Origin of the sequence: Bacillus sp. BD48, from assembly GCF_046566805.1 — a bacterium.
Lineage (GTDB): Bacteria > Bacillota > Bacilli > Bacillales > Bacillaceae > Bacillus > Bacillus safensis.
Genome location: NZ_JANGFM010000001.1, coordinates 115,344 through 173,014, shown reverse-complemented (window position 1 = coordinate 173,014; position 57,671 = coordinate 115,344). Strand labels below are relative to the sequence as shown.

Genomic DNA, 57,671 nt, shown 5'->3' with positions numbered 1-57,671 from the left:
CGGTTTAATGGCAATTGCTGTCGCAAAAGCCTCCGGGGCTGTTCAAGTGTTTGCTGTTGATAAAAATGAATACAGGCTGGATCTGGCCCGAAAAATGGGTGCAGATCATATCGTGGATATTGGAAAAGATGATCCAGTGGCGATGATTAAGCAGTTCACGCGGATGGAAGGGGCAGACGTGATGTGTGAGATGTCAGGTCATCCAGCTGCCATTAATCAAGCACTCGAAGCTTGTGCAAATGGAGGAAAAGTCAATATACTAAGCTTGCCAGAACGACCAGTGACAATTGATATTACGAATCAAATTGTATTTAGGGGATTAACCGTGCAAGGGATCACGGGAAGAAAAATGTTTGAGACGTGGCGTCAAGTATCTGAGCTATTAAGAACAAATACCATTGATGTAAAGCCAGTTGTCACTCATACACTGCCATTTGAAGAGTTCGAAAAGGGATTTGAACTTATGCAAAGCGGTACATGCGGAAAAGTCGTACTGATGATGCCATCATATCAAAGGGGGAAGAAATGATGAAAGAATTCACGTATTTACAAGATGAATTGGACACAATGAAGCAGCAAGGCACCCACCAAACTTTGAAAGAGATCGACTCAAAACAATCATCCACTGTTACATTAAATGAACAATCTGTCATACAACTCTCCTCAAATAACTACTTAGGCCTCACCTCACACCCAAGGCTGATGAAAGCAGCAAAAGAGGCAATTGATGAATTCGGTGCGGGTACAGGATCTGTACGTACCATCGCCGGCACAATGACGATGCATGAACGTCTTGAAAAAAAACTCGCTTCATTTAAAAAGACAGAAGCAGCTCTTGTATTCCAATCGGGCTTTACGACCAACCAAGGGGTCTTATCGAGTATTCTGACAAAAGATGATATTGTCATTTCAGATGAACTGAATCATGCTTCAATTATTGATGGAATCCGATTAACAAAAGCAGATAAAAAGGTATACGGTCATTCCAATATGGAAGAGCTGGAGAAGATTTTGAAAAAATCAATGAATTACCGTGTCCGCCTCATCGTTACAGACGGTGTGTTCTCGATGGATGGAGATATCGCGCCACTTCCTGAGATTGTCAGGCTCGCAGAAGCATATGATGCATTTGTGATGGTAGATGATGCGCATGCCTCGGGTGTGCTTGGTGAGAATGGCCGCGGGACGGTCAACCATTTTAAACTCGACGGCAGAGTGCACATTCAGGTCGGGACACTTAGTAAGGCTGTCGGAGTGCTCGGCGGCTATGTGGCTGGTTCAGCGGTTTTAGTTGATTATTTAAAACATAAAGCAAGACCGTTTTTATTCAGCACATCACATCCGCCAGCTGTGACTAGAGCGTGTGAAGAAGCGATTGAAGTGCTGTTAGATGAACCGGAGCGAATCGATACACTTTGGGAGAACGCCGCTTATTTTAAAGAAAAGGTCATCAGCCTTGGATTTCAAGTCGCCCCAACAGAGACACCGATTATCCCAATCATGATTGGAGACGAAGCACTTACTTTTCGTTTTTCAAAGGCTTTAATAGAACGAGGTGTGTTTGCTCAAGGCATCGCCTTCCCAACTGTAGCAAAAGGCAAGGCAAGAATTAGAGCCATCATCACAGCCGAGCACACAAAAGAAGAACTAGACCGGGCACTGACAATCATTGAAGAAGAAGCAAAAAAATTAAACATACTTGATTAAGAGAGCGCAGGCTCTCTTTTTCTTTTTGTGAAAAATGGTTATGACTAATAGGCAATTTTCATAGAAGAACCGCATATGATTTATTTTCAATTCATCACAAAATAGTCTATACTGTAGGGTGGAACTTGGTTTGAAAGGAGTACAAATTCATGAATGAAGAGCAGAGAAAAGCGAGCGGACAAGTAAGTTCATCGGACAAAAAATCCGAGAAGGACTACAGCAAATATTTTGAAGCTGTGTACATTCCGCCTTCCTTAAAAGATGCAAAAAAACGGGGTAAAGAAGAAGTCGAATACAATCAATTTCAAATTGACGAGCAGTTTCAAGGGTTAGGGAACGACCGCAAGTTTTATATTCGCACATATGGCTGTCAAATGAATGAGCATGACACAGAAGTGATGGCTGGTATTTTTATGGCGCTTGGCTATGAACCAACAAACTCAACGGAAGATGCGAATGTCATCTTATTAAACACTTGTGCTATTCGTGAAAATGCGGAAAACAAAGTGTTCGGAGAGCTTGGACATTTAAAAGCATTAAAGCGTGAAAAGCCAGATTTAATTTTAGGTGTCTGCGGATGTATGTCACAAGAAGAATCTGTCGTCAATCGTATTTTGAAGAAACACCCATTTGTTGACTTGATTTTCGGCACGCACAATATTCACCGCCTGCCAGAGCTGTTATCTGAATGCTACCTTTCAAAAGAAATGGTGATTGAGGTTTGGTCAAAAGAAGGCGACGTGATTGAGAACCTTCCGAGAGCACGTCAAGGTAAAATCAAGGGCTGGGTGAACATTATGTACGGCTGTGATAAATTCTGTACATACTGTATCGTGCCTTACACGCGCGGTAAGGAAAGAAGCCGCCGCCCAGATGAAATTATACAAGAAGTCAGACGTCTAGCGGCAGAAGGATATAAGGAAATTACCCTTCTTGGACAAAACGTGAATGCATATGGAAAAGATTTTGAAGATATGGAATATGGTCTTGGCCACTTGATGGATGAGCTGCGAAAAATTGATATTCCGCGTATCCGTTTTACAACAAGTCACCCGCGTGATTTTGACGATCACTTAATTGAAGTGCTGGCCAAGGGCGGAAACCTTCTCGATCATATTCATCTGCCAGTTCAATCCGGAAGTTCTTCTGTGCTGAAGCTTATGGCGAGAAAATATGATCGTGAGCGTTACCTTGATCTTGTGCGCAAAATCAAAGAAGCTATGCCTAATGCTTCATTAACAACGGACATTATTGTTGGATTCCCAAATGAAACAGATGAGCAGTTTGAAGAAACACTTTCCCTCTATCGCGAGGTTGAGTTTGATGCCGCTTATACGTTCATTTATTCTCCAAGAGAAGGAACGCCGGCAGCGAAAATGAAAGACAACGTGCCAATGCGTGTGAAAAAAGAACGTCTCCAGCGCCTAAATGCACTTGTGAATGAAATTTCTGCGAAAAAAATGAAGGAATATGAAGGGCAGATTGTCGAAGTATTAGTAGAGGGTGAAAGTAAAAACAACCCTGAGATCCTAGCCGGATATACAAGTAAAAGCAAGCTTGTGAATTTTAAAGCACCAAAAGAAGCGATTGGCAACATCGTCAAAGTGAAAATCACACAAGCCAAAACTTGGTCTCTTGACGGAGAAATGGTTGGAGAAGCTATCGAGGTGAATTAAAATGACACTTTATTCAAAGAAAGAGATTGTCGAGCGCGCAAGAGAGCTCGCTAAAATGATTTCTGAAACTGAAGAAGTTGATTTCTTCAAAAAAGCAGAAGCGCAAATCAATGAAAATACAAAAATTTCAACGATCATTAATCAAATTAAGGCGCTTCAAAAACAAGCTGTAAATTTAAAGCATTACGGCAAACATGAAGCCTTAAAACAAGTCGAAGAAAAAATCGATGCCCTGCAGGAAGAACTGGATGACATCCCAGTAATTCAAGAATTCAAAGAATCACAAACAGAAGTCAATTCCCTGCTTCAGCTTGTAGCGCACACGATTTCGAATCAAGTAACAGATGAAATCATTCTTTCAACCGGCGGTGACCTCTTATTAGGAGAAACCGGTTCAAAAGTGAAAAACTCATCACCAAGTTGCTCCATTAAATGAGAAAACCCCGCAGATGCGGGGTTTTTTGCTTTCCTATTACCATTTTTCGAAAAGCGCTCCCTATTCTTTTTCATGCTTCATCGCCTCCAAACCTCTCACTCTCCAACTTTTCCAATTTTCAAGGCAAGTTTATGGGCGACCATGCATACACTGAAACAGAAATGAATTTAATTGAACATGAAGTTCAAAATCGTGACACACTAGACGAATGCCCAGCATAAGATAAAACGATCAAGAACAAGGAGGCATGCCGGAATGTCTGAATACAGAGAAATTATTACAAAAGCGGTGGTTGCAAAAGGGAGGAAATTCACCCAAAGCACACACACCATTTCTCCATCGCAAAAACCAACCAGCATCCTAGGTGGTTGGATCATTAATCATAAGTATGATGCTGAAAAGGTCGGTAAAACCGTTGAGATCGAAGGAACATTTGATATTAACGTATGGTACTCTTACGCTGACAACACGAAAACAGAAGTCGTCACAGAGCGTGTGAAGTATGTAGACATCATTAAACTGAGATATAAAGATAAGAATTTCCTTGATGATGAGCACGAAGTGATTGCGAAAGTATTGCAGCAGCCCAATTGCTTAGAAGTGACCATTTCTCCAAATGGCAATAAAATTATCGTTCAGGCAGAGCGTGAATTCATTGCTGAGGTAGTCGGTGAAACAAAAATTGTTGTAGAGGTCAATTCAAGCTGGAAAGAAAAAGATGATCACGAGTGGGAAGAAGAAGTGGATGAGGAGTTAGAGGATATTCATCCAGAATTCCTAGCAGGTGATCCAGAAGAGTAATGAATGACTAGGGCGCATATCCCCCTAGTTTTTTTGTGCCTGTACTAGGAGAAAAAAGGTGATTTTTTATGCTATAATGTTAGATGGTATGAATTCGAAAGTAATATAGTGAGGGATTAGAAATATGGCAAGTTATACGCCCATGATACAGCAATATTTAAAGATCAAGGCAGATTATCAAGATGCCTTTTTATTTTTTCGCTTAGGCGATTTTTATGAGATGTTTTTTGATGATGCAAAAGAAGCCGCGCAAGAACTAGAAATTACGTTAACAAGCAGAGACGGCGGAACAATTCCAATGTGCGGCGTTCCTTATCATTCTGCTTCTGCATACATAGAACAGTTGATTTCAAAAGGCTACAAAGTCGCCATTTGTGAGCAGGTGGAAGACCCTAAAACGGCAAAAGGTGTAGTTAAAAGGGAAGTCGTTCAACTGATTACACCAGGTACCGTTATGGATGGTAAAGGATTAAGTGAAAACGAGAACAACTTTATTGCGTCTGTTACCAGCTTTCAAAATGGGTACGGTCTTGCGCTGTCTGATTTATCAACAGGTGAAAATATGGCGGCTTTCATCGATCGATTAGAAGAAGTCGTGTCAGAAATTTATTCTGTCGGTGCAAAAGAAATTGTGGTGTCAAAGCAGCTGGATGAGGAAACAGTCAAAACACTTAAAGAACGCTGCCAAGCGACCATTTCATACGAAGATAGTGATGAATTATTAGATGAAGCTGAACGGCTCGTTTCCCATCTAGATGAAAAGTTAAAAACGGCATTTTTAACGCTATATGCCTATTTAAGAAGAACACAAAAAAGAAGCTTGGATCACCTTCAAAAAGTTCAAGTGTTTGAGCTTGAACAAACGATGAAAATCGATCTTTACTCAAAACGAAACCTTGAATTAACAGAAACCATTCGTTCAAAAAGCAAAAAAGGCTCTTTATTATGGCTGTTAGATGAAACAAAAACAGCGATGGGCGGCAGACTGCTCAAGCAATGGATCGACCGGCCGCTCATTCGTCTTTCGCAAATCAACGAGCGTCAGGAAATGGTGCAGATTCTGATGGATCATTTCTTTGAGCGAGAGGATCTGCGCGAACGATTAAAGCAAGTATATGATCTTGAGCGTTTAGCGGGCCGCGTAGCATTTGGCAACGTGAATGCCCGTGATCTCATCCAGCTCAAGGAATCCTTAAAACAAGTACCGGATATTAAACAACTCGTTCATTCATTACCAGAGGAAATGGCTAAATCAAGAGCGAATGAGATTGATCCGTGTGGCGACTTGCTAGATTTATTAGAAGATGCACTTTATGAGAATCCGCCAATGACGATAAAAGAAGGCAATTTGATTAAAGATGGCTACAATGCAAAATTAGATGAATACCGTGATGCCAGCCGAAACGGAAAGGACTGGATTGCACGGCTTGAACAGCAGGAAAGAGAATATACCGGCATTCGTTCCTTAAAAGTCGGTTTTAATAAAGTGTTTGGTTATTATATCGAAGTGACACGCGCAAATACACATCTGCTGGAGGAAGGGCGTTATGAAAGAAAACAAACGCTTGCTAATGCAGAGCGGTATATCACACCTGAATTAAAAGAAAAAGAAGCACTAATTCTTGAAGCAGAATCAAATATTAACGAATTGGAATATGAACTATTTACAGCTCTCAGGGAGCAAGTGAAAGGCTATATTCCTAGATTACAGCTGCTTGCAAAACAAATGAGTGAGCTGGATGCGCTTCAATGCTTTGCGACTGTTAGTGAAAAGCGCCGTTATATCCGTCCGGAATTCTCAGAGGATGAAGTAGATGTCAAAGATGGCCGTCACCCTGTCGTTGAAAAAGTGCTGGATCACCAGGAATATGTACCGAATGACTGCCATATGGGAAAAGGCAGACAAACCTTACTCATTACTGGACCGAATATGTCAGGGAAAAGTACGTATATGAGACAAATGGCGCTCATCTCGATTCTTGCGCAGATTGGCTGCTTCGTGCCTGCGTCAAAGGCGACGCTTCCAATCTTCGATCAAATCTTTACACGTATTGGTGCAGCAGATGATTTGATTTCTGGTCAAAGTACTTTTATGGTAGAGATGCTTGAAGCAAAAAATGCGATGGTGCATGCAACGAAAAACAGCTTGATTTTATTTGATGAAATTGGACGTGGGACAAGCACCTATGATGGAATGGCTCTTGCACAGGCGATCATTGAATTTGTTCATGATCATATTGGGGCTAAAACCTTATTCTCTACACATTACCATGAGCTCACGGTCCTTGAATCTCAATTAAGCGAGCTGAAAAATGTTCATGTACGAGCTGAAGAGCATGAAGGCACGGTCGTTTTCTTACATCAAATCAAAGAAGGTGCAGCTGATAAAAGCTATGGTATTCATGTAGCACAGCTTGCTGAATTGCCTGATGCCATCATTAATAGAGCCCAGACGATCTTAACTGAGCTTGAGAGTGGATCACATGACGTGACCCCGCGCGTATCTGCAGCACCAAAAGCAGAAAAGACTGAAGAAAAACAGCAGCTATCTTTCTTTGAAGTAGAAGAAAAACCGCAGCCAAAAGCTGCCCTAAAACAGAAAGATCAAGCGGTCATCGACGAATTAAAGTCATTCAACTTAATGGATATGACGCCGCTTGACGCCATGACAAAGCTGTATGAATTGCAAAAGAAATTATAATGTAAGGTGAGGTGAGCAGAAATGGCAAAGATTATTCAGTTATCCGATGACCTATCCAATAAAATTGCTGCAGGTGAAGTGGTCGAGCGTCCGGCTTCTGTTGTAAAGGAGCTTGTGGAAAATGCGATCGATGCAAAAAGTACAGTGATTGAAATCGATGTAGAAGAAGCAGGTCTTTCTTCTATTAGGATTATTGATAATGGTGTTGGAATCGATGCTGAAGATTGTAAGCTCGCCTTCCAGCGTCATGCAACAAGTAAAATCAAAGATGAAAATGATCTGTTTCGTGTGAGAACGCTCGGATTCAGAGGAGAGGCGCTGCCAAGTATCGCGTCCGTCTCTCATCTAGAAATGAAAACAAGTACTGGTGAAGGTGCTGGGACACACTTAGCTCTGCAAGGCGGGAAGATCATTTCAGAGAAAAAAACCTCTGGCCGCCGAGGCACGGAGATTGTGGTCACCAACTTATTTTACAATACGCCAGCCCGCCTAAAATACATGAAAACCGTTCATACGGAACTTGGCAATATATCGGATGTGGTTAATCGAATTGCGCTAGCTCATCCCGAAGTATCAATCCGCTTGCGTCATCAAGGGAAAGTCCTGCTTCAGACGAATGGAAACGGGGATGTGCGTCATGTACTTGCAGCCATTTACGGGACAGCTGTGGCCAAAAAAATGCTGCCGCTACACGTACAATCACTTGATTTTGAAGTAAAAGGGTATATTTCCTTACCAGAAGTGACGAGAGCATCACGGAATTATATGTCTTCTGTTGTAAACGGCCGATATGTCAAACATTTTCCGCTCGTGAAAGCGATCCATGAAGGTTATCACACGCTGCTTCCGATTGGCCGTCATCCAATTACATTTATTGAGATGAAGATGGATCCAATTTTGGTGGATGTGAACGTTCATCCTTCAAAGCTTGAAGTGAGACTAAGTAAAGAGCAGGAACTTCATGAGCTGATTAAACAAGGGATTAAGGAAGTATTTCAAAAGCAGCAGCTCATTCCAAGTGCTTCTGTGCCAAAAAAAGCACCAATGCCAGCTGTGAAAAATGAGCAGCAATCCTTAACCTTCGATGCGAAACAAGGAAACCAAAGCCCACCAGAAAAACCGCTATCCTATCAGCCGGAGCCGCTCGAATCGATCGTATACGAGACAAGTCATACCGAAGCATACGGAATACCGAAACAAGAGAAGACGGAAGCATCATCACCAGTATTTTATGAAGAAGCCTCATCTGAGCGTAATCATTTAGAGGAATCCGCCGCTTCACTTGAAAATGTAGAGACGGTACTGCACGAAGAAGTGACAGAAGGAATTCCAGAAAATGAACGCGTCCCTGTGATGTATCCAATTGGGCAAATGCACGGCACATATATTCTAGCTCAAAATGAACGAGGGCTTTATATCATCGACCAGCATGCAGCTCAAGAGCGAATTAAGTATGAGTATTATCGTGAGAAGGTGGGAGAGATCGAACAGGAAGTGCAAGAAATGCTCGTCCCCTTAACATTTCACTACTCAAAAAACGATATACTGATTATTGAAGAGCATATGGATATTCTAGCGAAAGTGGGTGTCTTCTTAGAGCCCTTTGGTTCAGGAAGCTACATTGTTCGGTCGCATCCGCAGTGGTTTCCGAAAGGTGAAGAGTCTGAACTGATCGAAGAGATTATAGAGCAAGTGCTTGATGAAAAGCGTGTTGATATCAAGAAACTGAGAGAAGAAGCGGCGATTATGATGAGCTGTAAAGGCTCAATTAAAGCAAATCGTCATTTGCGTCATGATGAAATCAAAGCCTTATTAGATGAACTTCGGCAAACGAAGGATCCATTCACCTGTCCGCACGGCCGGCCAATCATCATCCATCACTCGATATATGAGATGGAGAAAATGTTTAAACGGGTGATGTGATATAAAAAAAGCGCTCTTATTAGAGCGCTTCAGCGTGTAGACAAACCCTCGCATTCTTTGTCAGTCCTGCGCGCTGGTGCTCACGAATGTCAAATTCGCTCCGCGCCAGTGCTCGTCCTTCCTAGACTGCAAAGGTTTTCTATCACGCTGAAAGGTTTTCTATCACGCTGAAAAGAAGACAAAGGGCTAAAATAAAGATCATTTTAGCCCTTTGTCAACAATCTGAAGCGCTCTTATTAGAGCGCTTTTTTATTTAGCAACCGCAAGGATCTGGCGGTGTGACCACAACTGGTCGTGTATTAATATCAATCGTATCTTCTGCATAAAATGTGGAACCGATGCTGAGTGCTCGATTTTCTGCGCGGAACGTATATGTACCTGCAGCAGGAAGTACTTTATGTGAAAGCTTTAATGTATATTTGGAAATTCCAAGTAAATCCAATCTGAGCGGAATACGGACCGTTTGGCCGTTGTTCAAAATGTAGCTGTCTTTTAATGCTTTTCCGTTCATAATGTCTTTAGTTGTTGCTTGAAAACCCTTTGGCAGAGTGAACTCAACCGCACCAAGACTTAGAACAGAATTTGGGCTGTACGTCAGCTCGATGTCAGAAAAAGACCATTCCTGCTTACTTGCTCCTGTAATTTTTGCGTAAAGTGCAGCTGGTCTTGCATTGGTTGATGCTTTGCCTTCCTCTGTTTTGGCTCCTTCAGCAGATGCAGAAAGCGGTACTGACAGTGCCATAACCAATGTGAGCATCCCCATCATAAGAATTGTCCATGTTTTTTTCATTTCTTCCTTCCCCCTTGTTGAATATAGGTAAATAATAGATGATTACACCCATTATTTACCTATAATGTTACCATATTACCATATGGTATTAAATGGTATATTATACCCTTATTTTGTCATTCTTTAGTAATAGCGGGGAAGAAATGCATTTGGTTGATTCATTCCGTAAAAATGGCCTGCCATTTGCTGGTTTGTTGGCATCATCATATGCATATCTTGATATCCGTATGGATGGTATGGCATCATCCCGTATCCACCATAATGGCCTAGATGGTGGTGATCTTTCATTGGAACATGCTTTGAAAAGGAATCATGCTGATTTGGAAACGCTGAATAGGCTGAATGATGATGTGGATGGTGCGCGTTATACACATCTTTTTTGCCGCTATGATAATGGTTTGGCATATTCATATGATCATGCATGTTTGGCGCGACCATATGCTCATGATTGGCTGTATACACATTTTCAAATGTGTGATAGGGGTTTCCTTGGTGATAATGATTCATTTGGCTGTTCATATCGTTCATGTATATCTCATCCTTTATGTCAGGTTGCCATATCCTATGAGACAGATCTGCTTCATGAGCCTATCCATATGAAAGAAAAAAAACCGGCTTTTCAGCCGGGAAAAGAAAAAGCAGGTAAAGCGTCAAGTCTTAAATGGTGTAGCTATGTCTTCTTCTACGACGCTTTTTACATCTGCTGCAGACACTTTTAGGAAAATAGCAGGGATCGTAGCTTCGAGAAGTATCCCAAAAATCGCTCTCAAACCATTTATCTTTTTTATGATGAAACTTTTTTTCTTTACATGGATCCTCATGGTGATGATCGTCATGCTTTTTATGACAGTCTGAGTGGGAATGTTTGCACTTGCATTTGCACATTGTCATCCCTCCTAAATGTGACTCAATGCTAGTATATGCAAGAAAGAGTCATGAGGACTGGATGCTCTCGCTTCTTTTGTAAAAAAAGGCTTTTTCTGAAAAAACTCAAATAAAAATAATTGACTAGTGCTAAAATAACATGATAAAATATAAATTTTTATCCTCTGATGAAATGTGTTATAATGATATTGTGAATACTTTCGGAGGTGGCGGATTTGTTTCAAATAGGTGATAAAATTGTTTATCCAATGCATGGAGCCGGTGTGATTGAAGGAATGGAAGAAAAAGAGATTTTAGGTAAGACGCAGGAATATTTTCTGATTCAAATGCCGAATATGCAGATGATGGTCCCAAAAGGCAGAATCAATCAACTAGGTATACGTCCGGTTGCAGATCAAGCAACGCTGAAAGTTGTGATGAACAATTTTGCAGAAGAAACAAACGACGACACGCTTACTTGGAAGCAAAGATATGATGAAAATCTGAAAAAGCTAAAAACAGGTGCGATCGAAGATGGTGCAGACGTTGTCAAAGATCTAATGAGACGAAATCAGAAGAAAGCATTGAATTCAAGTGAGAAGAAGATGCTTGAAGATGCTAGAGGCATGTTAGTGAGTGAGATTTCACTTGCACAGGGACTAACGCAAGATGAAGTAATGTCAGCTTTAGAGAATGAATTAAGAATATAATGATGATATACAGAGACTGGCTGTAAATAGAAGGGGACACTCCTTTTGTTTACAGCTTTTTTGTTTGAAAAAAGAGTAATATTGCCATTTTTGTAGGTGGTTTTAACTAAAATTGAAATGAGGTCATACGATTTAGTTTTTATGTACACAACAAAAATTCAAAGACCTCTGAAGTACCTAGATGATATTAAAAACAGGTAAGTTCTCCTGATTCATTCAAATGAGCCGGACAACCTTTGAATTTTCTAAGCCATTAATAGTAAAATATTGCGGTAAGATGACACCTAAGAGAAAAAAGGAGCGGTGAAATGAAAAGGCTACTAATATGTGGATTCATCTTTCTTATCCTGTGTGCTCTTATAATGGTGAAATGCAGCCATTCTGTTCAAGAAAAAAAAGAGCAAAAGCAGCATCATCAAGAGGTAGAAAAGTATCAAAAAGAGCGAAAACAAGGTGATCAATATGAAAGCTTTAAACAGCTCATACGATATGAAAGAGAAGGGTATGAGATAGAATTTCACGAAAAGGGCGGAAGTGATTTACTTGTATTTTCTCCTCATGGAGGTGAAATTGAACCAGGAACAAGTGAAATTGTAGAAGCCTTTCAAGAAAGGTACTCTACGTATTTGTTTGAAGGTACGAAGAAAGACAATAACCGGGACCTGCATATCACGAGTACCAAGTTTGATGAACCCATTTTGGTTCAAATGATTAAAACGTATCCCTTTTCAATATCCATCCACGGCTATAAAAGTGATAAAAGACACACGCTCGTTGGCGGCACAAATGAAAAAATGCAAAGAGCGGTTGTGCGAGAACTAAAAGATCGAGGATTTTCCGCAGAAATGGTACAAAAAGGCGAACGGCTTTCTGGTACAGATCCCAAAAATATAAATAATCGAAATGCAAGTGGTGAAAGCGTTCAGCTAGAAATTAGTACAGCGCAAAGAGAAGCTTTTTTTGACAATTTTGATACGAGAAAAGGAAAGAAAAAAGCATTCAGACGTTATATCAATGCGTTAAAAGAAGTACTAAGAGAATTCGATCCGTCTTCTTAAAAAAAGGTTTTGATGGGCAAAAGTACTCTATTTAAACTTGGTAAAAAAGATAGGAATATGCGATTTGAACATAAAATATGTAATAACTTACAATTTGCCTTGAAAACATAAATTATGTAAAATAATAGTTATCAGTTTGATATGATAGAATGGGGCTGAAGTGGATGGCACACAAAATACCATCTTCCGAAGTAGGTGTAAAGATCAATCAATGGTACACGCATATTTGCAAATTTGAAGTTGAACAGGCAAACGGCATGAAGCGCCTTGTTGAAGAAGAAATTCATGATATGGAAGAGGATCAAGATTTACTCCTATATTATTCTCTAATGGATTTTCGCCATCAAATGATGCTTCAGCACTTAGCGCCAGTCCATGCAGGGAGTGAAACGCTTCAAGCAGTGTCCTTTCCTAAAGAAATTGACGATGCAGAAGATGAGATGACAGGCTTACTCGGCTATTATTTTCATTTTTTTCATGGAATGTATGCGTTTATCCAGCGCCGGTATATCGAGGCCATTTCGTATTACAAGCATGCGGAACATCAACTGATTTTAGTGACAGATGAGATTGAAAAAGCAGAATTTTACTATAAAATCGCAGAAGTATACTATCATATGAAACAAACCTATTTCTCCATGCACTATGCTAAAAAGGCGAGAGACATCTATAAGAAACATCAGCTTTATGGAAAAAGAAGCATTCAATGTGATTTTGTCATGGCAGGTAATTGGATTGATGTCAATCAGTATCAAAAAGCGCTTCCTTATTTAGAAAAAGCGTTAAAGGTCTGTGAAGCGATGGAACAAAAAGAATGCACATCTTACTTTAAAGCGATGGCTCTTAATAACTTAGGCACTTGTCATTATAGTATGGGAACGTACCATACAGCGACTGTCTTTTTTGAACAAGCCATTTCACTTTATCAAAAAGATCAAGCATCCACGATGATCAAATCGTTGTTTTCACTTGCCCTCACTTGGTTTAAACTCGGAGATATTCAGCGGGCAGGCGAGGCCATATCTACTGGAATGAACGAGGCTTGTGTATTGGAAGATGAAATTTATCAGTTGAAATTCCAATTTTTGCAGGCACTCTATATAGAGAAAGACGGCTGTGAGCAATTGAGGTCGGCACTTTTTGGCCTGAGAAATAAAAAAATGTTTGCTGATTTAGAGGAATTAGCACTTGATGCGGCTAATTATTATAAGGAACGCGACATGTACAAGGAATCCTCCACTTTTTTTGAAATTGTGATCGAAGCGCGTACGCACATTCAAAAAGGAGATGAGATGTATGAGAACGAAGCATAACATGTCAGCTGCTCAAGTAGATGAAAGACTTCACACATAAAAACGAGACAAACAACACCCTTTACGCATAAACGTAAAGGGCTTTTTTCTTTATTCTTTGATTGCTTTTTCTGCGTCAATTGCACCTGCTCCATAAATCATCGGGTCATCCCCAGACCACTTGCTTGTATTTTCTTTTAACAAGGTTTTGACATCATCCGGCGTTAAATCTGGTGAATGCTCTAACAGTAGAGCGCAAATACCAGCACAAATCGGTGTTGCCATCGATGTGCCAGATAACGTTGTATAATCCTCATCGACTCTGCTTGATTTATCGAGTTTATCCAGAAAGGATCTTGGTGATCTGAGAGAAACGATGTTTACGCCTGGTGCGAGGATATCAGGCTTTGCTTCCCCATAAACAGTTGGCCCTCTGCTTGAAAACGGTGCCACGATATCGTCGCTTGATTCTGGTGTATTCCGGTCATCATAGGCTCCAACCGTAATGACTTTTTGACTGACAGCAGGGCTTGCAATCGTCTGGCTGTTAGGACCAGAGTTTCCGGCAGCGACGCATACAACAATGCCTTGATCCCAAGCAGCATTGACAGCACGCACCATTGGATCGTCTTGTTCGTCATCGTAACGCTGAGCAGCGCCGCCTAGCGACATACTGATAATATGAATCGGATCATCGGGGTGGTCTTCGTTGAACTGTATGCACCATTCAACCCCTTCTATAATAGTAGAAAGTGATCCAGCGCCTTGTTTATTTAACACTTTCACACCAATCAGATTTGCTTTTGGGGCAGGTCCTTTGTATAAGCCGTCTGAGGCGGCTCCATCTCCAGCGACATCTCCCGCGCAGTGAGTACCGTGGCCATTATCATCATAAGGCTTTGTTTTTTGTTTGACGAAATCTACAAAATCACGAATTCTCCCATCTAAATCTTCATGCGGATAGATTCCCGTGTCAATGACAGCGACCGTAATGCCTTCCCCGGTTAAAGTTGTCCCGTTTCGGATGACCTCTTCAGCATGACTTGCTTGTGTTGCTACATCCAGCAGCGCATGAACTTTCCGGTCTAAATAAATTTTACGAATATGCTCACCGTTTGCTAATAGCTCTTCTAAAGCAGCAGGCGTTAGATCAGCAGCGCAGCAATTGATATGTGAGAAATGTCGTTTTATATTTGTTTTTCTGCTTTTTTTCATGAGCTGTTTTGTGCTTTGAATCCCTGCTTCGGCTGCACCTTCATTAAATTCAATGATCACACGAAGTTTCTTTTTCTTCTTCAGTCTGCCTTCGAAAAAACGATGAAGAAAGCATGGCGTCCATTTAAAAGGTTTATAAAGGTGAAGAACGGTCTCTCTTAAAGGCTGATCTAGTTTACTAGCATGTGTTCTGACCATTTGCACCATAGAAAATCCAAACATGTGATGCCCTCCATTCCAGCTATCCATTCTCGTACACTCTTACATTATGAGAATGAGAACTGCTTGGTTCGGATTCTTGTCCTTCCTTTTCTTCATATTGGCGGCTTGCTTATGTCTTTCAAAAAGAAAAGCGCTTACATTTTGTAAAATAATAGAAAAAGGTGGAAATCATGTAGAATCTGCCGATGTTAGGTGAGAGAGTTCTTCTGAGAGAACCAGTGAAAAAAAGCATTTTGCAGAAAAAGGAGGGTTGTAGACAGGGTCAATGCTCATATAAATGTGACTCGTTACAGATGAAAAAAATCAAATCCTTATTAAAAAAAGCCGAATTAAAGAAAACAGACTGGATAGGACTAGGTCATATTAAACATAACGTCATTTGTTTGTCATACTATTCTAACTCTGTTTTCAAAGACGACAGGCGTTTCTGTGTATATAAATGCAATTATCTTATTTTTGAGGAATCTCATGATCTAGAGTGTTATGATCAAACGTGAAGAGAAAATGTGGAAAAAATGATAAGAAATGATGATTCAATATAAATCATAGAAACGGCTTAGAAATCTGTTAAAGGAGAACGGGAATGAAGAAGTTTTTTGCTTTGCTTCTCCTGCTTGCGATCGGATGGGGCGTTTATTATACCATGCAAGCACAGGAACATGATGAGCCAGTGTCATCAGGTGGGGAAGACGAAAGCGGTTCAAATGATATTTATCGAAATTTTAAAGAACTGGAAGAAAACGAATCAACGAGCAGCTACAACATTACAGCCAACCCAGTGCCCGGCAGCCGCCTTCTTGTGATGTCACCTCATGGCGGGAGAATAGAAGGCGGCGTAAGTGAGATTGTCCATTTTTTTGACAACGATTTTTCGACTTATTTATTTGAAGGTCTAAGAGAGAATGCATCAGAACTTCATATTACAAGTACAAACTTTGATGAGCCAATCGGCGTCGCGCAGGCAAAAGCACATGATTACATCTTAGCTGTGCATGGATACAAAGGCGAGGAAGGGATTGACCATACTCTCGTCGGCGGAACAGATTACGACCGTGCAGAGAAAATTGTGAACTCATTAGAGCGGAACGGGTTTTCTGCTGAACTGGCTGTCGAACACGCAACCCTGAGCGGAACAAGCAATCATAATATTAATAATCTTACAAAAACAGGGCAAAGTGTACAGCTTGAGATTAGTAGAAGTCAGCGTGAAGCTTTATTTGACAGTTTTGATTTTCGGAGGCGGTCAAGTACAAAAAACGAGGCGTTCTATCGTTATGTCAGGGCGATTCGGACAGTGCTTGATGAAGAGTATACATAAGGGCTGTGCACATGTTAAGACAAGCAGGGGAATTCTTGTTACACTATGAACAGTGATAACAAAAGGAGAGACGGATATGGCGCGTCATCATTTTCATCTTCAGGCAAGCTGGCCTGGTCTGCGTAACGATGTGGGTACAATCGCATGTGAACAATTAAAAACAAAGATTTCGATTCCAAAGGAAATGGACGGTCCAGGTATTGGAACCAATCCAGATGAGATGCTCTTAGGTGCAGCAGCTACGTGTTATATCATTACACTTGCAGCCATGATGGAGCGAAGTCAATTAGAAAAAGAGGATCTATCGATGAGCTCTGAAGCCATCGTAGATGTGACAAATGGTGTGTTTACTTATAAGGAAATCATTCATCGACCTGTCATCACCCTCAAAGAGTCCGCTTCCGCACATGAAATTGAGCTGGCCCGTAAGCTTGCGCATAAAGCCGAAAGCTCATGTATGATCTCAAGAGCTGTTCAGGGTAATGTGAACATTTCCTTAGAAGAAACCATTCAAGTCGGCCGTTAAAACAAAAAAGTCATTTTCTCTTGAAATATGGAGAAAATGACTTTTTTTATGACGTCCATTCGGTTTGATCGAGTTGTGCTTTGGTTTCGTTCTTTTGCTTCTTGGACTGATTTAAGACAATCACGCCGCAGATGACAAGTGCAAGGCCGATGAAGCCTTTCGTGCTGATGGTTTCGTTAAACAGCACAAGTCCTACAAGAGCAGTAAGTGCTGTTCCAACGCCGGACCAAGTTGCATAGGCAGCCGAAAGCTCAATGGTTTTAAGTGCCAAACTGAGGAAAGTAAAGGCGCAGCCAAATCCGATCAGTACCCCAATACTCGGCAGCAGCTGCGAAAAGCCTTGAGAAAGCTTCAGCATTGTACTGCCAAAAACCTCCGTCAAAATGGCCCCTGTTAAGTAGAGCATTCCTTTCATGATCTCCCACATCCTTTATGACATATTTAATAGTACGACCCCTGAGACAAGCATCGCCATCCCAATGACTGCTTTTTGGTTCAAGGTTTCTTTGAAAAAGAGCACGCCAAAAATAGCCGTGAGGACCGTACCAACCCCAGACCATGTTGCGTAAGACATGCTAAGCGGAATGATGTTGAGCGTCAATGACAGCATATAAAAAGCAAGTGTATAGCCAGCCACAACGACAGCGCTAGGCTTCCAGCGCGTAAAGCCATTAGACAATTTTAACATTGCGGCGCCAATGGCTTCTGAAAAAATGGCAACAGCCAAAAAAAGATATCCGAGGATCATGATCATCCCTCCTCTAATAGGTGTAAAATCCGATGAAGTAAAAGGGTTTTTTCCTCTCTTGTCAGCGGTTCAAGCTGAAACATGTCTGAAAACCATATTCCATCACATACAAGGCGGATCAGCTGACTCAGTGCAGGATCGTTTCTTTCCTCAGCTGCTTTTTCTTTGAACTCCGCATAAAAATCACGCCAAGGGCGCAGCAGCGCATCATCAAATGACATGGTAGCCAGCATACTTGTACATAGCTGGGTCGTATGCTGCATATCTAAATCATGTAATGTGGCCAATAGATATGCGCGTACATAAGGCGCTTTTTCGTGTTTGTATGTTTCTTGATACGCCTCGAGCTGCTGACGAAAGCAAAGAATCGCGTGCTCATTCATTTGTTGGATGAGCTCTTCCTTGCTTGAAAAATGATAAAGCAGACCAGCTTTGGTCATATTTGCATGCTCTGCCACCTGCTGAAGGGTGAGCTGGCTTACTCCTTCTTTTAAAATGGTGCTGGCAGCCGCATCAAAAATTTGCTCTTTTTTGGTTTTAGACATAAAAAAAACACCTACTTTACTGAACAGTCGGTAAAGTAAATGTTAACCTATGAAAAAAGAGTGTGTCAATCGATTCATTTTATGAACGGATGTTTTCACTTAAACGTCATATTTAATACCAAGGGTATGGTCCATATGGCGGGTATGGCGGATAAGGGTATCCATAGCCATATCCTGGCGCAAGCAGAGATCCAGCAAGCAGGCCTCCAGCAAAACCACCTAAAAACGGAGGTCCAAAGAATCCAGGACGTCCAAAGCCGAATCCGGGTCTCCCAAACCCAAAACCAGGTCTCCCAAAGCCGAATCCGGGTCTCCCAAACCCAAAGCCAGGGCGTCCAAATCCAAAACCAAAAGGTCTTCTCATGTCTTCTTCTTGAATAAATGGAGGTGTGTCAAAATAATTCATAATAAAAGGCTCCTTTCTCATAAAATCACTGTAACTGACATCAGTGTATTCCGTTGGCCTACATATGTTTGGGTGAACGCCTAATATAAGGAGGAATGTCAAAAATGGGCCTGTATCCATCTGATTGGGCAAAGTGTCCGCCGCATGCTCATGCATATAAAGCACGTACGGATGTAACAGAGGGGCATTATCATTTAATAGAAGGTATTTCACAGCCTGTGAATGGAAGCAATACCGACCGGCATACTCATTTTTATCGCGGGATCACCTCCTTTGAAAGAGGGCATTTCCACAGGTACTACGGGGTCACAGGGCCTGCAATTCCGAGAGTGGATGGAACACATTATCACGAGATCGAGGAAGTTACCTATTCTGCCTATCTCGATTCTGTTCCCATCCCATATGGAGGTGTCGTCTATAGTCCAGATGAGAAGCGGCCAACACATACGCATCGTTTAAAAGGAAAAACGTATGAAGTGGTTGGAAATGAACCGTTTGGCTGGTGATGGGCAGGATATAGGAGAGGAAGAAAAGTTATGCTATACTGTAGGCAGTTTTGTAAAAGAGAGTGATGTTATGAATAAAGCGAAGCAGCCAGTAATCGTGTTAGTAGGGCCGACAGCTGTCGGCAAAACCAAATTGAGCATTGATATAGCCAAAGCATTTAATGGAGAGATTATCAGCGGGGATTCTATGCAGATTTATAAAGGAATGGACATTGGAACAGCTAAAATCACCCCCGAAGAAATGAATGGCATCCCGCACCATTTAATTGATATTAAACAGCCGGACGAATCCTTTTCGACAGCTGAATTTCAGCAGTTGGTCCGTATGAAAATAAAAGAGATTGCTGCTAGAGGGAAAACGCCAATGATTGTCGGCGGAACGGGCCTCTATATCCAATCTGTTTTATATGATTACACATTTACGGAGGAGAAAAGTGATCCTGCTTTTAGAGAAGAAATGACGCTGTTTGAACAGCAGCATGGTGCGCTTTTGCTGCACGAAAAGCTAAAGGCAGTAGATCCTGATGCTGCAAACGCTATTCATCCGAATAACGTCCGCCGCGTGATCCGGGCGCTTGAAGTGATCCATACAACAGGTCAGAAAATGTCGGAGATGCAAAACGGGCATCAAGAAGTTCCTCTTTATGATACAGCCTTCATTGGGCTGAAAATGGATCGAGAGCTTTTGTACGAGCGCATTCATCAAAGAATTGATATGATGATAGATGAGGGCTTAATTGAAGAAGTGAGAGCACTTTATCAATCTGGCTTGAAGGATTGTCAGTCTGTTCAAGCCATTGGTTATAAAGAGCTGTATGCCTATTTTCAAGGTGACTGCTCACTTGATGAAGCTATCCAGCAATTAAAGCAAAATTCCCGTAGATATGCGAAGCGTCAGTTCACGTGGTTCCGTAATAAAATGGCAGTCACTTGGTTTGATATGACACCGCCTTGCCACTTTTCGGACAAAAAAGAGGAAATTTTCGCATATATAGCAGGAAAGCTTGGACTTAAAGCGAAACTGTAGTTATCAGAATCAAGGAGGACGAAACATGAAACCGATTAATATTCAGGAGCAGTTTTTGAATCAGATCCGCAAAGACAATACATTTGTCACAGTATTCTTACTGAATGGCTTTCAGCTTCGCGGTCAAGTGAAAGGGTTTGACAATTTCACGGTGCTGCTTGAAACAGAAGGGAAGCAGCAGCTTATTTATAAACACGCCATTTCTACATTTGCACCTCAAAAGAATGTAAATCTAGAATTAGAATAGGATATGTTGTATTTAAAATAGCCCCATGCATCTGCGAATAAACCGGCCGGAACCCGCTACGTTTTTTGTCAGTGCAGAGGGGCTATTTTGTATGCAATGAAACTTTTCTGCCAATTTTTCGTATAATTCCTTATTGGATATTAGAAGGGTGAGGGGATTCATATGGAAAATGCAGAGCTTGAATTAAGAAGGATTAGAGTGATCCTCCTTTTGATTGGAATTGTTGTCTTGTTTGGATCGTGCGCTATCTCAAACATTGAAACGAGACAAGAAAGTTGGAATAACCATTCTCATGAAAATGCAGATGGCGTTTTACCATCATCTGCTGCACTAAAAAATAATCATTTTGCTGTTGTGAAAGATGATCAAGTACATGTGTACCGGTTTGATGAAAAAGAAGGAGAGCTGACTCTCGTTACAACGAAATACATAGATGAATGGGACGACGAAGAATATGATGATGACCTTGATGAAGAAGAGTAAGCACGTAAATTTACAAATGAATGTGAAGCCGCTACACTATAATCATGCATCAGACATCTAGACAGAAAAGGATGAGTTCATGACACATAAAATTAAAATTAATCATTGGGAACAAACTTGTGAAGACGATTCCTGTTTCGAATATGGAACAAGTGTTTCTGTAAATGGGAAAGAATTAGTGAGAGAAGCTTCAATCGTTTCTGCGCTTGAAGCGGTGCTAAAAGAATTAGGTGTTGAAGTGGAAATTACAGAAGTGTCAGAAGATTTACAGTGCGATGCCTACAAAAAATAAAACAAAAAGTCTAGTCTACTAAGCGATTTTTTTTCGTGTTATGATAGATTTCGGTTTCAGTTGAATAGGGAGTAGAGCAGTCTATTTTTAGATCCTGTTCTGCTCTATTTATTTGAACGTACGAGTTCGGCTATGAAGGTTCGGCCGGGTTGGTTGATTTTTTTCGTTTCGAACATCTATATGTTGTGTTTTGAAAAAACATAGTATACTATATATAGTGAATAGCGAAATGATCAACAATACTAAAAACTAGGTCGTGATGGAATTGATTCAAATCGTATTTGATTCAAAAACAGGAAATGTTCAACGCTTTTTGGACAAGACCCCTTTTACAGACAAACGAAAATTGACTGGAGAAGAGTTTTTGGATACGCCGTTTATTCTCGTCACCTTTACGACAGGATTTGGACAAGTCCCTAGTACCACTCAGTCCTTTTTAGAGAAAAATGCTCACCTTTTACTAGGTGTTGCGGTGAGTGGCAACAAAGTGTGGGGAGATAATTTTGCAAAAAGCGCCGATACGATTTCTAAACAATATCAAGTTCCTATTTTGCACACCTTTGAACTAAGCGGAACAAAAAGGGATGTTGAATTGTTTACACAGGAGGTAGAAAGAATTGTCACAAAATCAGGTTCCAAAGTGGATACAATTAAATAACGAGATTATGATTCAAAAAGAAGGAAAGTTTCAGTTCGATAAGGACAAAGAAGCTGTACATAGTTATTTCGTAGATTACATTAATCAAAACACGGTCTTTTTTCACAATCTAGAAGAGAAGATTGATTACTTAATAGAAAACGACTACTATGAGGAAGAATTTTTAAGACAATACAGCATGGCAGATATTAAAGAAGTCTTTGAAGCTGCATATGCCAAAAAATTTAGATTCCCATCATTTATGAGTGCATTTAAGTTTTACAATGACTATGCACTGAAAACAAATGATAAAAAGAAAATCCTTGAACGCTATGAAGACCGCATTTCAGTTGTAGCTCTTTTCTTTGCGGGTGGAGATAAAGAAAAAGCACTTGAGTTTGTAGAACTGATGATCAATCAAGAGTACCAGCCAAGTACACCAACCTTCTTGAACGCTGGACGTAAAAGACGCGGTGAGCTTGTGAGCTGCTTCTTGCTTGAAGTAAATGACTCACTAAACGATATTTCAAGAGCGATTGATATTTCAATGCAGCTGTCAAAACTAGGCGGCGGCGTCAGTTTGAACCTGTCAAAACTTCGTGCAAAAGGCGAAGCAATCAAAGATGTAGAAAACGCGACAAAAGGTGTCGTCGGCGTGATGAAGCTTCTTGATAATGCATTCAGATATGCAGATCAAATGGGGCAAAGACAAGGATCAGGCAGTGCCTACCTGAATATTTTCCACAGAGATATCAATGATTTCTTAGATACGAAAAAAATCTCTGCCGATGAAGATGTTCGCGTGAAAACACTGTCCATCGGAGTCGTCATCCCGGATAAATTTATCGAGCTTGCTAGAGAAGATAAAACAGCTTACACCTTCTATCCGCATACAGTCTATAAAGAATATGGACAGCATCTTGATGAGATGGACATGGAAGAAATGTATGATGAGCTTGTAGAAAACCCGAAAGTCAAAAAAGAAAAAGTCAATCCGAGAAAGCTTCTTGAAAAATTGGCTGTTCTACGCTCAGAATCAGGCTATCCATATATCATGTTCCAAGATAATGTAAATAGAGAGCATGCCTTGAACCATATTTCACGAGTGAAATTCTCAAACCTTTGCTCAGAAGTGCTTCAGGCTTCAGAGGTTTCTTCTTACACGGACTATGATCAAGATGATGAAATCGGTCTTGATATTTCTTGTAACCTTGGTTCGTTAAATATCATGAATGTCATGAAAAACAAATCAATCGAAAAAACGGTCAAGCTTGCAACAGACTCACTAACGCTTGTGTCTGAAACAACAGACATTCGCAATGCACCGGCTGTTCGAAAAGCGAACAAAGCGATGAAGTCAATCGGACTTGGCGCGATGAACCTTCACGGGTATTTAGCTCAAAACCAAATTGCCTATGAAAGTGAAGAAGCAAGAGATTTCGCAAATACGTTCTTTATGATGGTGAACTACTATTCAATTAAACGCTCAAGTGAGATTGCAAAAGAAAAAGGAGAAACATTCCATCGTTATGAAGGCTCTGGCTATGCAACTGGTGAGTACTTCAATAAATACGTGGAGAATGATTTCACACCAAAAACAGAAAAAGCAGCCGCACTATTTGAAGGCATGCACATTCCAACAAAAGAAGACTGGGCAGCACTCAAAGAATTTGTAGCGGAAAATGGCATGTATCACAGCTATCGTTTATGTATTGCACCAACAGGTTCCATTTCTTATGTTCAATCGGCAACAGCCTCTGTTATGCCAATTATGGAACGTATCGAAGAAAGAACATACGGCAACAGCAAAACCTATTACCCAATGCCAGGTCTTTCAGCGCAAAACTGGTTCTTCTATAAAGAAGCGTACGATATGGACATGTTTAAAGTGGTCGATATGATCGCAACAATTCAGCAGCACGTGGATCAAGGAATCAGCTTTACACTATTCCTGAAAGATACGATGACAACGCGTGATTTAAACCGCATCGATCTTTATGCACACCATAAAGGCATTAAGACACTTTATTATGCAAGAACGAAGGATACAGGGCAGGAAGGCTGTCTTTCTTGTGTTGTTTGATTAAAGGAGAGTTTAACGTGACAAAAATTTATGATGCAGCCAACTGGTCAAAGCACGAAGACGATTTTACACAAATGTTTTACAACCAAAATGTGAAGCAGTTCTGGCTTCCTGAAGAGATTTCCCTAAACGGAGATCTCTTAACATGGAAATATTTAGGTGAAAAAGAGCGAGATACGTACATGAAGGTACTTGCTGGACTGACTTTACTTGATACAGAACAAGGAAATACAGGGATGCCGATTGTTGCTGAACATGTGGACGGCCATCAGCGTAAAGCTGTACTAAACTTTATGGCAATGATGGAAAATGCGGTGCATGCGAAATCATACTCCAATATCTTCATGACACTTGCACCAACTGAAACGATCAGTGAAGTGTTTGAATGGGTCAAGAAGAATAAATTCCTGCAAAAGAAAGCAGATATGATTGTCAGTTTATACCGTTCGATTCAAAAAGACGATCCTATTTCTCTCTTTAAAGCAATGGTTGCTTCTGTTTATTTAGAAAGCTTCCTATTTTATAGTGGTTTTTACTACCCGCTTTATTTCTATGGACAAGGAAAGCTCATGCAAAGTGGTGAAATCATCAACTTAATTTTGCGTGATGAAGCGATTCACGGTGTGTATGTTGGATTATTAGCACAAGAAATTTACAACAAACAAACACCTGAAGTGCAAAAAGAGCTATATGATTTCTCTATTGACCTTTTAAACGAGCTTTATGAAAATGAACTTCATTACACTGAAGATATTTATGACCAAGTTAATTTATCGCATGATGTGAAAAAGTTCATTCGTTACAATGCCAATAAAGCGTTAATGAACCTTGGATTTGCCCCTTACTTTGAAGAAGAAGAGATCAATCCTATTGTATTGAATGGACTCAATACAAAAACAAAGTCGCATGACTTCTTCTCAATGAAAGGGAACGGCTACAAAAAAGCAACAGTTGAGCCGTTAAAAGATGACGACTTCTTCTTTGGAGATGAATCATAAGGAAAGCGTAAAAGTCAAAACGCATCACTCGTTTTGGCTTTTTGCCATTTCTAACAATGTGTTAGTTACATACTGGAGGTTACCGAACATGGGAAAAATGGACGAAATCATTTTAGTTGCACCACGCGCACGCGTTTTCCAAAATGAAACACTTGCGTTTAATGGTGTGAACAGTGAAGAGAAAACAATCAGCACAATAATGAAAGAAATCGAAGAGCACTTCGAGCAAATGCGAAGAGGGGATGCAGAAGAAAATCCTGACTTCAAGCAGCCGATTCCTTATGTCGTGATTAAGCGTGAGGACGAAGTGTACGTATACGAAAGACTTCAAGGCGGAGGAGAGACTCGCTTACATCATAAGTTATCTCTTGGCTTTGGGGGGCATATGAATTTCATCGAAGGAAAAAACTTTGCTGAGATTCTAAAAGAAAATACAGATCGTGAGCTCGACGAAGAACTTTCTATTCAAGAAGAAGACAAACTTGAAATGAAAACCCTTGGATTAATCAATGACGATGACAACAGTGTCGGCCGTGTGCACATCGGACTGTTATCAGCGCTTGAGCTATCTCCGGGTGCTCATGTGGAAGTAAAAGAAACAGATCAAATCTCAGGAAAATGGATGAAAGCAGCCGATTTGAAAAAGCCTGAATACTTCGACCGTCTTGAAACATGGTCTCAATTTGTCGTCAACATCCTAGCGTAAATGAATACACAACAAACCGGCTCAAGTCTTTCGCTGAGCCGGTTTGTTTCGTTACAACAGCTTCAGCTTATTGGAAAACGAATGCGTCGTGACCGGCCTGCTTTAATCTTGCGACGAGGTCATCTGCATTTTGCTTTGTACGGAAAGCCCCGGCCTGTACTCGGAACATGCCGCCGTCTAATACAACAAACGCGTCAAAGCCTTTGGATTTAAGTGTGGCTGCTAATTCATCTGCATTGGCTTTCACTTTGAAAGCTCCTGCCTGCACTTTATAAAGATTACCTGCTTTTTTTTTCAATTGAAAGGCTTCTTCTAGACCAGTCGCATGAGCGCGAGCGATGCTTTGAAGGAAGGTTGCGTTGCGGAGCTTATTAGCATCAGCTGCCGTATCAATGAAACCATTCTCTGTTAAAATAGCGGACATAGAAGTTTCTCGAAGAACGTGGAAGTTCGCAGTTTTCTTGCCGCGGTTAGCAAAATCAACCGAGCGGACAATCTCATCATGAAGAGCGTTGCGATACGTGGTAGTCGGTGCTGAAACGCCAGGATACACATAGCTTTCAAACCCTGTACCCCCGCCAGCATTAATATGAATAGACACGAAATAGTCAGCTCCCCAGCTGTTTGCCGCATTCGTACGCTGGGACAAAGTGACGGATTGGTCAGTTGAACGACTTAAGCGGACAGAAACCCCATCATATTCACTAATCAACATGTCTCTCAATAAAAGCGCGATTTGAAGTGTTATATTTTTCTCCAAAAGTCCATTAGCACTAGCTCCAGAATCTGTTCCTCCGTGGCCAGGATCAATAAAAATTTTCACCATCTATTCATCACCTCGTCTTTATTTTATGAGAAAATAGAAGAATTGCCTGTACAAAATGCGGAAATCATTGAGACTCTTTTCTGCATCATTTGTGATCAAAAAGCTACATTTTTCTAAGAAAAAGCAAATTGTTGGTTTGTCCGCCCAAAAGGGATGAATACAATGGAAATAGCAAATCATTTCCTGGGAAACCGCAGAAATCCCTACAATATCCGGTATCTCGGGTCATTTTGACAGCAAACTTGGGCTTAAGCGGGCGATTGTCACGATTACAGCTCCACCCGAATAGAATAAAGAGAGAAGAGCGAGAGGTGAATACGTTGGAGCGAGCTGTCACATATAAAAACAACGGCCAAATCAATATTATACTTAACGGACAAAAGCAAGTATTGGTTGATGCAGACTCAGAGGCAGAATACCTGGAAGCCTTGCAGAAAAATGAGGCAAAACACAGCATCTTACGGGAAATAGAGCGTGAAATGAACAGCCTTGTCGGTATGGATGAAATGAAACGAAACATAAAAGAGATTTATGCTTGGATTTTTGTTAATCAAAAACGGCAGGAACAAGGGTTAAAGGTAGGGAAACAAGCGCTTCATATGATGTTCAAAGGAAATCCAGGCACAGGAAAAACCACAGTTGCAAGACTTGTCGGGAAGCTTTTCTTTGAAATGAATGTGCTCTCAAAGGGTCACTTAATTGAAGCAGAACGCGGTGATCTTGTTGGAGAGTACATTGGTCATACAGCGCAAAAAACAAGGGATTTAATTAAAAAATCACTAGGTGGTATTTTGTTCATTGACGAAGCCTATTCTCTTGCGCGCGGAGGAGAAAAGGATTTTGGAAAAGAGGCGATTGATACCCTTGTGAAACATATGGAGGACAAACAGCACGAATTCATTCTCATTCTTGCTGGTTACTCCAAGGAAATGGAGCATTTTCTTTCTTTAAACCCCGGCCTGCAATCAAGATTTCCAATCAATATCAGCTTTCCTGACTATACAGTCGATCAGCTTATGGATATTGCAAAACGAATGATGGCGGACAGAGAATATGTATTTACACAAGAAGCTGAATGGAAGCTGCGGGATTATTTAATGCACATTAAAAGTACCACAAGCCCGGCAAAATTCAGCAACGGCCGGTTTGTGCGAAACACCATTGAAAAAGCCATACGAACCCAGGCGATGAGACTGCTTCTTGTGGATCATTATGATAAAAAAGATCTGCTGACCATTAAAAGTCACGATCTTCAAATGAAAGAGGATACGCCTTCTTGAATTGGCGTATCCTTTTTATAAAGAGTCACTAAAATAAACCAGCCGAATAGTGGTATACGTGTGATGTGTTTGGTATGATGGTACTACTGAAAACTTAAGTACAGAAAGGAAACAACTGACGTTGAATGAACATGAAATGACTGAAAAAGCGATCCTTGTCGGCTGTCAATTGCCGCATGTAACGGATGAACGCTTTCAATACTCAATGGAAGAATTAGCTTCCTTAACCAAAACGGCTGGCGGTGAAGCTGTCAGCGTGATGACGCAGAAGAGAAATAGACAAGACAGCGCAACGTATATCGGTAAAGGGAAAGTAGAAGAACTTGAGGTACTTTGCGAGGAACTCGAATGTGATGTCATTATTTTTAACGACGAGCTTTCTCCAAGCCAGCTAAAAGCTTTGGCGACTGCTTTAGATGTGAAAATTATTGATCGTACGCAATTGATTTTAGATATCTTTGCCAAAAGGGCCCGTACAAGAGAGGGGAAGCTGCAAATAGAGCTTGCCCAGCTTCAGTATGCCCTGCCGAGACTAAGTGGACAAGGGATCAGCCTCTCAAGACAAGGGGGCGGAATTGGCGCAAGAGGTCCAGGTGAAACAAAACTTGAAACAGATAGACGCCATATTCGAAACCGCATTCACGAAATTAACGGGCAGTTATCCGCAGTCAAAGAACACCGAACAAGATACCGGGAACGCCGAAAGAAAAATGGTGTGTTCCAAATTGCCATTGTCGGGTATACGAATGCCGGAAAATCAACTTTGTTTAACCAGTTAACAGAAGCGGATAGTCATGAAGAGGATTTGCTGTTTGCGACACTTGATCCAATGACACGTAAGATGTCATTAGAATCTGGCTATAGTGTGCTGATTTCAGATACAGTAGGCTTTATCCAAGACCTTCCGACCACATTGATTGCCGCATTTCGTTCCACCCTTGAAGAAGTGAAGGAAGCCGATTATTTGCTTCATGTCATCGACTCCTCTAATGAGGATTATGAAGGACACGAACGAACGGTTCATGAGCTTTTAGAAGAATTAGAAGCGGACCGTATTCCGATGCTGACTGTTTATAACAAGGAAGATCAAATCCGACCAGATTTCATCCCATCTACAAAGCATCGCCACATATTAATCAGTGCTAGACGCAAAGAAGATGTGAAAAGGTTAAAAGCGGATATTATGGCTGAGCTGAAAAAAGCCTTTTTAAAGCCATACCATGTGAAGATTCCAGCGTATGAAGGAAAGCTCATCTCCGCATTAAAATCAGAAACGCTTGTGGAATCACTAGAATTTCAAAAAGAAGCAGAGATATATGACATCACCGGATTTAGTGGTGAAGATCAGACCATTTTAGGCCAAATCAAGAAGTATATGTTGGAAAGGAATTAAATCAAGATGTTTCACACATTAAAACACGGCAGTATTTTAGAAAAAGCAGCAGCAGAAACAGAACAAGAGATTTTACACGTGCATCAGCAAATTGATCAAAAGAGCGAACAAAATGAGTGGCGGGTGCTTGAAAGCTATCGAAAGCACAAAGTCAGTGACTCTCACTTTAATCCAACGACTGGATATGGCTACGATGATATGGGAAGAGACACGTTAGAAAAAATTTATGCGGATGTCTTCGGAGGAGAAAGCGGCCTTGTGCGTCCGCAAATTATTTCCGGCACTCACGCAATTTCCATTGCCTTATTTGGTGTGCTGAGACCTGGCGATGAATTGATCTACATGACGGGAAAACCATACGATACGCTAGAAGAAATTGTCGGGATTCGCGGTAAAGAAGGGACAGGCTCATTAAAAGACTTCCAGATTGACTACAAAGCCATTGATTTGCGTCAAGATGGATCTGTCGATTACGACAAAGTAAAAGAGTCGATTTCCGATAAAACAAAAGTCATCGGCATCCAGCGTTCAAAAGGTTATGCTTCAAGACCATCCTTTACTATAGAAGAAATTAAGCAAATGATTTCATTTGTGAAAGAGATGAATGAAGAAATCATTGTGTTTGTAGACAACTGTTATGGTGAATTTACTGAATTACAAGAGCCGTGTCATGTCGGAGCTGATCTCATGGCCGGTTCACTTATTAAAAACCCAGGCGGAGGCCTTGCCAAAACAGGCGGCTACATCGTTGGAAAAGAAAAATGGGTAGAAGCTTGCTCTTATCGAATGACTTCTCCAGGCATCGGCAGTGAAGCGGGTGCATCGCTGTATGCGCTCCAGGAAATGTATCAAGGCTTTTTCTTGGCGCCGCATGTTGTGGCTCAAAGCTTAAAAGGCGCAGTATTTACGGCTCGTTTTCTTGAGAAGCTCGGATTTCAAACAAACCCAGCGTGGAATGCGAAAAGAACGGATTTGATTCAATCAGTCGAATTTGGAGATCCTAAAAAAATGATTGCGTTCTGTCAGGCAATCCAGTATGCATCTCCAATTAACAGTCACGTCACACCACATGCAAGCTATATGCCGGGCTACGAGGATGATGTCATTATGGCAGCGGGCACGTTTGTACAAGGAGCCAGTATCGAATTATCAGCCGATGGTCCGATCAGACCGCCTTATACTGCCTACGTTCAAGGTGGACTCACGTATGCCCATGTGAAAAATGCGATTTGCAGTGCTGTCGATGCCTTATTGGATCAAGGTTTTATTGAAGTGCCTGCTCGATAAAAAAATCCATGTTAATATTCCTAACATCTTGTTGACACATAATATAACATGACATATAATAAATTTAAGCAAAGAGGAGGAGACAGTTGAGATGAGTGATAACATTCGCCGCTCAATGCCTTTATTCCCAATTGGGATTGTCATGCAGCTAACAGAATTATCTGCAAGACAAATTCGCTATTATGAGGAAAATGGTTTAGTATTTCCAGCAAGAAGTGATGGAAACCGCCGATTATTTTCTTTTCATGATGTTGATAAATTACTAGAAATTAAAAACCTCATCGAACAAGGTGTAAACATGGCAGGCATCAAAAAGCTTTTTGCCAAAGCTGAGGCAGAAAATCCATCGTCTGATAAAAAGACGGAGGAAAAAACCACAGCTAAGCACAACTTGTCAGATGATGAACTCAGGAAGCTACTGAAGAAGGAACTCATTCAGGCTGGACGTTTCCAACAAGGAACGACCTTTAGGCAGGGGGATATGTCAAGGTTCTTCCGTTAACCAATTAGCAAAAGCATTGCTATACACATTTTACCTTTTGTAGGGGAGGAGTTTTACGAAATGGCAAAGTACACAAGAGAAGATATCGTAAAATTAGTAAATGAGGAAAACGTAAAGTACATCCGTCTGCAATTTACAGACATTCTCGGAACGATTAAAAATGTTGAGATTCCTGTGAGCCAGTTAGAAAAAGCTCTCGATAACAAATGTATGTTTGACGGTTCATCTATTGAAGGATTCGTACGTATCGAAGAATCAGATATGTATCTATACCCAGATCTAAACACATTTGTTATTTTCCCTTGGACAGCAGAAAAAGGTAAAGTTGCACGCTTTATTTGTGACATTTATAAGCCTGACGGAACACCATTTGATGGAGACCCTCGTAACAACTTAAAGCGTATCTTGAAGGAAATGGAAGAACTAGGATTTAGTGATTTCAACCTTGGACCTGAGCCAGAATTCTTCTTATTTAAACTAGACGAAAAAGGCGAGCCAACGCTTGAACTAAATGATAAAGGCGGATACTTTGACCTTGCACCAACAGATTTAGGTGAAAACTGCCGACGCGACATCGTGCTTGAGCTTGAAGAAATGGGCTTTGAAATTGAAGCATCTCACCACGAAGTAGCACCAGGGCAGCATGAAATTGATTTCAAATATGCAGGCGCGATCCGTTCTTGTGATGACATTCAAACGTTCAAACTCGTTGTCAAAACCATTGCGAGAAAGCACGGTCTTCATGCGACATTCATGCCAAAACCATTGTTCGGTGTTAACGGATCTGGTATGCACTGTAACCTATCATTATTCAAAAATGGTAAAAACGCATTCTTTGATGAAAAAGCAGATTTACAATTAAGCGAGACTGCTAGACACTTTATCGCAGGTATCGTCAAGCACGCAACAAGCTTTACAGCGGTCACAAACCCAACGGTTAACTCTTACAAGCGTCTTGTACCTGGCTATGAAGCACCTTGCTATGTGGCATGGAGTGCACAAAACCGCAGCCCATTAATCCGTATCCCGGCATCACGCGGCATCAGCACACGTGTTGAAGTGCGCAGCGTAGACCCATCTGCAAACCCATACCTTGCACTAAGCGTATTACTTGCAGCAGGTCTAGACGGAATCAAAAACAAACTAGAAGCACCAGCACCAATCGACAGAAACATCTATGTCATGGACAAAGAAGAGCGCCTTGAAAACGGCATCGCTGACCTTCCTGCAACACTTGCAGAAGCACTCGAGCTGCTAAAATCAAACGAAGTCATGATCAACGCACTAGGCGATCACCTATTCGAGCACTTCATCGAATCAAAAGAAATCGAATGGGATATGTTTAGAACCCAAGTACACCCATGGGAACGCGATCAGTATATGTCTCAGTATTAATAAAGAAAACCCCTTGGAGCCATTGGCTTCAGGGGGATTTTATTTTGGTCAAAAAATGTACGGAAAAATGAATTTGGTCCTTGACCAAAATATGACCAAAAAATTTGAAGTTATGAATTTAACTTCAAATTGATGATTGCTTGGTTCATGTACATAATGTGAAACAGACAATAGATGAAATCATAAATTATTACATGGGCATTGCTCAAGACTTAAGGCTTCACTAATACGTCAAATCATGAAGAATAAAGTCGTATCATTTACTACCAGGAAACCAAGGCAATGTGAAATTGATGGAGTGAACTATAATTTATTAGTCTTGAAAAATTCGAGGAGTTAAAGGAAAAGAGCAAACTAATTGAACAAGTTGAATATAGCGGCCATTATTATGGAATTGATCAAGAAGAATTTGAAAATAAATTGAGTATAGGGAATGCTATTGTTATTGATGATTATCGTGGGATGCAACAGATAAAAAAGGTATATCCTAATTGTGTCACGTTGTTTTTATACACTCCTTATGACCACAGGCATACAAGCAAATAATTCAAAGGGGAGATACATTAGATAAAGTTGAACAAAGATTGAGTACATACCCTCAAGAGATGAAAAATAAAGAGTACTATGATTATGTAATTAGAAATAATTCAGGAAAGTTCGATAAGTCTATTAAAGTTTTAACAAGTATTATTGATTCCGAGGTATCTGACTTCCATATCATAAGAACTACATAAAGGAAAGGTTTAGTCACAAGGTCTCAGATTTTGTGATTTTTCCATTTTACCCTTGATTTAACAATTGTAAGTGCTATCATTGCAATTGAATTTATAAAAGGGGTGATTGTTTGTTAAAAAAGTCCGTTTTAACAATTGTTAGTTTTATTATGTTATTTTCAATCATGGTTAGTGGATCAGCTTCTGCAGCAAACACTAATGAAACAAAATATGAGGAGGCAATTAAGGAGATAAAAAAGAAACAAGAAGATTTTTTATCATACTTAAAGAAAGCTAGTCCGAAAGATGAAGAGGAAGCAAATAAAGCTGCTGAAGAGTATTATTCAAAAAATAAAATTAAGGAAGAGTTTCTGGCTAATTATTATACGAAAAATAGAAACTTGTTGCCTAACATTAAATCTGGAGACAGTTTTGACATCGGAAAGTACATAGAAGAGAATGTTAGAACTGAAAAATTTGAAGCTCACAAGATCGGCAATGGTATTGAGCTTATTTTAACCGACTCTCCAACGTATTTCATTACTTATGCAGGTGAGAAAAAATCAAAAAATGGAGAGGTTTCTACTAACGCTACATCAAAAGAGTACGAATTCACCTACAGAGCAAAAAATATGTTCGGATTGCAATTGTTTAAGGTTTATAACTCTGCATATTTTGTTTATGGAGGCAATGAACCAAGAGCGACCCAAACAGATGCTTACTATAAAAGAGGTCAAACATCTGCATGGAAAGTTGAAAACTGGAAAAAAGGAACAAAGAAAACGAAAGGTAAAGCAGTGGCTTATGCCCAAGGAAACTTTACAACAGGCTTTTCATTTGGTGGATTTGACCTTATATTAGAAGAGTGGCATATTAGCAATGAAATCCATTGTAACAATAAAGGGAAAGTTTCGTTCTACGGAAATAGACTATAGGAGAAGATAAAATGACAATGTTAAAATCAAAATTGTTTCGTGTAGTGTTTGCAACGTGTTTTGTTTTAACGCTCATGATTTGCCTTTTTAACATGGCTGTGTTTCCAGGTACACCAGCTTCATACTATGTAGTTTTAATAAGCAAATTTATAGGTGTGAGTTTGTTTAATGGCGTGTTTTATGGAACATTGTTCTACTTGGTAATAACATTGATTAATTATCTTATTTCAAAAACGTCAAAGCAAAATTAATAATTGAAGAGCGGCCTAGAGCCGTTCTTTTTTGTTTCAGATAAAACTTTCATTTTAATTTAAAAATAAATACTTAAATATGTTGAATAAAATGAAAGTTACATATATTGAGAGTGGAGATGGAGGTTATTATATGAAGCTATTGAAAGTTAGTAAACAGTTGCTGATACATACTGCAAGACAGTAAAAGGGTGAAGCAAATTCTCTGACGAGAAAATTCAAAAAGAAGCTTAACCGACATATTATTTGACTACAAGAAAGAGAGCCCGAAACAATTATTAATTAAGGTTTGTTAGGCAAAGTTTATCTTTATGATTAAAGTGCGATTGGTAAAGATTGTAGAAATTATTAATCTCCCACATAAACTAAAAATTGAAAAACGTTTAGAAGATAGTGTATTCCAGTCAATTGAAAAACAGTTAAATAACAAATAACACATATTTTATAGGAATGATTTATACATGGCGAACACTGGAATAAGAGAAGCATTGAACAATGCTGCAACAATCTTTGAACTACTATAAAAGAGCCTTACATGCAAGTCAATTTGTAGGAAAAGGAGTGAATTAAATGAAAAAGTCTTTTATTCCATTATCACTAGCTGTGGTAGCATTAGGTACACTTTTCTTTACAAATGGTTTCATTCAATCTCAACATGATGATGTCCAAACCATCGCATCAAGAGGCAGCTCTGGAGGATAATTGGTTAAAAAACGATAAAGTGGATTAAAGTGTAAGACTCCTTATGGTATTCTAGTAAAAGAATACGCCATAAAAGGAGTCTTTTTTATATGAAAATATTAGATGCTCCATCTTTACTGTCAGCTGTCGAACAAAGGTCAAAAGCCTATCAGGAGCTTCGAGACGAAATGCAGCATGTAAAAAAAGCATTAAAAAGTGTGTCGGGATTAGGTGATGAATTTACTGGAAAAGGTGCAGACAATATTAAAGCCTTTTATGAGGATCTTGCGATTTACACGGACACTTATCTTGATTTTATTGATATGCAAAAAGCATTTTTAGATGGGATAAAAGGAAAGCTTGATGATGAATCGTTAGGCGGGAGTACATTTATTGATGAGCATTTTTTAGACGCTCAACTGAAACAAGGCATTCAGAATAATAAAGATATGGTCAAGGAACAAAAAGAAGCTCTATCTACTATTTTTGATGACATCAGTGATCTTATAGAACTGAATGTATTTTCAAGTAAAGAGGTCAATGAACATTTAGACGATGCCAATAAAAAAAGAAAAGAGGCCATTGATGCTGTACATAAATTAGATCATGCCCTAAAAACAGAATATGAAAAATCAGAAGCGATTGAGAAACATCTTGCAACCTTTTATGCAAAAATGATGGCTGCTACAGGAAAAGGGAAAAATGCGCAGCCAATGTATTACGATGCAAAAGCATTTCATGAAACAGATGTGTACAAGAATCATGATAAAATCGATGCTCAAGTGAAAGCATATTTAAAGGTGAAAAAAGAAGAAAAAGAGAAACGAAGAATCAAAGAATTGAAGGAAAAGCTTAACGATCCTTCGTGTATATCGGAAGAGAAATACTTTGAGATTGTAGACGAAATTGGATATGAAAATCTTTCTTACGATCAAAAAATGTATTACAGCCAGCTTCTCCAGATCAAAGCGCAGGAAGAAGCATCAGAGGGGTTCGTTGATGTTGTAAAAGGTGCAGCAGTTGGTCTGTATGATGTGGCCAAAGATACAGTAGTTGGCATCTACGATCTTGTGACAGATCCTGGAGGTGCCGTTGAATCGGTCGTAACGGCTGTTTCCCATCCAATTGAAACGTCGAAAGCGATTGGAAAGTCGATTTCAGACTCATTCCAAAAAGAAGTCATCGATGGTGATGCATATTCTCGATCACACTGGTTCGCCTATGCGACTGGTTCTCTAGCTGAAATCGTCTTTGGGTCTAAAGGGGCAGGTGCCATTACAAAAACGGGGACAACTGCAGCTAAAACGACGGTGAAGAAAGGGCTTGAACAAGGAGCAAGATCATTAGACAGAGTCTCTATTCCGAATCTATTGCCATACTCACCAAAGTTTCAAATGGCTGGCCCGAAGCTGCCGTATAACGTGTTTGACGGAGAAAATCTCAAAAATAAACTCCTCTCTATGGCAAAGCGTCTAGACAACAATTCAGGATATGGCATCTCTAAGACAGGCAGACGCTTACCAGCACCAAAATCACCACCGACTGTTGTCAGTTACGGAGATCACTATGTGAGATGGAAACGTAAGAAAGTATTAAAGCCTAATGTCGTTTATTCAACTAAACAAGGTTACACCTACACAACCGATCACTACGGAAGAATTGTCAAAGTCGAAGCAAGTGATTTAAAATACGGAGAGGTCAAAAGAAACCAATATGCCCAATCCAATTCAGGTAAGCCAGATCGGCTATTAAAAGATGACGGAGGTCATTTGATTGCATCTATTTTTAAAGGGTCTGGGGATATTGATAATCTTGTCCCAATGAATTCACAGATTAATAGAAGTGGCGGGAAATGGTATGAAATGGAGCAAAGGTGGTTGAGAGCATTGAGAGCCGATCCACCTAAACATGTAAAAATTAACATTGAACCTGTCTATAAGAATGATTCATTAAGACCGGATAGTTTCGTAGTCGAATATAACATTGGAAAACGATCCGTTCGTGAAATTATTTTAAATCAACCTGGAGGTTAGACAATGGAAGAATTAGAAAAAGATTATAAAAAAATATCAGAATCAATTAATGAAATAATACCATGTGATTGGGATAAAGTTTGGGTGTATGCTGAAATACTTGATGATTCAGCAGGAATTACTTTTTACTTTACTGAATCTAATAGTGAAGAGTATATTTATGGACACGATATTCCCGAACGATATAGAGTAAGTAATTCTATTTATAATCATTTACTAGTCGAACTTAGTGATAAATTTAGAGAATTGAAAAAGGAATATATAAAATATGATTTAGGAGTTTGGACTACAGCGACTCTTCAGCTAGAGTCATCAGGAAAATTTACTATTGAGTATGGATATGATGATGTTTATTCATTAGGCATAGACAATGTGCAAAGAATCGCAGTTTGGGAATATGAAACGTTCGGATTTTTACCCGACGATGAAGAAGATAAAGAAGCAGTATTAAATTATTTGAAAAATAAAGAAGATAACTAACGCACAATACCCTCCAATTTAAGGAGGGTATTTGTCATATATGTTTCATAAAAACCTCATTCCATTATTTAAACCGATAAACCGTCACCTCACAATCACTCAGTACCTCTTCAATCATCTCTTCAACAATCGTCCAATCGCCGCCTGCTAATCCGCAGCCGATCCCGTATGGAATGGCGATGGGCGTTGGGTTTTTCTCCTCAGATGATTGTGTCACTGTATCCTTCAGGTGTTGAAAGCAGCTGCGTAAGGCATCGTAGTCTGTTTGCTGTCTTGTTCTTCCGTATCCAGCTTGGGCAAATAAGTTGGCAATGGTTTTTCCGTCTTTTGTTGGGATGAGTTGAACAGAGCTTAACAAGTCATCTCCTTGTTCTGTACATAATTGTTTATAATCTTTGTACACATTCGGATATTTGCTTTTGATCTGTTTCGCTAATCCAGCGCCCATGACTCCTTTACAGTTCACCTGGTGACAGATGATGTCTTCGCTTGCCTCTAAAATGTTGCCATCCACCGTTTTGATCATATGATGTAACCCCTTTTTGATAAAATGCAAACCTATGTTCTATTATAACAGTTGTGATCATGATATTTAATAGCCAAAATGCTTTTGATGGGTTTATTTGAAGACAATTCAATATGAATCTGATTGTCAAAGTTGATACATGTCATCTAGAATATGGAGAGACTGAAAACGCGAAATCGAGTAGAAACAGTGAGGGGTAACATATGAATCTATTAGAAACGAACCGGTTAATGATTAGACGGTTTTGTGATGAAGATGCGGCAGGAATGCTAGAGTACTTGGCTCATCCAAGAGTCAATTGTTTTCTTGATGATCGAATCTCTACCTTGGCGGAAGCGGCCGCTAAGGTGCAAAAGAGGAAAGAAGATCACTCATATGTAGCGGTTTGTTTAAAAGAAAGTGGGCAGGTTATTGGTGAATTGTTTCATTTAAAAGAGGAGCCTGATATGTATTCAATTGGATGGAATTTTAATGCAGCGTATGAAGGGAAGGTATATACGCGTGAGAGTGCTGAAGCATTCTTATCCTATTTATTTTTAGAAAAGAGAGCAAGGCGTCTTTATGCCTATGTAGAGGATGATAATGTCCGTTCACAGGCATTATGTGAGCGATTAGGCATGCGGAAAGAAGGCCTTTTTCTTGAGTTTATTTCATTTACAAATCATGAAGACGGCACACCTAAATATGAAAACACGTATCAATATGCTTTGCTAAAAAAGGAATGGGTGCAACATCACTCTCGTTAGATAAGTTAGTACACGATGTTCAGGTGACAGAAAAGTGACAAACATGTCATATGATTCCATGGTTTGTTCGTTCAATCGATGGAGGCAGACATCTCATTTCAATTATCCTTATCATAAATCAAGTAAAAAGGATGAAATGAGATGCGGGAATTTAATGAAGATTTATTTAGGTGGGTGAATCAGCTCAGTATCGATCATGGTTACTTGAATCCGATATTTATTGGACTAGCTGAGTATACAGTGCTGTTAGCAGCGCTCATGTGTCTGTTCGTATGGTTTCAAAATCGCAGCAGGTACAATAGGGCGATGGTTGTATCTGCTGGACTGACCTTCGTACTCGCTGAGTTACTTGGGAAAATCGCGGGGGTCTTTTATTTTAATCAGCAGCCCTTTGCAGAAATGAGTCACGTCAATCTTTTGATTCAAAAGGAAGTGAATAACTCGTTTCCAAGTGATCATACCATCTTTATTTTTTCAATTTGCCTGATCTTTTGGCTGTTTCACAAACGCCATATGTATTGGCTGATCATTGCGTGTGCTGTTGGTTTTTCAAGAATTTGGATAGGTGTTCATTATCCATTTGATGTCTTAGCAGGTGCTGCTATAGCATGTTTAACAGCCGCCGCCGTTGTATATGTGCCGATATGCCAAAAAAGTGTTGATGTCATCCTGTCATGCTATGAATGGCTTGAACAAAAATTGTTAGGGAAGAGAACAAAATAACATTGTTGCAGAAAAATACCCCAATCTGTTTACGCTGAGATCGGGGTATTGTTTATTTTCGCCAAAACGTTGAACAATCCGATTTGTCTTCGATATTAAATTCGATGATTTTTTTCAGGAGAGGATAATCAACTGGCAAGCTTTCTTTCATGCGAAACAGATTTTTTCCATGATCGTACCCAGCTTGTACAATGTCAGCTGAAAATTGATCAATGCCTTTTGCTTCTGGTGCGACAGAAATGTGATGTTTTGCCACGCTAAATCCAATAATAAATGTGCCGTGATCTGTGAACATAGGCTGATTCCATGCAATTCTTGGCTCTAATTGAGGAAATGTGTCTTCTATCCATTGTAAGATGTCTTGAGTGCGCTGCTTCAGCTCGGGGTTACCGATATTGCTGATATATTCTTCAAACACATGCATGATGTTTATCCTCCCAATCCATATACCTCATAAGCCTCAGACGGGATTCGAACCCGCACTCCTTTCGTAAGCATAGGCTAGGGGCAACACGCTTCCCTACGGAATTTCACCAACAGGAATTTCACCTGTCTCAGCTCGTGTGCTTTTCGGTGCTTCTGAAACCCTTGCCTTGCGACCCGCCAGCTACAATTTGTTTTACGGCGCTCTTCCCTTCTAGAGCTACTGAGGCGTGTAAGTTATTGATCATATTATATAAAGAAACTGGATAAATGAAAAGCTACTATGAACCATCATAAGATTAGAAAGCCCCAACAAAGGACTTTTTTCATTTCATCTCGAGATGTTTATTTTAAAAAAAGGCGGAATTTTTTCGCAAATATCGTTGACTAGGAGAAAGAAACGCACTTTCAATGGAAACGGTTATTGAAGATTCAAGTGATTCATATTAAAATGATGTCAAATGGACGAATTAGCAATTGCTAATAGAAGTTCCATATTTAGTGAAATCATGTGTTTTAGCTGAAGGTGATTGGGGGTGTAGAATGAGCAAAGTTCCTGTTGCGGAATTGGCATCACTATTAAATGACTGGAACATGGAAATCAAAAAAGATCATGCAGATGAGGCAGAACGGTTATTTGCCAAAGCGAAACAAGCGGTAGAGGAAATTGACGATGCGGATATCCTCATATACTATTCTCTTCTTGAGAAGAGGCATCACATTCTTATGTACAATTTAAGAGGGCAAAAGGGCAATGTTTCAACGAAAAGTATAGAGGGTCATTATGGAAAAAAAGAGGATGACCTGTCTAACCGTCTTGCCTATTATTTCGATTTTTATGAGGGTGTGTATGAGCAGCATCAAGGTAATTATGAGGTTGCATTGCAAATGTATCAAAGTGCTGAAAAGCTCTTAGATAAAATTCCAAGTGAGATCGAACGTGCTGATTTCGATTTTAAAGTGGCATGGCTTTATTACCGGCTCAGTCATATTATGCTCTCATTAAGCTATATCCGCAGAGCGCTGCACGTCTATAAGCGGCACAAGCAGTATGAAAGAAGAACGGCCCTTTCATACTCCCTCATAGCAGCGAATCTAACAGAGATCGGCCGGTATGAAGAGGCGCTTGAGAATTATCGTTTGGCAGAAGAGGTTTTGACAAGCGAGCAGGATGATTTTATGCTGGCTCAGCATCATCACAATGTGGCCATTTTATATTCATTTTGGAACAAACCGAAGGAATCGATACGTCATCTTGAAAAAGCACTGTCCCATCAAGAGTATTATGATTCAGATTTCTTTTTCCATTCTACGTATCTGATCAGCCGGGAACTCTGTGTGATTGGTGAAAAGCAGCGTGCAAGCCAATATATAGAGGCTGCATATGCCAGAATGAAAGATGCTTCTCATGAAGTGTTTCAGCTAAAAATAGGCATCGTACATGATCTTTACTTAACGCATGCACCGCAAAGATTTAAGCAAATTGATGAGAAATTAAGAAAGTTAGAAGAGAAGAATGAATATCATGAAGTAAAAGAGCTATCACAATTTGCAGCAAAATATTGTGAAAAGCAAGCACTTTATGAGCAGTCTGTTTTTTACTTGAACAAAAGTTTAGAAGCGGATTTACATATGAAAAGAATGGGGTTGATTTAAGATGAAAACAGGATTAAAAGTATTATTCGTTGTTGGTTTAGCGGTCGCTGCGACTGTTCTGACGCAAAACGTTGCAGGTTCATTCGAAGTTGCAGAAAAAATCATTGGTGGTTAATACCATTTATCTCTCGCCCTTGTTGATATCGTCAGCAAGGGTTTTTTGTGTTTTAATAGGCTCTTCTTATTAAACGCTGCAAGAACGTTTAATAAGAAGAATTCGCAACAAAGGGGGTGTGCAAATTTATTACCTGCTCCATTATTCTAAATAAACATAGGGCAGAGCAACAAGTTAAAAAGGTCACTTTTCTTTGCTTAATTTAATTTTTTGCAGGACTTTTCATTCAAATTTTATCAAATTGGTCTAATGTACATAGAAGGAAAAGAAAAAGCAGGGGCACCGCCCCATTTGTCATGCATATGATGAGATAAGGTCTGATTCGAAGGCAGGTGATTGTATGTATCCACGGGTTTATGGTGGTTTTCATGGAGGCGGATTTACAGGAGGAGGAGCACATATTGGGCCGGTTGGCTCCCATATCGGCTTCGGCGGGTATTATTTGAGCCCTGGTGTGTTCTCTGGCTTAGGCGGTTTCCCTGGGTATGGGGGATACGGGCCATTTTCTGGATATCCGTATAGTTCCATGTCTCCTGGTTTTTATGTAAGGAGTTATTAGCTAGTGTAAGATCACAATAATTGAAATAGCCATCTAAAGATAGGCTATTTCAATTGGTGAAAGTGCTTCAATCCAGCAGTGATCACAATGACGCCTAGGATGATGATAGGCAGCCAAATGATGATAAACGGATCGTAACGATCTGTATATGCAGCTAAAGCCGCTCCTAGGCAGTAGAAGACAATCGAGCCTATTCGCATCAAGCTTACAAGCTGGATAGGAGCCTTTCTTTTTTCCCGGTATGATATGCGCTGGGCTGCATCTTCAAATAGGTTAGCAAGTGTACTCGTGAGAACGGTTGTGGAAATGCCAGCAACATTCAATTTACGAGCGGCTGCTGTCTGCATACCCATAGCCATACTTAAAAGGATGATCAGCATAAAGTAAGCACCTTGTGTATAAGGGAAAATGGTCATGAGAGCAAATAGAAGCAAAATCATCAATTCGATGATAAAGATGCGTGTAACGGCTTTTGGCCAAAACGTTTTCTCATGCTTTCCGCCTATTACAACTGCCAGTAAAACCCCTAAAACGAATCCACTTAGAGCTGTGATGGAATGAAGGGCTGTTAGCTGCAAGGAGCTTCCTGCTGCAATGCCAAGCAGCACAATATTACCTGTCATATTGGCTGTAAACACATGCCCTAGGCTTAAATAGCCAATCACATCCACAATTCCTGCGGAAAGACATAAGAAAATCAAAGCTGTATTTCGAAATGAATGTGCGGTCAAAATAGTCATCCCTTTCTTCCTCTCTAATGAATAAGTGTAACGCTTTATGACCGCGAATGTCCATCTGATGAGATGGTCACATGTGTGCAAGCTGATGTAAGACTTGTCTAAAAGTATCATCATTCACAAGGTGCCTCATGCGGCGGAACGGATCGCCCTTTTCCTTTAAACGCTCTATAACAGCCGGCATCGTAAAAAGAGAAGGATGAAGCTCATCATGATAGAGTTCGTCCCATTCAAGCGGTGTCGCAACAAGTCCAAGCTCATTTCCTCTTGGGGAATATGGAGCGATGATTGTTTTTCCAGCATCGTGCTGAATGTAGTCTAGATACAAGCGATTGCCGCGTTTTTTCTTAAGACGTTCCAGAGTAAAAAGATCCGGTGCTTGTTCACATAAAAATTGGCATATAAACGCGGTGAATCGTCTTGTTTCTTCGTATGTGAAGGCGTTTTTCTTTAATGGGATATAGACTTGAAGCCCTTTTCCTCCGCTTGTTTTAATAAAGGCTGTGAGAAAAAGCCCGTCTAAAATCGCTTTGATTCGTTTAGCCGCTTCTATGGCTAGATGAAACTCATTTACAGATGGCGGGTCTAGATCAAAGACGATTTCTGTCGGCCGATCCGTATCTCTTGTCTCAAAAGGAATATGAAATTCCATCGCCAGCTGGTTGCCAAGCCAAAGAAGCGTACGAGGATCATTACAGACCGTGTAAGAAATATCATCAACTTCATCTGTCAAAACAAAATCCGGCGCATAATCAGGAGTCGATTTTTGATAAAAGAATTCGTCTCCAGTGCCATGAGGATACCGAATTAAAGTAAGACGCCTTTCGCGTAAAAAGGGCAAAAGATAGGGAGCCACTTGTCTCAAATAAAGTAAATAATCTGCCTTGTTTAGTTGAAGGGCCGGGACAATCGGTTTCTCAGGGTGAGTGACGTCTATAGCAGCGGGGAGTGGATACAGCTGTTTGAGCATTTGCTGAAATGTACATGCCACTGGATCAGCATCTAGTAAAAAGGAAGAAAAACGCGGCTCTCTTAACGCCGATCCATCAAAGGATATACAAGCAATGCTGGCAACGATAGAAGGAGGGATTTCATATGATGATCCTCCTGTAAACTGGCCTTTTGTTTGAAATAGTGTACGCAGCGTTTGTTCTTCTTCTTTAGAAAATCCATGCTTGAATTGGACAACCTCGATGAGAGCCGAATCTTGATAAATGGAACCTTGAAAATAGCCATTTTCTTTATCAAAACGGGTGACAATGACAGAGACATACCGCCAGTTTTTCATTTTCAGCCATTCTTTTGAACGAGTATTGTCTTGCCATTTACTCGTCTTTTTTTTCGCTACTAGTCCTTCTGCTAAATACGTCGTCATTAAGTTTTTCATGTATTCAGAGTCTAGGTCTGTATGAATGACCTGCAAAAGGGAAGGGTGCTCCAGCAAAACTGATGAGGGGAGCTTTGCGTCTTGGAATACTTGCTGTAGCTGATTTTTTCTATCCATCAACGGTAAATCAACGAGAGGTTTCCCTTTGCAGCTTAATAGATCAAACGCAATGAAATGACAAGGAAATCGTTCAGCCTGTCGTTGAATGGCTTCTTTGTTTTTCAGCCTACCTCTTTGCTGAACCTTCGCAAATTCACTTTGCTGTTCACTCAGTAAAAAGACCAATTCTCCGTCAAGCGTCAGTGGTAAAAAAGGAGCAAATTGGTCTCTTAATTGTTCGCACTGATCCATCACTTCAGGAAATTGCTCATTTAGCCGTTTTCCGGTCCTGCTTTCTAAACGAATCTCGTCTTCTTCCCATACAAGAATAGCCCGAAAGCCATCATATTTTAATTCATATACCCAGTCTGCACCGGCAGGTATATCATGTGCAGATGTTAATCGCATAGGTTTCATTGTGCATGTCACTTCCTTATATCATGTGTTCTTAGAGTGGGATGAAATTTTCAATCACATACATAAGTCTGATGAAAACATTACATAGTAAGGAGAAAAGAACGGAGGAAGCGCAATGCATACAGTATGGAAAGGCGGCATTAGTTTCGGATTGGTCAATATTCCAGTCAAGCTGTTTACCGCTACAGAGAACAAAGACATTAAATTAAGACAGCTGCATAAAGAGTGTCACACACCTATTAACTACAAGAAAGTGTGTGCCAATTGCGGTGAAGAGGTAGCGCCGGAACAAATCGTGAAGGCGTATGAATATGCGAAAAATAAATTTATTGAATTGGACGATGAAGAGCTAGAAAAACTGCGAAAAGAAAATGAAGAAAAAGCCGTTGAAATCATTGATTTTGTGAAGATTGAAGAGATTGATCCCATCTATTATGAACGAAGTTACTTCTTATCACCGGATACCGGCGGAGCAAAGGCTTATTCATTATTAAGAAAAGCTCTAGAGGAATCGGGAAAAATTGGTGTGGCAAAAATTATGATCCGCTCAAAGGAGCAATTAGCGATCGTTAGGTGCTATGAACATATTTTGCTGATGGAAACCATCCATTTCCCTGACGAAATTAGACAAGTATCAGATGTACCGAATATTCCCCAAGAGGAGAACATTGTAAAGAAAGAGTTAGATACAGCGCTCCTTTTAATTGAGCAGCTGACCACGACATTCGATCCAGCGGCATATCAGGATGAATACAGAGAACAGCTGATGAATTTAATTGGCGATAAAATATCTGGAGAACATACCGTTCAACCAGAAACGACAGGCAAAAAAGATCCTGCATCCAATGTGACTGATTTAATGGCCGCACTACAGGCTTCGATCGACCGATCAAAACCAGCCAAAGCGAAAAAAGCAGCGCCTAAGAAAAGAAAAACACCAGCGAAAAAAGAAAAGAATGCATAAAAAAGACCGCTGACGAGCGGTCTTAAATTGTTGACAAAAGGCTAAAATGATCTTTATTTTAGCCTTTTGTTTTCATTCAGCGTGATAGAAAACCTTTGCAGTCTAGGAAGGACGAGCACCGGAGCGCAGACCTGACAAAGAATGCGAGGGTTTGTCTACACGCTAAGACCGCTGACAAGTGGTCTTATTGCGGCTTTAACACATCCTGAATCGTCCCATCTTTTCGATGAATGACAACGGAAGTTCCTTTATTAGCTGAAATCTCCTTTGCCCGGTCAATTGCTTCTTGTTTTGTTTCTTTGACCTCACTTGCTCGTTTCGCTTTCTCTGTTTGAACCGCCCAGCCTTCCTCGTGTTTTACTACATGCTGCGCATAGTCCATGAGCTCTGGTCTTGCGGAGCTCCTGCCCTCAGAAGGTTTGATAGAACCATGAGATGAGAAATTCTCTACCTCTTTCTCCGTTGCGTTCTTTTTCCACTCTTTCGCTTGACTGATCGCGATTGGGATGGCTCTATTTTCGTCATAGCCTTCCTGGATCATTTTATTGGCAATCTCAAGCGCTTTTTTTCGAATGACGTTGTCTAATGATTGAAATGAAGCTGGATAATCGTTCATCGTCCAAGGCATATGAACCGCTCCTTTCTTTTATTTGAACACCTTCCCCCATCTGTAATGGATCAAACATTCAAGTTCTCTCAAACTAATGTTGGAGATAAAATACATCGTTTTGCTGAAGCAGAATCTCATCAATTCCCGCAGAATAGAAGGTAGAAAAGGAGTGATTTTGATGATGATAAAAGGACTGTATGAAGCACATTTACCTGTGAGTGACTTGAAGACATCTATTGCGTTTTATGAAAAATTGGGATTGACACTTGCTCATGAGAATGAAAGAGTAGCCTTTTTATGGATTGAGAAAGGAAAGAGCTGGATTGGCATATGGAAGGCAGATATGTCCACTATTCCATATCACGTAGCAACTCGACATGTAGCCTTCCAAATTAAAACATCCAGCATCGAACAGATCAAAGCCTGGCTGATAGAAAAAGGGATCAGCATTCACCCAATGTTTGGTTTTTCAGAAGAGGAACAGCCTTTAGTTCTCGATAATCCGCCGCAATTTCATGCAGCGATCTATTTTCTTGACCCAGATGAAAATCTGCTTGAATGCATTGCTCCGCTTGAACTTGATACAGCAGAAAACTACGATATCATGACATATGAGGACTGGGATCGAAAGAAAAATCCGTTTATTGATTGACAAAATCACTCATTGTAACTATATTGATTACAACGGTGGTGAAAGATTGTGAAACAAATTAGCAGCAGGTATCCGATTGCTGTTCATATTATGTCATTTATTGCAGGTGTTCCAAAAGAGTGTACAGGTGATTTTATTGCAGAGAGTGTGAATTCAAATCCAGCCATTGTTCGAAAAATGATGGCAATGCTCAAACGGGCGGGCCTCATTGAAATTCGCCGCGGAGTAGGCGGTGCTTATTTAAAAAGACCGGCTGAGGACATCACGCTCTTAGATGTGTACCGTGCTGTGGATGTAAGCGAGGATGAAGAATTATTTAAATTTCATCAGCCTGTCATCGCATGCCCGATTGGTCAAGCGATGGATACGAGACTGCGGCATGAACTAAAAGAAGCACAAGCAGCACTTGAGAATCACCTCAAGCAAGTGACAATTCAGCAATTATTAACAGAGGCGGAATAAAAAAGCTCGTACTTGGAGCTTTTTTTACACCTTTGTTGTAACCATTTCGATTATAACGAATACCATCACCGTTGAACGAAAACTGAGGAGGTCAAACAAATGAAATTATTAGTAACAGGCGCAACAGGACAACTTGGATCGCTCGTCGTCAAGCATTTACTTACAAAAGTACCAGCTGAACAAATTGCAGTCAGTGTTCGAAATCCGCAAAAAGCAGCACATTTGAAAGATGCTGGGGTGGATGTACGCCATGGAGACTTTACTCAGCCAGACACTCTCACATCAGCATTTGAGGGCATTGACCGTCTGTTGATCATTTCAACAGCGGATGGAGACCGCGTCGAGCAGCATAAAGCGGCAATTGAAGCGGCGAAAGCAGCAAATGTGGGCTTAATTGCTTATACAAGTGTTGTCAATGCAAGAGAGAGTCAGCTTGTCCTTGCAAATGACCATGCCAAAACAGAAGAAGCCATTTTGGCCTCTGGTATTCCTCATGTATTTTTAAGAAACAACTGGTATGTTGAAAACGAAAAAGACACGATTCTGGCGTCAGTCAGCGGTGCACCATTTTTAAGCCCTATTGGCGAAGGGAAGGTTGGCTGGGCGACAAGAAATGACTACGCAGAAGCGGCAGCAAATGCGTTAACACTTCCGGTTCTTAATCAGGAGATATATGAATTGTCAGGACCGCTTCTATCGCACACTGAACTAGCACAAATTGTTAGTAAGGTGAGCGGAAAAGAAATCAAAGTAGAAAAAATAGATGTAGACACATTTGGAGAATTTTTAGCTTCAAATGGTGTACCAAAAGAAGCAGTGCCATTTGTCAAAGCCATTCAAAGCGGCATACGCGATGGTGCTTTAGCCGTCGAAAGCCAAGATTTCGAAACATTACTAGGCCGTCCGTTAACACCTATTGAAGAAAGAATTCGTGAATTGATTTCAAAATAAACATCAAAAACGCCCTATGAAAAGGGCGTTTTTTTCATTTAGTCACACGAACCATAAGTACAAATTTTAGACAAATCACTTCGTTGAAATTTCAGAAATTTGGGATTAAAATGAAATTAAGGTCTGTTATTTAGTCATCAGATGACCAGAAGGATGAATCAAAATGTAGCAATAGAAGGGAAGTTCGCCGATGAAAGTCCATTTATTCGTTACTTGTTTAATTGACACGATGCAGCCAAATGTAGGAAAGGCGACAGTGGAAGTATTGGAAAGACTCGGTGTTGAAGTGGAATTTCCAGAAACACAAGTGTGCTGCGGGCAGCCAGCCTTTAACAGCGGCTATACAAAAGAGACAATCAAAGCAGCGAAAAACATGATCAAAGCCTTTGAATCAGCTGAATATGTTGTGACACCATCAGGTTCGTGCAAGGCGATGTTTTTAGAATATCCTCATCTTTTAAAAGAAGAACGAGTGTGGTCGGCAAAGGCTGAGGCACTTGCCGCAAAAACATATGAATTAACAGAGTTTATTGTTGATATATTACACGTGACAGATGTAGGGGCGAGCCTGAAAGGAAACGCAACCTATCACACCTCTTGTCATATGACGAGACTGCTGCGCATTAAGGAGGCGCCTTTTACACTGTTGTCAAATGTCAAAGATTTGACGATGAAACCATTGCCCCGCGCAGAAAATTGCTGCGGGTTTGGAGGAACCTTTTCAGTGAAAATGACCCCTATTTCTGAGCAGATGGTCGATGAAAAAGTACAAAGCATAGAGGAGACAGGCGCTGAATATATCATTGGTGCTGACTGCGGGTGTCTGCTGAACATTGGCGGGAGGCTGAATCGTCTTGATAAACCTATCCAGGTCATGCACATCGCAGAAGTATTAAACAGCCGCGGACTTTAAGAGGGGGAACGGCATATGAGTATGAAAATTGGAGAAAAGGCCTTTAAAGAACGGATCGGGGAAGGCTTAGAAGACGCAGTCATGAGAGGTGCTGTCTCCTCAGCACAGGAACGCCTGTATAAAAGACGGCTGACTGCAAGCGAGGAGCTTGGCAATTGGGAAAAGTGGCGTGAGCTTGGCGAGGAAATCCGGCAGCATACGCTGACGCATCTTGATGACTACTTATATCAATTAAGTGAAAGTGTAAGTGCACGCGGAGGCCATGTCTTTTTTGCGAAAACAAAGGAAGAGGCATCAGCATATATTCAAGACGTGGCACAGAAAAAAGCAGCCAAAAAGGTCGTCAAATCAAAATCAATGGTCACAGAAGAAATCGAGATGAATCAAGCGCTTGAAGAGATCGGCTGTGAGGTAGTAGAAAGCGATCTTGGCGAATATATTCTGCAAGTGGATGACCATGAACCGCCTTCACATATTGTGGCACCTGCCCTTCATATGACGAAAGAACAAATACGGGAAGTATTTCATGAGAAGCTAGGGTATGAGATGTCAGAAACACCCGAAGAAATGACGAGTTTTGTAAGAGCCATCTTACGTGAAAAATTCCTCGAAGCTGATATTGGTGTGACCGGCTGTAATTTTGCAGTGGCCAACACAGGGTCCGTCTGCCTTGTGACAAATGAAGGGAATGCGGATCTTGTTACGGCTATACCGAAGACGCATATTGCCGTTATGGGAATGGAGCGGCTTGTTCCAACGATGGAGGAACTGGATGTCCTTGTGGGTCTTTTGTGCAGAAGCGCAGTCGGTCAAAAATTAACTAGTTATATTTCTGTTGTGGGACCAAAAGGAGAAGGAGAAGTGGATGGACCAGAAGAATTTCACTTGGTCATTGTGGACAATGGGCGGTCAAATATATTAGGAACGGACTTTCAGCCTGTTCTCCAATGTATCCGGTGCGCAGCCTGCATCAATGTATGCCCAGTTTACCGGCATGTTGGCGGACATTCGTACGGTTCGATTTATCCCGGGCCAATCGGAGCTGTTCTTTCGCCGCTTCTTGGCGGCTATGATGACTACAAGGAGCTCCCCTTTGCATCAAGTTTGTGCGCAGCCTGCACGGATGCTTGTCCAGTGAAAATTCCACTTCATGAGTTATTAATTAAACATAGACAGGTGATCGTAGAAAAAGAGGGCAGAGCGCCTAAAGCTGAAATGATGGCGATGAAAATGTTTGGCATGGGGGCAGCGTCTCCCGGGATGTATCAATTTGGAACAAAAGCAGCCCCTGCATTGATGAATCGTATGGCTTCAAACGGACAAATTTCAAAAGGAATAGGCCCTTTAAAGAATTGGACAGATATTCGTGACCTGCCAGTTCCAAGTAAAGAAAGATTCAGGGATTGGTTTAAAAAGAGACAAAAGGAGGAGAAGTGATGAAGGGAACCATTTCTCATCGAGAGTCGTTTTTATCTCATATCCAGCATCAATTAGGCAAAAACTCCTCTCCATCTGCATCAATTCAGCGTCCGAAATGGAGGCATCAAGTCCAGTGGGAAACAAACGAATGTTTGTCTAAAGATGAATTAGTCGAGCAATTGAAAAAGCAATGCCAGCAAATTCACACAAGAGTAGTCGAAACAACACCCGAGGAAGCGCCCTCTGTATTACGATTATTGATGACAGAATATGGTGAAGGTTCTGTGATAACATCGCGTGATCGGCGTTTTGAAGAATATGTATTCCGCCCTATGTTTGACAGCTTGCAACAAGAAGGAATGTCCGTCACCTGCTGGAATACAGATGCATCAAGAGAAGAAAACTTAAGGCAGGCAGAACAAGCGAAATATGCAGTTGTGTTCAGTGATTATACCCTTGCAGAATCAGGTACAGTTGTTCTTTCATCCCACCAAGGTCAAGGAAGAGCGCTGCATTTTTTACCGATGATGTATATCGTGTGTATAGAGAAAAGCTCGATTGTTCCGCGCATGATTCAGGCTGTTTCGGCTCTCAATCGTTCAGTAGAAGAGGGGGAGCAGGCGAAAGGTGCCATCCATTTCATATCCGGTCCAAGTAATTCTGCCGATATTGAAATGAATTTAGTAGTAGGGGTTCATGGTCCAGTTCAGGCCGTTTATCTTTTAATAGATGATGAGTGAAGGCTTTCGTAATGAAAGCTTTTTTTCATCCAAAAAGCTCACGCCAGTTTTAAAAAATCATCTTGCCACTTGGTGAATGGACATAGTAAGATGACGACATACAAGATGAACTGCTCATCTACTGCTGATGTAAAGGAAGCTGCTAATGGAAATGAAGACAACTGCTCAAACGAAATCAATTGCACTGCCGCTTGTGATTTCAATTATTGCCATTTCGTTTTCTGCAATCATTGTGAAATGGTCAAATGCACCTGCTGCTATTTTAAGTATGTATCGAATGATCTTTGCGGCGGCTTTCATGCTGCCGTTTATCCTGCCAAGAAAAAAAGAATTTCTCTCAATAAAGCGCAGAGACTGGTTTTTCTTATGTATGTCAGGCTTCTTTTTAGGACTCCATTTTGTGTTGTGGTTTGGCTCACTGAAGCTGACGACAGTGGCAAGCTCTACCATTATTATCGCCCTTCAGCCGATGGTGTCCTTATTAGGCGGATTCCTTATATTCCGTGAACGAACAACAATGTCTGCTCTATTGACGATGTGTGCAGCGATTGTTGGTGCCCTCATGATAGGCTGGGGAGATATTGGTCATAGCAAGGAAGCCATCTTAGGAGATATTTTATCCTTTTTAAGTGTGATCGCTGTGGTTTGTTATTTATTAATAGGTCAACAGGCTGTAAGAAAGATATCTCATTGGATTTATAGCTTTTGTGTGTTTGGTTTTGCCGGTCTTTTTTTAATTTTATTCAATCTGCTTCAACAAACTCCTTTTATAGGCTATCCGGGTAAAGAGTGGGGAATTTTTTTATTGCTCGCCATCATACCTACGATGTCTCATGTCATTAATAATTGGCTATTAACCTATGTGAATGCGACAACCATTTCAATGAGTATTCTTGGCGAACCTGTTGGGGCAACGATACTTGCTGTATGGCTGCTTGGAGAGAAAGTCACGCTGTTTCAAATGCTTGGCGGTCTGCTTGTTCTTTTAGGCGTCTTTTTCTTTTTGATGCAGCAGCGTCAAGGAATCGTGATGAAAACAAAAAAATCCGGTTAACTCCCGGATTTTTTACTCTTTTAAATCGTTTTTTTCAATCACTTTGTTTAATCTTGCCTCGATTTTTTTCAATTCCATTCGTTTTCTTCTGATCATGCGAAACGCGATGACAATGATTGTCACAATAAAGGCTATGAATAGAAGAGAGAACACTTGAAATAGAAGATCTCCCATGTTGAATGCCATATTCTCTCCATTAGACATATGTAAAACCTCCTTTTCTATCTATATATTACCATAATCAATAAAAGATTGAGATTTATCCATAATTTATCTATAATAGGTAAAATATCACTCATTAAAGGAGAACCAATATGAGAACTTTAGTCCTTTTAAGAGGTCTCCCAGGCGTAGGTAAATCAACATGGATCAAAGAACAAGGCTTAGAGCCTTACACTTTATCAGCCGATCAAATCCGGCTGTTGACGCAGCCGCCGCAGCTATCAGTCAATGGGAAACTAGACATTTCAAGCAAACATGACCACAAAGTTTGGTCTTTATTATTCGATTTACTCACAGCCCGTATGGAGCGCGGAGACTTTACTGTGATTGATGCGACACATATTTCAAGTAAATCGATTTCTCAATATAAGTCTTTAGCGACTTCGTATCGTTACAGGGTATATGTTGTCGATTTCACGCAGGTGCCACTTGAAACAGCTCTTTTACAAAATCGCTCACGTGAATCTCACAAAGTGGTGCGGGAATCTGTTTTGTATCAAATGAACGAGCGGTTAAAAACAGAAAAGGTCCCGTCATGGGTGACTGTTTTGCAGCCGGGGGAATATCCGCAAGTGATGACCTATCAGCCTCGATCCTTTGATCAATATGAGGCCATTCATGTTTTCGGAGATATTCACGGTTGTTACACCGCACTTACCACCTATTTGCAAGGAGACATCAAAGAAAACGAACTTTATATTTTTGCAGGTGACTTGCTTGATAGAGGAATAGAAAACAAAGAAGTATTAGAATGGATGCTTGCCCATAGAGAATGCCGGAATGTCATCGTCATTGAAGGCAATCATGATCAGCATTTATACCGGTTTGCACATGGTGAGAAAGTGAGAAGCAATATGTTTAATCGGCATACTGCGCCTGAAATCGAAGCAGCAGACTTTGATTTGAAGGAAGTACGACAGTTTGTCAGAACCTTTCATCAGCTGACTTATTTTACGTACCATGATCAGACATTTCTTGTTACCCATGGCGGACTCGCTCATTTGCCAAAAGAGCTTCTTCATGTCTCAACACAGCAGCTCATTCACGGCGTTGGAGAATATTCAGATGACATTGATCACTTATTTGTTCAAAATACAGCTGGTCTGGATATCATCCAAATTCACGGGCATCGCAATTTATACAGACTGCCTATTCACGCAGCGGAAAGATCTTATAACCTAGAAGGTCAGGTTGAATTTGGCGGGCAGCTGCGGGTGTTGAAAATCACAGCTGACGGGATTGAGACTCATGAAATTGACAATCCAGTCTACAGAGCCTCTGAGAAAAAACAATCAGCTGCTGTTCAGCCAGATATTTCACTGGATGATTTTTTAGCTCATTTAGATCAGCATGAATACGTACAGGAATTAAAGCTTCCACACCATATTTCATCATTTAATTTTACGAAAAAGGCTTTTAGTGAACGTCAGTGGGATGATGTGAATGTGAAGGCAAGGGGTTTGTTTGTCAATATGGTGTCAAAGCAGATTGTGTCTAGAAGCTACAATAAATTTTTTAACATTGATGAGCGTCCGGAGACAAGAATGCAGCATTTAGTGAACCATCTTCAATTCCCTGTCACCGTATATGATAAAGCAAATGGATACTTAGGAACTGTTGGGTATAACGAAATGGAAGATGAATTGGTGTTTACATCCAAATCCTATACATCACATGTGAAACAAAATCAGCATGCTTCCTGGGTCGAAGAGCTATTTTATAAGACCTTTAGTGACGTGCAGGCTGATTACATCAAATCATACGTTCGTGACTACCATGTCTCTCTTGTGTTTGAAGTCATTTTGCCAGAAAAAGATCCGCATATTATCACATATGAACAAGATCAACTCATTTTACTCGATATAGTGAAGCGGCAGTTAAGCTATGAAAAAGCACCATTCCCTGAAGTGAAAAGTTTAAGTGACCAGCTGGGGATATCCTGCAAGCAGGAAGTGGCTGTTTTCCATGATTGGACTTCTTTTTATAAATGGTATCAGGCGGTCTCTCATGATGACACAATAAAAGAAGAGGGGTATGTCATTGAGGATGCTCGCGGCTTTATGACCAAACTCAAGCTTCCTTACTATCAATTCTGGAAGCAGATGCGCGGGATGAAGCAGCGCGTTGCAGAGAAGCGTTCCTCGCAAAAATATATGCAGGCTTTGCAGACAGCGGAGCAAGCTAGGTTCTATACGTGGCTTCTTGAGCAAGAAGCAGATCATGTGAGGAATAGCTCAATTATTGAACTGCGATCGCAATTTGAACAAAGCGGTACTGCCCAATTGAATAATGATGGAATAAATGCATAGTCTAACAAAGAGTCTTTTCTAAGGAAAAGGCTTTTTTTGATGCAAATGAAAGGTGGACACTTGCATGCCTGACCATATTGAAGTCATTCTTCGGACGATGTTTGCTTTTGCGATTTTATTTGGAGGAGCACGTCTTTTAGGAAAACAAACCATTGCGCAAATGAATATTTTTGATTTTATTGCAGCCATCAGCTTAGGTTCTATTGCAGCGAACCTGGCGTTTAATACTACGCTCCCGCTTCAGCACACAACGATTTCCTTTGTGTCACTTGTCATGATTATTTATGTGATTTCCCTGCTTGCACTAAGAAGCAGGAAGATGAGAGGGTTTATGGCTGGCAAACCGACCCTTGTCATACAAAATGGAAAAATTCTTGAAGGAAATATGAAGGGGATGAGATATACTCTTGATTATTTAAATCAGCAGTTGAGAGAAAAAGACATCTTTGATATTAGCGAAGTTGAATTTGCGATGATTGAAACAGATGGGCATATGTCAGTGAAAAAATACCCTTCGTTTGAAAATGTCACGCGGAAGGACCTTCATTTGTTCATGAATGCAGAGCGTTATATGCCGATTGAAGTCATCATGGACGGAAAGCTCATCCAAAAGAACATACATGAAAATCAATTAACAGAGCAATGGATAGAAGAAGAGCTTAAAAAAAGGCAGTTGTCCTTAAAGGACATTGTTTATGCTGTTCGTTCAAGTAATGGAAACTTATATATCGATACATATGACGATCATATTCAGTCTCCAATTGATCAGGAATGAATGGTAGTGCTGATGACACCCACATGACACACATTTGACAATCTTTATAAGTCCTTTGGATGTCATGTGACTAGGTATCATTTCTTAATTATTATTATTTTCAGAAAATGTGATGACGTAATAAAATAAGTATGTTTAAGTATAAATAGATGAAATTAAAATATTAATATAATATACCGTTATCGGAATGAACGTTCATTCCTATATTTATAAGGAGGGGATGAAATGCCAGCAGTGACTGATAAACAAGAACAGATCATGAAGGCTTCGCTGGAACTATTTATTGAACGAGGCTTTGATGGCACCACAATGCCGATGATTTCAAAAAGAGCAAACGTCGGAGCGGGCACCATTTACCGTTATTTCGACAGCAAGGAGGCGCTCGTCAATATTTTGTACCAGCGCAGTCTCTCAGCATTTATCGAAAAAATGAACACAAACAGTCCAGATCCAAAGTTAAGTATCCGGGCGTACTTTAAGCATGTATTTTATTGCTTGGTTTTATTTACAAAGGAGAATCCAAGCGGGCTGTATTTCTTAGAGATTGATAAACGGTCTCATTACTTAGACGAGACGAGCAAAGAGAAAATGCAGCATTTGTTACATGAGCTTTTCCTAATCTTTGAAGAAGGGAAAAAGGATGGGATTCACCCAAACCTCTCAGGCAGAACCATTTTATCCATTGTATTTGGTGCTTTTGTGCAGCTGCATAAACAAATTCTTGCAGAAGAAATAGAGCCAACGATTGAATTTTTAGAGGATATTGAGCAATGTTTATGGCGTGCCATCAGCGTTGCATCTTAAAGAGATAAAGGGAGTGGGCATATGAAGCAAACATCAATCATTCCAAAACCAAAAACATACGGACCTTTTAAAAATATTCCCCATATAAAAAAGGGAGAGCTTTCTCAAACCTTTTGGCGGCTGGCAGATGAATTAGGACCGATTTTTCAGTTTGAATTTTCAAATGCAACAAGTATTTTTGTTTCCAGCCATGAACTTGTTAAAGAAGTATGTGACGAGAGCCGTTTTGATAAATTTATTGGAACTAGTCTCAATAAAGTAAGAGCATTTTCAGGAGATGGGTTATTTACGAGCTGGACAGAAGAACCGAACTGGAGAAAGGCTCATCAAATTTTGATGCCGGCATTTAGCCAGCAGGCCATGAAGGGCTATCATGAGATGATGCTCGATATTGCCACACAGCTTGTGCAAAAATGGCAAAGAACAGGCCGCGATGAAGAAATTGAAGTTGCTGAGGATATGACAAAGCTGACTTTAGATACGATCGGCCTTTGCGGTTTTGATTTTCGCTTTAACAGCTTTTATAAAGAAAATCAGCATCCGTTCATCGACAGCATGCTGAAAGGCTTAAATGAAGCAATGGAGCAGTCGAGCCGATTGCCGATTGCAGATAAACTCATGATCAAAAGAAGAAAAGAATTTGACCAGCATGTCGATTTTATGTCGCAATTAGTAGATGACATTATTCAGGAACGAAAAAAACAAGATAAAACGG

Annotated in this window: 61 protein-coding genes (2 of these 61 cut by a window edge); 47 read left to right on the top strand and 14 right to left on the bottom strand. The window is 40.4% G+C overall.

The window, feature by feature from the left end:
• The 7 genes from tdh to mutL all read left to right on the top strand — a co-directional run.
• Positions 1-529 carry the 3' portion of an L-threonine 3-dehydrogenase gene (gene tdh / locus ACLGGR_RS00920; RefSeq protein ID WP_410972328.1) on the top strand. The gene continues 536 nt to the left of window position 1, outside the view, so the window shows 529 of its 1,065 coding nt (coding positions 537-1,065); its start codon lies off the left edge, out of view; its stop codon occupies positions 527-529.
• The gene (locus tag ACLGGR_RS00915) at positions 529-1,707 is read left to right on the top strand and encodes a glycine C-acetyltransferase (protein WP_142944858.1); all 1,179 of its coding nucleotides are present in this window, start codon (positions 529-531) and stop codon (positions 1,705-1,707) included. The genes tdh and ACLGGR_RS00915 overlap by 1 nt, the downstream gene beginning before the upstream one ends.
• A 149-nt stretch (positions 1,708-1,856) precedes the next feature.
• Positions 1,857-3,383: a tRNA (N6-isopentenyl adenosine(37)-C2)-methylthiotransferase MiaB gene (miaB, locus tag ACLGGR_RS00910; RefSeq protein ID WP_410972327.1), complete on the top strand. Its 1,527-nt coding sequence runs from the start codon at positions 1,857-1,859 to the stop codon at positions 3,381-3,383.
• A gap of 1 nt (position 3,384) precedes the next feature.
• Complete coding sequence (gene ricA / locus ACLGGR_RS00905) at positions 3,385-3,819, top strand: regulatory iron-sulfur-containing complex subunit RicA (RefSeq protein ID WP_047202216.1); 435 nt, start codon at positions 3,385-3,387, stop codon at positions 3,817-3,819.
• 255 nt (positions 3,820-4,074) lie between these two features.
• Positions 4,075-4,620, top strand: coding sequence for an outer spore coat protein CotE (gene cotE, locus ACLGGR_RS00900; RefSeq protein ID WP_003212450.1), 546 nt, complete (start codon positions 4,075-4,077; stop codon positions 4,618-4,620).
• A 124-nt stretch (positions 4,621-4,744) separates the two neighbouring features.
• Complete coding sequence (gene mutS / locus ACLGGR_RS00895) at positions 4,745-7,321, top strand: DNA mismatch repair protein MutS (RefSeq protein WP_410972326.1); 2,577 nt, start codon at positions 4,745-4,747, stop codon at positions 7,319-7,321.
• 21 nt (positions 7,322-7,342) lie between these two features.
• Complete coding sequence (gene mutL, locus ACLGGR_RS00890; RefSeq protein ID WP_410972325.1) at positions 7,343-9,244, top strand: DNA mismatch repair endonuclease MutL; 1,902 nt, start codon at positions 7,343-7,345, stop codon at positions 9,242-9,244.
• Between the two features lie 253 nt (positions 9,245-9,497).
• On the opposite strand, the gene bslA is transcribed toward mutL, so the two are convergent.
• Positions 9,498-10,034 carry a biofilm surface layer hydrophobin BslA gene (gene bslA / locus ACLGGR_RS00885; protein ID WP_410972324.1) on the bottom strand — a complete coding sequence of 179 codons (537 nt, stop codon included), beginning with the start codon at positions 10,032-10,034 and terminating at the stop codon, positions 9,498-9,500.
• Positions 10,035-10,157: 123 nt separating this feature from the next.
• Positions 10,158-10,562, bottom strand: coding sequence for a hypothetical protein (locus tag ACLGGR_RS00880; RefSeq protein ID WP_142944862.1), 405 nt, complete (start codon positions 10,560-10,562; stop codon positions 10,158-10,160).
• A 572-nt stretch (positions 10,563-11,134) separates the two neighbouring features.
• Here ACLGGR_RS00880 and ACLGGR_RS00875 point away from each other — a divergent pair.
• The 3 genes from ACLGGR_RS00875 (at position 11,135) to ACLGGR_RS00865 (ending at position 13,979) form a co-directional block, all read left to right on the top strand.
• Positions 11,135-11,608, top strand: a complete 474-nt coding sequence (locus ACLGGR_RS00875) for a CarD family transcriptional regulator (RefSeq protein WP_048239848.1) — start codon at positions 11,135-11,137, stop codon at positions 11,606-11,608.
• A gap of 308 nt (positions 11,609-11,916) precedes the next feature.
• Positions 11,917-12,666: a poly-gamma-glutamate hydrolase family protein gene (locus tag ACLGGR_RS00870; RefSeq protein WP_323646735.1), complete on the top strand. Its 750-nt coding sequence runs from the start codon at positions 11,917-11,919 to the stop codon at positions 12,664-12,666.
• A gap of 164 nt (positions 12,667-12,830) precedes the next feature.
• Positions 12,831-13,979, top strand: coding sequence for a Rap family tetratricopeptide repeat protein (locus tag ACLGGR_RS00865; RefSeq protein WP_251215401.1), 1,149 nt, complete (start codon positions 12,831-12,833; stop codon positions 13,977-13,979).
• Between the two features lie 90 nt (positions 13,980-14,069).
• Here ACLGGR_RS00865 and ACLGGR_RS00860 read toward each other — a convergent pair whose 3' ends face one another.
• The gene (locus ACLGGR_RS00860; RefSeq protein WP_410972323.1) at positions 14,070-15,395 is read right to left on the bottom strand and encodes a S8 family peptidase; all 1,326 of its coding nucleotides are present in this window, start codon (positions 15,393-15,395) and stop codon (positions 14,070-14,072) included.
• Positions 15,396-15,978: 583 nt separating this feature from the next.
• Here ACLGGR_RS00860 and ACLGGR_RS00855 point away from each other — a divergent pair.
• Positions 15,979-16,713 (top strand): poly-gamma-glutamate hydrolase family protein, encoded by a 735-nt coding sequence (locus ACLGGR_RS00855; RefSeq protein WP_142944867.1) that lies wholly within the window; start codon positions 15,979-15,981, stop codon positions 16,711-16,713.
• Between the two features lie 76 nt (positions 16,714-16,789).
• Entirely contained in the window at positions 16,790-17,239 is a 450-nt protein-coding gene (locus ACLGGR_RS00850; protein ID WP_142944868.1) for an OsmC family protein, read from the top strand.
• Between the two features lie 46 nt (positions 17,240-17,285).
• Here ACLGGR_RS00850 and erbB read toward each other — a convergent pair whose 3' ends face one another.
• The 4 genes from erbB to ACLGGR_RS00830 all read right to left on the bottom strand — a co-directional run bounded on the left by erbB (position 17,286) and on the right by ACLGGR_RS00830 (position 18,938).
• A complete protein-coding gene (erbB, locus tag ACLGGR_RS00845) occupies positions 17,286-17,654 on the bottom strand; it encodes an SMR family multidrug efflux transporter EbrB (protein ID WP_410972322.1) in 369 nt (122 codons plus the stop codon).
• A gap of 15 nt (positions 17,655-17,669) precedes the next feature.
• Complete coding sequence (gene erbA / locus ACLGGR_RS00840) at positions 17,670-17,987, bottom strand: SMR family multidrug efflux transporter EbrA (RefSeq protein WP_251219050.1); 318 nt, start codon at positions 17,985-17,987, stop codon at positions 17,670-17,672.
• 2 nt (positions 17,988-17,989) lie between these two features.
• Complete coding sequence (locus tag ACLGGR_RS00835; protein ID WP_410972321.1) at positions 17,990-18,532, bottom strand: TetR/AcrR family transcriptional regulator; 543 nt, start codon at positions 18,530-18,532, stop codon at positions 17,990-17,992.
• A 112-nt stretch (positions 18,533-18,644) separates the two neighbouring features.
• The gene (locus ACLGGR_RS00830) at positions 18,645-18,938 is read right to left on the bottom strand and encodes a spore coat protein (protein ID WP_410972320.1); all 294 of its coding nucleotides are present in this window, start codon (positions 18,936-18,938) and stop codon (positions 18,645-18,647) included.
• A 104-nt stretch (positions 18,939-19,042) separates the two neighbouring features.
• Here ACLGGR_RS00830 and ACLGGR_RS00825 point away from each other — a divergent pair, with 104 nt between their 5' ends.
• From ACLGGR_RS00825 to ACLGGR_RS00785, 9 genes are all read left to right on the top strand, one after another.
• Complete coding sequence (locus ACLGGR_RS00825) at positions 19,043-19,444, top strand: YmaF family protein (protein ID WP_410972608.1); 402 nt, start codon at positions 19,043-19,045, stop codon at positions 19,442-19,444.
• A 70-nt stretch (positions 19,445-19,514) separates the two neighbouring features.
• Entirely contained in the window at positions 19,515-20,471 is a 957-nt protein-coding gene (gene miaA / locus ACLGGR_RS00820; RefSeq protein ID WP_410972607.1) for a tRNA (adenosine(37)-N6)-dimethylallyltransferase MiaA, read from the top strand.
• Positions 20,472-20,496: 25 nt separating this feature from the next.
• Positions 20,497-20,718 (top strand): RNA chaperone Hfq, encoded by a 222-nt coding sequence (gene hfq / locus ACLGGR_RS00815; RefSeq protein WP_024424088.1) that lies wholly within the window; start codon positions 20,497-20,499, stop codon positions 20,716-20,718.
• 162 nt (positions 20,719-20,880) lie between these two features.
• Positions 20,881-21,201, top strand: coding sequence for a YmzC family protein (locus ACLGGR_RS00810; protein WP_024424087.1), 321 nt, complete (start codon positions 20,881-20,883; stop codon positions 21,199-21,201).
• Positions 21,202-21,280: 79 nt separating this feature from the next.
• The gene (locus ACLGGR_RS00805) at positions 21,281-21,493 is read left to right on the top strand and encodes a hypothetical protein (RefSeq protein ID WP_003212415.1); all 213 of its coding nucleotides are present in this window, start codon (positions 21,281-21,283) and stop codon (positions 21,491-21,493) included.
• Between the two features lie 265 nt (positions 21,494-21,758).
• The gene (gene nrdI, locus ACLGGR_RS00800) at positions 21,759-22,151 is read left to right on the top strand and encodes a class Ib ribonucleoside-diphosphate reductase assembly flavoprotein NrdI (protein ID WP_008360380.1); all 393 of its coding nucleotides are present in this window, start codon (positions 21,759-21,761) and stop codon (positions 22,149-22,151) included.
• Complete coding sequence (nrdE, locus tag ACLGGR_RS00795) at positions 22,111-24,213, top strand: class 1b ribonucleoside-diphosphate reductase subunit alpha (protein WP_048239869.1); 2,103 nt, start codon at positions 22,111-22,113, stop codon at positions 24,211-24,213. Before nrdI ends, nrdE begins: the two co-directional genes overlap by 41 nt.
• 17 nt (positions 24,214-24,230) lie before the next feature.
• Entirely contained in the window at positions 24,231-25,211 is a 981-nt protein-coding gene (gene nrdF / locus ACLGGR_RS00790; RefSeq protein ID WP_034662137.1) for a class 1b ribonucleoside-diphosphate reductase subunit beta, read from the top strand.
• An 88-nt stretch (positions 25,212-25,299) separates the two neighbouring features.
• Positions 25,300-25,917, top strand: coding sequence for a hypothetical protein (locus tag ACLGGR_RS00785; protein WP_024424084.1), 618 nt, complete (start codon positions 25,300-25,302; stop codon positions 25,915-25,917).
• 67 nt (positions 25,918-25,984) lie between these two features.
• Here the strand turns inward: ACLGGR_RS00785 and ACLGGR_RS00780 are convergent, their stop codons facing one another.
• Entirely contained in the window at positions 25,985-26,743 is a 759-nt protein-coding gene (locus ACLGGR_RS00780) for an N-acetylmuramoyl-L-alanine amidase (protein ID WP_410972319.1), read from the bottom strand.
• Positions 26,744-27,063: 320 nt separating this feature from the next.
• Between ACLGGR_RS00780 and spoVK the strand changes: the two genes are divergently transcribed.
• From spoVK to ACLGGR_RS00730, 10 genes are all read left to right on the top strand, one after another.
• Positions 27,064-28,023, top strand: coding sequence for a stage V sporulation protein K (gene spoVK / locus ACLGGR_RS00775; protein WP_048239875.1), 960 nt, complete (start codon positions 27,064-27,066; stop codon positions 28,021-28,023).
• A 121-nt stretch (positions 28,024-28,144) separates the two neighbouring features.
• A complete protein-coding gene (gene hflX, locus ACLGGR_RS00770) occupies positions 28,145-29,416 on the top strand; it encodes a GTPase HflX (RefSeq protein WP_410972318.1) in 1,272 nt (423 codons plus the stop codon).
• A 6-nt stretch (positions 29,417-29,422) separates the two neighbouring features.
• Positions 29,423-30,703: a methionine gamma-lyase family protein gene (locus ACLGGR_RS00765; RefSeq protein WP_410972317.1), complete on the top strand. Its 1,281-nt coding sequence runs from the start codon at positions 29,423-29,425 to the stop codon at positions 30,701-30,703.
• Positions 30,704-30,794: 91 nt separating this feature from the next.
• Positions 30,795-31,205, top strand: a complete 411-nt coding sequence (locus ACLGGR_RS00760) for a MerR family transcriptional regulator (RefSeq protein ID WP_039178801.1) — start codon at positions 30,795-30,797, stop codon at positions 31,203-31,205.
• Between the two features lie 60 nt (positions 31,206-31,265).
• Positions 31,266-32,600, top strand: coding sequence for a type I glutamate--ammonia ligase (glnA, locus tag ACLGGR_RS00755; protein ID WP_025093273.1), 1,335 nt, complete (start codon positions 31,266-31,268; stop codon positions 32,598-32,600).
• 312 nt (positions 32,601-32,912) lie between these two features.
• Positions 32,913-33,146, top strand: coding sequence for a hypothetical protein (locus tag ACLGGR_RS00750; protein WP_142945022.1), 234 nt, complete (start codon positions 32,913-32,915; stop codon positions 33,144-33,146).
• 298 nt (positions 33,147-33,444) lie between these two features.
• Complete coding sequence (locus tag ACLGGR_RS00745) at positions 33,445-34,248, top strand: hypothetical protein (protein WP_142944876.1); 804 nt, start codon at positions 33,445-33,447, stop codon at positions 34,246-34,248.
• A gap of 821 nt (positions 34,249-35,069) precedes the next feature.
• On the top strand, positions 35,070-35,201 hold the full coding sequence (locus ACLGGR_RS00740; protein ID WP_260601817.1) for a hypothetical protein: 132 nt from the start codon (positions 35,070-35,072) through the stop codon (positions 35,199-35,201).
• A gap of 89 nt (positions 35,202-35,290) precedes the next feature.
• Positions 35,291-37,213, top strand: a complete 1,923-nt coding sequence (locus ACLGGR_RS00735) for a T7SS effector LXG polymorphic toxin (RefSeq protein WP_142944877.1) — start codon at positions 35,291-35,293, stop codon at positions 37,211-37,213.
• Positions 37,214-37,216: 3 nt separating this feature from the next.
• On the top strand, positions 37,217-37,693 hold the full coding sequence (locus tag ACLGGR_RS00730) for an immunity protein YezG family protein (RefSeq protein WP_142944878.1): 477 nt from the start codon (positions 37,217-37,219) through the stop codon (positions 37,691-37,693).
• Positions 37,694-37,757: 64 nt separating this feature from the next.
• On the opposite strand, the gene ACLGGR_RS00725 is transcribed toward ACLGGR_RS00730, so the two are convergent.
• Positions 37,758-38,219: a macro domain-containing protein gene (locus tag ACLGGR_RS00725; protein WP_410972316.1), complete on the bottom strand. Its 462-nt coding sequence runs from the start codon at positions 38,217-38,219 to the stop codon at positions 37,758-37,760.
• Between the two features lie 203 nt (positions 38,220-38,422).
• Here ACLGGR_RS00725 and ACLGGR_RS00720 point away from each other — a divergent pair, with 203 nt between their 5' ends.
• Both ACLGGR_RS00720 and ACLGGR_RS00715 read left to right on the top strand, forming a co-directional pair.
• Positions 38,423-38,965, top strand: a complete 543-nt coding sequence (locus tag ACLGGR_RS00720; RefSeq protein WP_410972315.1) for a GNAT family N-acetyltransferase — start codon at positions 38,423-38,425, stop codon at positions 38,963-38,965.
• 141 nt (positions 38,966-39,106) lie between these two features.
• The gene (locus tag ACLGGR_RS00715) at positions 39,107-39,688 is read left to right on the top strand and encodes an undecaprenyl-diphosphatase (RefSeq protein ID WP_410972314.1); all 582 of its coding nucleotides are present in this window, start codon (positions 39,107-39,109) and stop codon (positions 39,686-39,688) included.
• 52 nt (positions 39,689-39,740) lie between these two features.
• On the opposite strand, the gene ACLGGR_RS00710 is transcribed toward ACLGGR_RS00715, so the two are convergent.
• Positions 39,741-40,112: an iron chaperone gene (locus ACLGGR_RS00710; RefSeq protein WP_410972313.1), complete on the bottom strand. Its 372-nt coding sequence runs from the start codon at positions 40,110-40,112 to the stop codon at positions 39,741-39,743.
• 542 nt (positions 40,113-40,654) lie between these two features.
• Between ACLGGR_RS00710 and ACLGGR_RS00705 the strand changes: the two genes are divergently transcribed.
• Positions 40,655-41,767: a response regulator aspartate phosphatase gene (locus tag ACLGGR_RS00705; RefSeq protein ID WP_323650234.1), complete on the top strand. Its 1,113-nt coding sequence runs from the start codon at positions 40,655-40,657 to the stop codon at positions 41,765-41,767.
• A gap of 455 nt (positions 41,768-42,222) precedes the next feature.
• Positions 42,223-42,441, top strand: coding sequence for a hypothetical protein (locus ACLGGR_RS00700; RefSeq protein WP_410972312.1), 219 nt, complete (start codon positions 42,223-42,225; stop codon positions 42,439-42,441).
• 44 nt (positions 42,442-42,485) lie between these two features.
• Here the strand turns inward: ACLGGR_RS00700 and ACLGGR_RS00695 are convergent, their stop codons facing one another.
• Together ACLGGR_RS00695 and ACLGGR_RS00690 are read right to left on the bottom strand one after the other, a co-directional pair.
• The gene (locus ACLGGR_RS00695; RefSeq protein WP_410972311.1) at positions 42,486-43,181 is read right to left on the bottom strand and encodes a YoaK family protein; all 696 of its coding nucleotides are present in this window, start codon (positions 43,179-43,181) and stop codon (positions 42,486-42,488) included.
• 67 nt (positions 43,182-43,248) lie between these two features.
• Positions 43,249-45,081, bottom strand: a complete 1,833-nt coding sequence (locus ACLGGR_RS00690; protein WP_410972310.1) for a DNA ligase D — start codon at positions 45,079-45,081, stop codon at positions 43,249-43,251.
• Positions 45,082-45,196: 115 nt separating this feature from the next.
• Between ACLGGR_RS00690 and ku the strand changes: the two genes are divergently transcribed.
• Positions 45,197-46,045, top strand: a complete 849-nt coding sequence (gene ku, locus ACLGGR_RS00685) for a non-homologous end joining protein Ku (protein ID WP_048240214.1) — start codon at positions 45,197-45,199, stop codon at positions 46,043-46,045.
• Between the two features lie 184 nt (positions 46,046-46,229).
• Here the strand turns inward: ku and ACLGGR_RS00680 are convergent, their stop codons facing one another.
• Positions 46,230-46,673: a DUF2188 domain-containing protein gene (locus ACLGGR_RS00680; RefSeq protein WP_410972309.1), complete on the bottom strand. Its 444-nt coding sequence runs from the start codon at positions 46,671-46,673 to the stop codon at positions 46,230-46,232.
• A gap of 160 nt (positions 46,674-46,833) precedes the next feature.
• On the opposite strand from ACLGGR_RS00680, the gene ACLGGR_RS00675 reads away from it, so the two are divergent.
• From ACLGGR_RS00675 to ACLGGR_RS00645, 7 genes are all read left to right on the top strand, one after another.
• On the top strand, positions 46,834-47,307 hold the full coding sequence (locus ACLGGR_RS00675) for a VOC family protein (protein ID WP_142944885.1): 474 nt from the start codon (positions 46,834-46,836) through the stop codon (positions 47,305-47,307).
• Between the two features lie 48 nt (positions 47,308-47,355).
• Complete coding sequence (locus tag ACLGGR_RS00670; RefSeq protein WP_142944886.1) at positions 47,356-47,769, top strand: Rrf2 family transcriptional regulator; 414 nt, start codon at positions 47,356-47,358, stop codon at positions 47,767-47,769.
• 99 nt (positions 47,770-47,868) lie between these two features.
• Positions 47,869-48,720 carry an SDR family oxidoreductase gene (locus tag ACLGGR_RS00665; RefSeq protein ID WP_410972308.1) on the top strand — a complete coding sequence of 284 codons (852 nt, stop codon included), beginning with the start codon at positions 47,869-47,871 and terminating at the stop codon, positions 48,718-48,720.
• A 190-nt stretch (positions 48,721-48,910) separates the two neighbouring features.
• Complete coding sequence (locus ACLGGR_RS00660; RefSeq protein WP_252058124.1) at positions 48,911-49,633, top strand: (Fe-S)-binding protein; 723 nt, start codon at positions 48,911-48,913, stop codon at positions 49,631-49,633.
• A 15-nt stretch (positions 49,634-49,648) separates the two neighbouring features.
• Positions 49,649-51,070, top strand: a complete 1,422-nt coding sequence (locus ACLGGR_RS00655; RefSeq protein ID WP_410972307.1) for a LutB/LldF family L-lactate oxidation iron-sulfur protein — start codon at positions 49,649-49,651, stop codon at positions 51,068-51,070.
• Complete coding sequence (locus tag ACLGGR_RS00650) at positions 51,070-51,792, top strand: LutC/YkgG family protein (RefSeq protein ID WP_410972306.1); 723 nt, start codon at positions 51,070-51,072, stop codon at positions 51,790-51,792. The genes ACLGGR_RS00655 and ACLGGR_RS00650 overlap by 1 nt, the downstream gene beginning before the upstream one ends.
• 145 nt (positions 51,793-51,937) lie before the next feature.
• On the top strand, positions 51,938-52,846 hold the full coding sequence (locus ACLGGR_RS00645) for a DMT family transporter (RefSeq protein ID WP_410972305.1): 909 nt from the start codon (positions 51,938-51,940) through the stop codon (positions 52,844-52,846).
• A 12-nt stretch (positions 52,847-52,858) separates the two neighbouring features.
• Here ACLGGR_RS00645 and ACLGGR_RS00640 read toward each other — a convergent pair whose 3' ends face one another.
• Positions 52,859-53,050, bottom strand: a complete 192-nt coding sequence (locus ACLGGR_RS00640) for a hypothetical protein (RefSeq protein ID WP_095408601.1) — start codon at positions 53,048-53,050, stop codon at positions 52,859-52,861.
• Between the two features lie 110 nt (positions 53,051-53,160).
• Here ACLGGR_RS00640 and ACLGGR_RS00635 point away from each other — a divergent pair, with 110 nt between their 5' ends.
• The 4 genes from ACLGGR_RS00635 to ACLGGR_RS00620 all read left to right on the top strand — a co-directional run.
• Positions 53,161-55,377 (top strand): RNA ligase, encoded by a 2,217-nt coding sequence (locus tag ACLGGR_RS00635; protein WP_410972304.1) that lies wholly within the window; start codon positions 53,161-53,163, stop codon positions 55,375-55,377.
• 64 nt (positions 55,378-55,441) lie between these two features.
• A complete protein-coding gene (locus ACLGGR_RS00630) occupies positions 55,442-56,152 on the top strand; it encodes a DUF421 domain-containing protein (RefSeq protein ID WP_142944894.1) in 711 nt (236 codons plus the stop codon).
• Between the two features lie 225 nt (positions 56,153-56,377).
• Positions 56,378-56,956: a TetR/AcrR family transcriptional regulator gene (locus ACLGGR_RS00625; protein WP_142944896.1), complete on the top strand. Its 579-nt coding sequence runs from the start codon at positions 56,378-56,380 to the stop codon at positions 56,954-56,956.
• A 21-nt stretch (positions 56,957-56,977) separates the two neighbouring features.
• Positions 56,978-57,671, top strand: partial view of a bifunctional cytochrome P450/NADPH--P450 reductase gene (locus ACLGGR_RS00620; protein ID WP_410972303.1) — the 5' portion only. Its footprint extends 2,450 nt past the window's final position; only the first 694 of its 3,144 coding nucleotides appear in the window; it begins with the start codon at positions 56,978-56,980; its stop codon lies off the right edge, out of view.

Excerpts from the sequence above, each read along its gene's own strand:
- ACLGGR_RS00915 (WP_142944858.1), top strand. The coding sequence starts at position 529 with ATGAAAGAATTCACGTATTTACAAGATGAATTGGACACAATGAAGCAG.
- miaB (WP_410972327.1), top strand. The coding sequence starts at position 1,857 with ATGAATGAAGAGCAGAGAAAAGCGAGCGGACAAGTAAGTTCATCGGAC.
- ricA (WP_047202216.1), top strand. The coding sequence starts at position 3,385 with ATGACACTTTATTCAAAGAAAGAGATTGTCGAGCGCGCAAGAGAGCTC.
- cotE (WP_003212450.1), top strand. The coding sequence starts at position 4,075 with ATGTCTGAATACAGAGAAATTATTACAAAAGCGGTGGTTGCAAAAGGG.
- mutS (WP_410972326.1), top strand. The coding sequence starts at position 4,745 with ATGGCAAGTTATACGCCCATGATACAGCAATATTTAAAGATCAAGGCA.
- mutL (WP_410972325.1), top strand. The coding sequence starts at position 7,343 with ATGGCAAAGATTATTCAGTTATCCGATGACCTATCCAATAAAATTGCT.
- bslA (WP_410972324.1), bottom strand. The coding sequence starts at position 10,034 with ATGAAAAAAACATGGACAATTCTTATGATGGGGATGCTCACATTGGTT.
- ACLGGR_RS00880 (WP_142944862.1), bottom strand. The coding sequence starts at position 10,562 with ATGAACGATATGAACAGCCAAATGAATCATTATCACCAAGGAAACCCC.
- ACLGGR_RS00870 (WP_323646735.1), top strand. The coding sequence starts at position 11,917 with ATGAAAAGGCTACTAATATGTGGATTCATCTTTCTTATCCTGTGTGCT.
- ACLGGR_RS00865 (WP_251215401.1), top strand. The coding sequence starts at position 12,831 with ATGGCACACAAAATACCATCTTCCGAAGTAGGTGTAAAGATCAATCAA.
- ACLGGR_RS00860 (WP_410972323.1), bottom strand. The coding sequence starts at position 15,395 with ATGTTTGGATTTTCTATGGTGCAAATGGTCAGAACACATGCTAGTAAA.
- ACLGGR_RS00855 (WP_142944867.1), top strand. The coding sequence starts at position 15,979 with ATGAAGAAGTTTTTTGCTTTGCTTCTCCTGCTTGCGATCGGATGGGGC.
- ACLGGR_RS00850 (WP_142944868.1), top strand. The coding sequence starts at position 16,790 with ATGGCGCGTCATCATTTTCATCTTCAGGCAAGCTGGCCTGGTCTGCGT.
- erbB (WP_410972322.1), bottom strand. The coding sequence starts at position 17,654 with ATGAAAGGAATGCTCTACTTAACAGGGGCCATTTTGACGGAGGTTTTT.
- erbA (WP_251219050.1), bottom strand. The coding sequence starts at position 17,987 with ATGATCCTCGGATATCTTTTTTTGGCTGTTGCCATTTTTTCAGAAGCC.
- ACLGGR_RS00835 (WP_410972321.1), bottom strand. The coding sequence starts at position 18,532 with ATGTCTAAAACCAAAAAAGAGCAAATTTTTGATGCGGCTGCCAGCACC.
- ACLGGR_RS00830 (WP_410972320.1), bottom strand. The coding sequence starts at position 18,938 with ATGAATTATTTTGACACACCTCCATTTATTCAAGAAGAAGACATGAGA.
- ACLGGR_RS00825 (WP_410972608.1), top strand. The coding sequence starts at position 19,043 with ATGGGCCTGTATCCATCTGATTGGGCAAAGTGTCCGCCGCATGCTCAT.
- miaA (WP_410972607.1), top strand. The coding sequence starts at position 19,515 with ATGAATAAAGCGAAGCAGCCAGTAATCGTGTTAGTAGGGCCGACAGCT.
- hfq (WP_024424088.1), top strand. The coding sequence starts at position 20,497 with ATGAAACCGATTAATATTCAGGAGCAGTTTTTGAATCAGATCCGCAAA.
- ACLGGR_RS00810 (WP_024424087.1), top strand. The coding sequence starts at position 20,881 with ATGGAAAATGCAGAGCTTGAATTAAGAAGGATTAGAGTGATCCTCCTT.
- ACLGGR_RS00805 (WP_003212415.1), top strand. The coding sequence starts at position 21,281 with ATGACACATAAAATTAAAATTAATCATTGGGAACAAACTTGTGAAGAC.
- ACLGGR_RS00785 (WP_024424084.1), top strand. The coding sequence starts at position 25,300 with ATGGGAAAAATGGACGAAATCATTTTAGTTGCACCACGCGCACGCGTT.
- ACLGGR_RS00780 (WP_410972319.1), bottom strand. The coding sequence starts at position 26,743 with ATGGTGAAAATTTTTATTGATCCTGGCCACGGAGGAACAGATTCTGGA.
- ACLGGR_RS00765 (WP_410972317.1), top strand. The coding sequence starts at position 29,423 with ATGTTTCACACATTAAAACACGGCAGTATTTTAGAAAAAGCAGCAGCA.
- ACLGGR_RS00760 (WP_039178801.1), top strand. The coding sequence starts at position 30,795 with ATGAGTGATAACATTCGCCGCTCAATGCCTTTATTCCCAATTGGGATT.
- glnA (WP_025093273.1), top strand. The coding sequence starts at position 31,266 with ATGGCAAAGTACACAAGAGAAGATATCGTAAAATTAGTAAATGAGGAA.
- ACLGGR_RS00740 (WP_260601817.1), top strand. The coding sequence starts at position 35,070 with ATGAAAAAGTCTTTTATTCCATTATCACTAGCTGTGGTAGCATTAGGT.
- ACLGGR_RS00735 (WP_142944877.1), top strand. The coding sequence starts at position 35,291 with ATGAAAATATTAGATGCTCCATCTTTACTGTCAGCTGTCGAACAAAGG.
- ACLGGR_RS00730 (WP_142944878.1), top strand. The coding sequence starts at position 37,217 with ATGGAAGAATTAGAAAAAGATTATAAAAAAATATCAGAATCAATTAAT.
- ACLGGR_RS00725 (WP_410972316.1), bottom strand. The coding sequence starts at position 38,219 with ATGATCAAAACGGTGGATGGCAACATTTTAGAGGCAAGCGAAGACATC.
- ACLGGR_RS00720 (WP_410972315.1), top strand. The coding sequence starts at position 38,423 with ATGAATCTATTAGAAACGAACCGGTTAATGATTAGACGGTTTTGTGAT.
- ACLGGR_RS00715 (WP_410972314.1), top strand. The coding sequence starts at position 39,107 with ATGCGGGAATTTAATGAAGATTTATTTAGGTGGGTGAATCAGCTCAGT.
- ACLGGR_RS00710 (WP_410972313.1), bottom strand. The coding sequence starts at position 40,112 with ATGCATGTGTTTGAAGAATATATCAGCAATATCGGTAACCCCGAGCTG.
- ACLGGR_RS00705 (WP_323650234.1), top strand. The coding sequence starts at position 40,655 with ATGAGCAAAGTTCCTGTTGCGGAATTGGCATCACTATTAAATGACTGG.
- ACLGGR_RS00700 (WP_410972312.1), top strand. The coding sequence starts at position 42,223 with ATGTATCCACGGGTTTATGGTGGTTTTCATGGAGGCGGATTTACAGGA.
- ACLGGR_RS00695 (WP_410972311.1), bottom strand. The coding sequence starts at position 43,181 with ATGACTATTTTGACCGCACATTCATTTCGAAATACAGCTTTGATTTTC.
- ACLGGR_RS00690 (WP_410972310.1), bottom strand. The coding sequence starts at position 45,081 with ATGAAACCTATGCGATTAACATCTGCACATGATATACCTGCCGGTGCA.
- ku (WP_048240214.1), top strand. The coding sequence starts at position 45,197 with ATGCATACAGTATGGAAAGGCGGCATTAGTTTCGGATTGGTCAATATT.
- ACLGGR_RS00680 (WP_410972309.1), bottom strand. The coding sequence starts at position 46,673 with ATGCCTTGGACGATGAACGATTATCCAGCTTCATTTCAATCATTAGAC.
- ACLGGR_RS00675 (WP_142944885.1), top strand. The coding sequence starts at position 46,834 with ATGATGATAAAAGGACTGTATGAAGCACATTTACCTGTGAGTGACTTG.
- ACLGGR_RS00665 (WP_410972308.1), top strand. The coding sequence starts at position 47,869 with ATGAAATTATTAGTAACAGGCGCAACAGGACAACTTGGATCGCTCGTC.
- ACLGGR_RS00660 (WP_252058124.1), top strand. The coding sequence starts at position 48,911 with ATGAAAGTCCATTTATTCGTTACTTGTTTAATTGACACGATGCAGCCA.
- ACLGGR_RS00655 (WP_410972307.1), top strand. The coding sequence starts at position 49,649 with ATGAGTATGAAAATTGGAGAAAAGGCCTTTAAAGAACGGATCGGGGAA.
- ACLGGR_RS00650 (WP_410972306.1), top strand. The coding sequence starts at position 51,070 with ATGAAGGGAACCATTTCTCATCGAGAGTCGTTTTTATCTCATATCCAG.
- ACLGGR_RS00645 (WP_410972305.1), top strand. The coding sequence starts at position 51,938 with ATGGAAATGAAGACAACTGCTCAAACGAAATCAATTGCACTGCCGCTT.
- ACLGGR_RS00640 (WP_095408601.1), bottom strand. The coding sequence starts at position 53,050 with ATGTCTAATGGAGAGAATATGGCATTCAACATGGGAGATCTTCTATTT.
- ACLGGR_RS00635 (WP_410972304.1), top strand. The coding sequence starts at position 53,161 with ATGAGAACTTTAGTCCTTTTAAGAGGTCTCCCAGGCGTAGGTAAATCA.
- ACLGGR_RS00630 (WP_142944894.1), top strand. The coding sequence starts at position 55,442 with ATGCCTGACCATATTGAAGTCATTCTTCGGACGATGTTTGCTTTTGCG.
- ACLGGR_RS00625 (WP_142944896.1), top strand. The coding sequence starts at position 56,378 with ATGCCAGCAGTGACTGATAAACAAGAACAGATCATGAAGGCTTCGCTG.